Source organism: Pseudomonas sp. Pseusp88, from assembly GCF_047303955.1.
Taxonomy (GTDB): Bacteria; Pseudomonadota; Gammaproteobacteria; order Pseudomonadales; family Pseudomonadaceae; genus Aquipseudomonas.
The window spans coordinates 115,344-173,014 of the sequence record NZ_JBGLYM010000007.1 but is presented as its reverse complement, the minus strand read 5'-3'; the positions used below and the strand labels follow the sequence as shown (position 1 = coordinate 173,014).

At 55.5% G+C, this 57,671-nt stretch carries 50 protein-coding genes, 3 tRNA genes and 5 pseudogenes (1 of these 58 only partly in view); 19 read left to right on the top strand and 39 right to left on the bottom strand.

Going from position 1 to position 57,671, the window contains the following annotated elements:
- Window positions 1-284 carry the 3' portion of a hypothetical protein gene (locus ACCD02_RS12100; RefSeq protein ID WP_413301639.1) on the top strand. Its footprint begins 1 nt before the window's first position, so 284 of the gene's 285 nt are visible here — the last part of the coding sequence; only part of the start codon is in view: it crosses the left edge, with 2 bases visible at window positions 1-2; the stop codon is at window positions 282-284.
- A 289-nt stretch (window positions 285-573) separates the two neighbouring features.
- On the opposite strand, the gene ACCD02_RS12095 is transcribed toward ACCD02_RS12100, so the two are convergent.
- The 7 genes from ACCD02_RS12095 to ACCD02_RS12065 all read right to left on the bottom strand — a co-directional run bounded on the left by ACCD02_RS12095 (window position 574) and on the right by ACCD02_RS12065 (window position 7,943).
- Window positions 574-819, bottom strand: a complete 246-nt coding sequence (locus ACCD02_RS12095; RefSeq protein ID WP_413301638.1) for a hypothetical protein — start codon at window positions 817-819, stop codon at window positions 574-576.
- A 319-nt stretch (window positions 820-1,138) separates the two neighbouring features.
- Window positions 1,139-1,597 carry an Hsp20 family protein gene (locus ACCD02_RS12090; RefSeq protein WP_413301636.1) on the bottom strand — a complete coding sequence of 153 codons (459 nt, stop codon included), beginning with the start codon at window positions 1,595-1,597 and terminating at the stop codon, window positions 1,139-1,141.
- A 1,098-nt stretch (window positions 1,598-2,695) separates the two neighbouring features.
- Complete coding sequence (locus ACCD02_RS12085; protein WP_413301634.1) at window positions 2,696-3,070, bottom strand: hypothetical protein; 375 nt, start codon at window positions 3,068-3,070, stop codon at window positions 2,696-2,698.
- A gap of 1,582 nt (window positions 3,071-4,652) precedes the next feature.
- Window positions 4,653-5,456: an IS21-like element helper ATPase IstB gene (istB, locus tag ACCD02_RS12080; protein ID WP_413301632.1), complete on the bottom strand. Its 804-nt coding sequence runs from the start codon at window positions 5,454-5,456 to the stop codon at window positions 4,653-4,655.
- Complete coding sequence (gene istA / locus ACCD02_RS12075) at window positions 5,449-6,948, bottom strand: IS21 family transposase (protein WP_413301864.1); 1,500 nt, start codon at window positions 6,946-6,948, stop codon at window positions 5,449-5,451. Before istA ends, istB begins: the two co-directional genes overlap by 8 nt.
- A gap of 103 nt (window positions 6,949-7,051) precedes the next feature.
- Entirely contained in the window at window positions 7,052-7,138 is an 87-nt protein-coding gene (locus tag ACCD02_RS12070; protein WP_413301862.1) for a DUF1652 domain-containing protein, read from the bottom strand.
- A gap of 307 nt (window positions 7,139-7,445) precedes the next feature.
- On the bottom strand, window positions 7,446-7,943 hold the full coding sequence (locus ACCD02_RS12065; protein ID WP_413301630.1) for a DUF302 domain-containing protein: 498 nt from the start codon (window positions 7,941-7,943) through the stop codon (window positions 7,446-7,448).
- 283 nt (window positions 7,944-8,226) lie between these two features.
- Between ACCD02_RS12065 and ACCD02_RS12060 the strand changes: the two genes are divergently transcribed.
- Both ACCD02_RS12060 and ACCD02_RS12055 read left to right on the top strand, forming a co-directional pair.
- Window positions 8,227-8,595 (top strand): MarR family winged helix-turn-helix transcriptional regulator, encoded by a 369-nt coding sequence (locus ACCD02_RS12060; RefSeq protein ID WP_413301628.1) that lies wholly within the window; start codon window positions 8,227-8,229, stop codon window positions 8,593-8,595.
- A 57-nt stretch (window positions 8,596-8,652) separates the two neighbouring features.
- Entirely contained in the window at window positions 8,653-9,669 is a 1,017-nt protein-coding gene (locus ACCD02_RS12055; RefSeq protein WP_413301626.1) for an aldo/keto reductase, read from the top strand.
- A 70-nt stretch (window positions 9,670-9,739) separates the two neighbouring features.
- Here ACCD02_RS12055 and ACCD02_RS12050 read toward each other — a convergent pair whose 3' ends face one another.
- The 8 genes and pseudogenes from ACCD02_RS12050 to ACCD02_RS12015 all read right to left on the bottom strand — a co-directional run bounded on the left by ACCD02_RS12050 (window position 9,740) and on the right by ACCD02_RS12015 (window position 17,758).
- Window positions 9,740-12,130 carry a putative bifunctional diguanylate cyclase/phosphodiesterase gene (locus ACCD02_RS12050; RefSeq protein ID WP_413301624.1) on the bottom strand — a complete coding sequence of 797 codons (2,391 nt, stop codon included), beginning with the start codon at window positions 12,128-12,130 and terminating at the stop codon, window positions 9,740-9,742.
- A 10-nt stretch (window positions 12,131-12,140) separates the two neighbouring features.
- Window positions 12,141-12,656 (bottom strand): annotated as a pseudogene (locus ACCD02_RS12045) (methyl-accepting chemotaxis protein); the annotation flags it as partial.
- 339 nt (window positions 12,657-12,995) lie between these two features.
- Window positions 12,996-13,766: pseudogene (locus ACCD02_RS12040) on the bottom strand (MCP four helix bundle domain-containing protein); the annotation flags it as partial.
- 138 nt (window positions 13,767-13,904) lie between these two features.
- The gene (locus ACCD02_RS12035; RefSeq protein ID WP_413301622.1) at window positions 13,905-15,269 is read right to left on the bottom strand and encodes a pyridoxal phosphate-dependent decarboxylase family protein; all 1,365 of its coding nucleotides are present in this window, start codon (window positions 15,267-15,269) and stop codon (window positions 13,905-13,907) included.
- Between the two features lie 54 nt (window positions 15,270-15,323).
- On the bottom strand, window positions 15,324-15,755 hold the full coding sequence (locus ACCD02_RS12030) for a DUF2000 family protein (RefSeq protein WP_413301620.1): 432 nt from the start codon (window positions 15,753-15,755) through the stop codon (window positions 15,324-15,326).
- Window positions 15,756-15,829: 74 nt separating this feature from the next.
- Window positions 15,830-16,735, bottom strand: a complete 906-nt coding sequence (locus ACCD02_RS12025; RefSeq protein ID WP_413301618.1) for an NAD(P)H-binding protein — start codon at window positions 16,733-16,735, stop codon at window positions 15,830-15,832.
- A 31-nt stretch (window positions 16,736-16,766) separates the two neighbouring features.
- Window positions 16,767-17,063 carry a putative quinol monooxygenase gene (locus ACCD02_RS12020; RefSeq protein ID WP_413301616.1) on the bottom strand — a complete coding sequence of 99 codons (297 nt, stop codon included), beginning with the start codon at window positions 17,061-17,063 and terminating at the stop codon, window positions 16,767-16,769.
- A gap of 65 nt (window positions 17,064-17,128) precedes the next feature.
- Entirely contained in the window at window positions 17,129-17,758 is a 630-nt protein-coding gene (locus ACCD02_RS12015; RefSeq protein ID WP_413301614.1) for an NAD(P)H-dependent oxidoreductase, read from the bottom strand.
- A gap of 215 nt (window positions 17,759-17,973) precedes the next feature.
- Here ACCD02_RS12015 and ACCD02_RS12010 point away from each other — a divergent pair, with 215 nt between their 5' ends.
- Window positions 17,974-18,498: a CGNR zinc finger domain-containing protein gene (locus ACCD02_RS12010; RefSeq protein WP_413301612.1), complete on the top strand. Its 525-nt coding sequence runs from the start codon at window positions 17,974-17,976 to the stop codon at window positions 18,496-18,498.
- A gap of 26 nt (window positions 18,499-18,524) precedes the next feature.
- On the opposite strand, the gene ACCD02_RS12005 is transcribed toward ACCD02_RS12010, so the two are convergent.
- From ACCD02_RS12005 to ACCD02_RS11995, 3 genes and pseudogenes are all read right to left on the bottom strand, one after another.
- On the bottom strand, window positions 18,525-19,913 hold the full coding sequence (locus ACCD02_RS12005) for an MFS transporter (RefSeq protein ID WP_413301610.1): 1,389 nt from the start codon (window positions 19,911-19,913) through the stop codon (window positions 18,525-18,527).
- A gap of 73 nt (window positions 19,914-19,986) precedes the next feature.
- Window positions 19,987-20,832 (bottom strand): AraC family transcriptional regulator, encoded by an 846-nt coding sequence (locus ACCD02_RS12000; RefSeq protein WP_413301608.1) that lies wholly within the window; start codon window positions 20,830-20,832, stop codon window positions 19,987-19,989.
- 198 nt (window positions 20,833-21,030) lie between these two features.
- A pseudogene (locus ACCD02_RS11995) lies at window positions 21,031-22,050 on the bottom strand (inorganic phosphate transporter); the annotation flags it as partial.
- Window positions 22,051-22,183: 133 nt separating this feature from the next.
- Here ACCD02_RS11995 and ACCD02_RS11990 point away from each other — a divergent pair.
- The 5 genes and pseudogenes from ACCD02_RS11990 to xerC form a co-directional block, all read left to right on the top strand.
- Window positions 22,184-22,490: pseudogene (locus ACCD02_RS11990) on the top strand (transposase); the annotation flags it as partial.
- 88 nt (window positions 22,491-22,578) lie between these two features.
- A complete protein-coding gene (locus tag ACCD02_RS11985) occupies window positions 22,579-22,941 on the top strand; it encodes a hypothetical protein (RefSeq protein WP_413301606.1) in 363 nt (120 codons plus the stop codon).
- Window positions 22,934-23,383, top strand: a complete 450-nt coding sequence (locus ACCD02_RS11980) for a hypothetical protein (RefSeq protein WP_413301604.1) — start codon at window positions 22,934-22,936, stop codon at window positions 23,381-23,383. The genes ACCD02_RS11985 and ACCD02_RS11980 overlap by 8 nt, the downstream gene beginning before the upstream one ends.
- 105 nt (window positions 23,384-23,488) lie before the next feature.
- Window positions 23,489-25,417 (top strand): MobH family relaxase, encoded by a 1,929-nt coding sequence (gene mobH, locus ACCD02_RS11975; protein WP_413301602.1) that lies wholly within the window; start codon window positions 23,489-23,491, stop codon window positions 25,415-25,417.
- Window positions 25,414-26,772: a tyrosine recombinase XerC gene (xerC, locus tag ACCD02_RS11970; protein WP_413301600.1), complete on the top strand. Its 1,359-nt coding sequence runs from the start codon at window positions 25,414-25,416 to the stop codon at window positions 26,770-26,772. The genes mobH and xerC overlap by 4 nt, the downstream gene beginning before the upstream one ends.
- Window positions 26,773-27,055: 283 nt before the next feature.
- Here xerC and ACCD02_RS11965 read toward each other — a convergent pair.
- From ACCD02_RS11965 to ACCD02_RS11885, 17 genes are all read right to left on the bottom strand, one after another.
- Window positions 27,056-27,131: transfer RNA gene (locus ACCD02_RS11965), tRNA-Lys, on the bottom strand.
- Window positions 27,132-27,194: 63 nt separating this feature from the next.
- Window positions 27,195-27,869 carry a 7-cyano-7-deazaguanine synthase QueC gene (queC, locus tag ACCD02_RS11960; protein ID WP_413301598.1) on the bottom strand — a complete coding sequence of 225 codons (675 nt, stop codon included), beginning with the start codon at window positions 27,867-27,869 and terminating at the stop codon, window positions 27,195-27,197.
- Window positions 27,870-27,885: 16 nt separating this feature from the next.
- Window positions 27,886-28,533: a 7-carboxy-7-deazaguanine synthase QueE gene (queE, locus tag ACCD02_RS11955; RefSeq protein WP_413301596.1), complete on the bottom strand. Its 648-nt coding sequence runs from the start codon at window positions 28,531-28,533 to the stop codon at window positions 27,886-27,888.
- Between the two features lie 171 nt (window positions 28,534-28,704).
- On the bottom strand, window positions 28,705-29,523 hold the full coding sequence (gene ybgF / locus ACCD02_RS11950) for a tol-pal system protein YbgF (protein ID WP_413301594.1): 819 nt from the start codon (window positions 29,521-29,523) through the stop codon (window positions 28,705-28,707).
- 6 nt (window positions 29,524-29,529) lie between these two features.
- On the bottom strand, window positions 29,530-30,030 hold the full coding sequence (pal, locus tag ACCD02_RS11945) for a peptidoglycan-associated lipoprotein Pal (RefSeq protein ID WP_413301592.1): 501 nt from the start codon (window positions 30,028-30,030) through the stop codon (window positions 29,530-29,532).
- 54 nt (window positions 30,031-30,084) lie between these two features.
- Window positions 30,085-31,335, bottom strand: coding sequence for a Tol-Pal system beta propeller repeat protein TolB (gene tolB, locus ACCD02_RS11940; RefSeq protein WP_413301859.1), 1,251 nt, complete (start codon window positions 31,333-31,335; stop codon window positions 30,085-30,087).
- 47 nt (window positions 31,336-31,382) lie between these two features.
- Window positions 31,383-32,480: a cell envelope integrity protein TolA gene (tolA, locus tag ACCD02_RS11935; RefSeq protein ID WP_413301590.1), complete on the bottom strand. Its 1,098-nt coding sequence runs from the start codon at window positions 32,478-32,480 to the stop codon at window positions 31,383-31,385.
- The gene (gene tolR / locus ACCD02_RS11930; RefSeq protein ID WP_259109948.1) at window positions 32,480-32,935 is read right to left on the bottom strand and encodes a protein TolR; all 456 of its coding nucleotides are present in this window, start codon (window positions 32,933-32,935) and stop codon (window positions 32,480-32,482) included. Before tolR ends, tolA begins: the two co-directional genes overlap by 1 nt.
- 23 nt (window positions 32,936-32,958) lie before the next feature.
- Window positions 32,959-33,654: a protein TolQ gene (gene tolQ, locus ACCD02_RS11925; protein WP_259109698.1), complete on the bottom strand. Its 696-nt coding sequence runs from the start codon at window positions 33,652-33,654 to the stop codon at window positions 32,959-32,961.
- The gene (ybgC, locus tag ACCD02_RS11920; protein WP_413301587.1) at window positions 33,644-34,111 is read right to left on the bottom strand and encodes a tol-pal system-associated acyl-CoA thioesterase; all 468 of its coding nucleotides are present in this window, start codon (window positions 34,109-34,111) and stop codon (window positions 33,644-33,646) included. The genes tolQ and ybgC overlap by 11 nt, the downstream gene beginning before the upstream one ends.
- Before the next feature lie 137 nt (window positions 34,112-34,248).
- Window positions 34,249-35,307: a Holliday junction branch migration DNA helicase RuvB gene (ruvB, locus tag ACCD02_RS11915; RefSeq protein WP_413301585.1), complete on the bottom strand. Its 1,059-nt coding sequence runs from the start codon at window positions 35,305-35,307 to the stop codon at window positions 34,249-34,251.
- Complete coding sequence (gene ruvA / locus ACCD02_RS11910; RefSeq protein ID WP_259109706.1) at window positions 35,308-35,916, bottom strand: Holliday junction branch migration protein RuvA; 609 nt, start codon at window positions 35,914-35,916, stop codon at window positions 35,308-35,310. It abuts the gene before it with no gap.
- Window positions 35,917-35,981: 65 nt separating this feature from the next.
- A complete protein-coding gene (gene ruvC, locus ACCD02_RS11905) occupies window positions 35,982-36,506 on the bottom strand; it encodes a crossover junction endodeoxyribonuclease RuvC (RefSeq protein ID WP_413301583.1) in 525 nt (174 codons plus the stop codon).
- Between the two features lie 134 nt (window positions 36,507-36,640).
- On the bottom strand, window positions 36,641-37,387 hold the full coding sequence (locus tag ACCD02_RS11900) for a YebC/PmpR family DNA-binding transcriptional regulator (RefSeq protein WP_413301581.1): 747 nt from the start codon (window positions 37,385-37,387) through the stop codon (window positions 36,641-36,643).
- 148 nt (window positions 37,388-37,535) lie between these two features.
- A complete protein-coding gene (gene aspS, locus ACCD02_RS11895; RefSeq protein ID WP_413301579.1) occupies window positions 37,536-39,314 on the bottom strand; it encodes an aspartate--tRNA ligase in 1,779 nt (592 codons plus the stop codon).
- A 302-nt stretch (window positions 39,315-39,616) separates the two neighbouring features.
- Complete coding sequence (locus tag ACCD02_RS11890) at window positions 39,617-39,964, bottom strand: ribbon-helix-helix domain-containing protein (protein ID WP_413301577.1); 348 nt, start codon at window positions 39,962-39,964, stop codon at window positions 39,617-39,619.
- A 376-nt stretch (window positions 39,965-40,340) separates the two neighbouring features.
- Complete coding sequence (locus ACCD02_RS11885; protein WP_259109721.1) at window positions 40,341-40,814, bottom strand: Dps family protein; 474 nt, start codon at window positions 40,812-40,814, stop codon at window positions 40,341-40,343.
- Between the two features lie 432 nt (window positions 40,815-41,246).
- Here ACCD02_RS11885 and ACCD02_RS11880 point away from each other — a divergent pair.
- Together ACCD02_RS11880 and ACCD02_RS11875 are read left to right on the top strand one after the other, a co-directional pair.
- Window positions 41,247-41,570: pseudogene (locus ACCD02_RS11880) on the top strand (cold shock domain-containing protein membrane protein); the annotation flags it as partial.
- A gap of 84 nt (window positions 41,571-41,654) precedes the next feature.
- The gene (locus ACCD02_RS11875; protein WP_238591726.1) at window positions 41,655-41,852 is read left to right on the top strand and encodes a cold shock domain-containing protein; all 198 of its coding nucleotides are present in this window, start codon (window positions 41,655-41,657) and stop codon (window positions 41,850-41,852) included.
- Window positions 41,853-41,923: 71 nt separating this feature from the next.
- On the opposite strand, the gene ACCD02_RS11870 is transcribed toward ACCD02_RS11875, so the two are convergent.
- Window positions 41,924-42,130, bottom strand: coding sequence for a SlyX family protein (locus ACCD02_RS11870; RefSeq protein WP_413301575.1), 207 nt, complete (start codon window positions 42,128-42,130; stop codon window positions 41,924-41,926).
- Between the two features lie 5 nt (window positions 42,131-42,135).
- A complete protein-coding gene (locus ACCD02_RS11865; protein WP_413301573.1) occupies window positions 42,136-42,558 on the bottom strand; it encodes an HIT domain-containing protein in 423 nt (140 codons plus the stop codon).
- Window positions 42,559-43,485: 927 nt separating this feature from the next.
- Between ACCD02_RS11865 and ACCD02_RS11860 the strand changes: the two genes are divergently transcribed.
- The 3 genes from ACCD02_RS11860 to ACCD02_RS11850 all read left to right on the top strand — a co-directional run bounded on the left by ACCD02_RS11860 (window position 43,486) and on the right by ACCD02_RS11850 (window position 47,724).
- Window positions 43,486-44,814, top strand: a complete 1,329-nt coding sequence (locus ACCD02_RS11860; RefSeq protein ID WP_413301571.1) for an OprD family porin — start codon at window positions 43,486-43,488, stop codon at window positions 44,812-44,814.
- A 158-nt stretch (window positions 44,815-44,972) separates the two neighbouring features.
- Window positions 44,973-46,688, top strand: coding sequence for a proline--tRNA ligase (locus tag ACCD02_RS11855; RefSeq protein WP_413301569.1), 1,716 nt, complete (start codon window positions 44,973-44,975; stop codon window positions 46,686-46,688).
- 88 nt (window positions 46,689-46,776) lie between these two features.
- The gene (locus tag ACCD02_RS11850; protein WP_413301567.1) at window positions 46,777-47,724 is read left to right on the top strand and encodes a hypothetical protein; all 948 of its coding nucleotides are present in this window, start codon (window positions 46,777-46,779) and stop codon (window positions 47,722-47,724) included.
- 90 nt (window positions 47,725-47,814) lie between these two features.
- On the opposite strand, the gene dinB is transcribed toward ACCD02_RS11850, so the two are convergent.
- The gene (dinB, locus tag ACCD02_RS11845) at window positions 47,815-48,876 is read right to left on the bottom strand and encodes a DNA polymerase IV (RefSeq protein WP_413301854.1); all 1,062 of its coding nucleotides are present in this window, start codon (window positions 48,874-48,876) and stop codon (window positions 47,815-47,817) included.
- A gap of 237 nt (window positions 48,877-49,113) precedes the next feature.
- Between dinB and ACCD02_RS11840 the strand changes: the two genes are divergently transcribed.
- The 4 genes from ACCD02_RS11840 (at window position 49,114) to ACCD02_RS11825 (ending at window position 53,938) form a co-directional block, all read left to right on the top strand.
- Window positions 49,114-49,190, top strand: a tRNA-Met gene (locus ACCD02_RS11840).
- A 324-nt stretch (window positions 49,191-49,514) separates the two neighbouring features.
- Window positions 49,515-49,591 (top strand) — tRNA-Met (locus tag ACCD02_RS11835).
- A 340-nt stretch (window positions 49,592-49,931) separates the two neighbouring features.
- Window positions 49,932-52,577: a bifunctional lysylphosphatidylglycerol flippase/synthetase MprF gene (gene mprF, locus ACCD02_RS11830; protein ID WP_413301565.1), complete on the top strand. Its 2,646-nt coding sequence runs from the start codon at window positions 49,932-49,934 to the stop codon at window positions 52,575-52,577.
- Window positions 52,577-53,938 carry a virulence factor family protein gene (locus tag ACCD02_RS11825; RefSeq protein WP_413301563.1) on the top strand — a complete coding sequence of 454 codons (1,362 nt, stop codon included), beginning with the start codon at window positions 52,577-52,579 and terminating at the stop codon, window positions 53,936-53,938. The genes mprF and ACCD02_RS11825 overlap by 1 nt, the downstream gene beginning before the upstream one ends.
- Window positions 53,939-54,085: 147 nt before the next feature.
- Here the strand turns inward: ACCD02_RS11825 and ACCD02_RS11820 are convergent, their stop codons facing one another.
- Window positions 54,086-55,984 (bottom strand): potassium transporter Kup, encoded by a 1,899-nt coding sequence (locus ACCD02_RS11820; protein ID WP_413301562.1) that lies wholly within the window; start codon window positions 55,982-55,984, stop codon window positions 54,086-54,088.
- A gap of 276 nt (window positions 55,985-56,260) precedes the next feature.
- On the opposite strand from ACCD02_RS11820, the gene rimO reads away from it, so the two are divergent.
- Window positions 56,261-57,598: a 30S ribosomal protein S12 methylthiotransferase RimO gene (gene rimO, locus ACCD02_RS11815; RefSeq protein ID WP_413301560.1), complete on the top strand. Its 1,338-nt coding sequence runs from the start codon at window positions 56,261-56,263 to the stop codon at window positions 57,596-57,598.
- Window positions 57,599-57,671: the final 73 nt, after the last annotated feature.

Sequence of the window (57,671 nt, the reverse complement as noted above, 5' to 3'; positions counted from 1 at the left end):
TGCAAGAAATCAACACCCCATTCGGCGTGATCGAGGCTGAACATGCCAAGGATCTGCTGCAGCCACCGACTAAACTGTTGGATCGTCAGGTGTTGAGCCATGCCCGGCGTTGGCAGCTGGTAGGAATGTTCCTGCGCTGCGTGTCTTGCGGTCAGTCTCAGAAAGCCAGCGACGGTGCTCGGCCATTTCCCCACACTCCCAGTTGCCGGGCCTTGAAGGAGGGCACGGATAATCAATTCCCATGGCATGAGCTAGAGGTAATTTTACAGAATGTGCCTAGGTAAAGCCTGGGGCAGCATAATCATAGTAGGCCCGAAACGGATTGCTGCTGGAGCCTCGACGTGTGGCATCAGGCGCAACTCAGCGTCAGTAGATACAGTCATCGCCGCGCTTGGGTCGCAGTTACTACCCGTTGTCTAAAGCGTTCGTCCGGCGCTGGCTCAAGGGCACGGAAGTGAATCCGGATATTGAATGTAGTATCCAAACTTCGGCGAGCAGAGCAATGCCATTTTCAGGATCAATACATGATATGGCGGCCGCATTGAAAAACTTTGAGCATATTACCGAAATCGTTCATCCTTCTGTTTTTCCGCTCTCATCCGATGCAGATTTAGCAACGAGTGCACGTATCTCATCGGTAATTAGGCCGGCGTTCTGATCGAGCTCAACTAGGTATACGCGAATAGATGCGGCCGTCTCAATCGAGCCTTGAGCGGCGATCCAGAGCCCTATCTGTTCAATTGCAGATCCCAATGCGTTGATATTACGGTTGAGCCGCACAATCACAGCGGCGGTCGGATCACGAGGGAGGCTTGACATAGTATTTCCTCTGAGTTGAAAACAGAGTTTAGGACAAAATTTAGGCAGAATCAGAAGGAGCGACGAATGGAATGACGAACGATAGACGGATAACCCAGAATCTTGATCGCCAATGTTGAGGGCGTTACTTTGATTGCATCATTGGACGATAAGAGTTTTGAGTATAATGAGACCCGGCGTTCATGGATTAAGACGCGATTCTCTGAAGACAGGCTCCGCAAGCTGGCGCACATTTAGGTAAATTCGTGTCAACGTTCGTTGATCCGGGATACAAAATTAAGGGTTAAAAAAGAGGCGCTACGCGAGCGCCTCTTTTGTATTACTGCACACTTACAGTTTTAAGATCGGATGTCGGGGTATTTCCAATCGATATCTTCCGAGGTTTGGCTTCCTCCGGCACGACCCGCAAAAGGTCCACCCTCAGTAAACCATTATTTAACGAGGCGCCTCGAACCTCGATGTGATCTGCAAGACGGAACGACAAGCGAAACGCTCGCTGTGCAAAACCCTGGTGCAAGTAGGTCACCTCCTTCTCACTTTCCCTGTAGCCACTGGCGACAGTTAGAACACCTTTCTCGACTTGTATGTCGAGATCGCCTTCGGATAACCCGGCCACGGCGATAACAATCTGATACTCATCGTCACCGTGCTTCTCGATGTTATGGGGAGGATAAGCCTCTGGGACTTCGCTGCCAAGTGTAGACTCGAACAGATCATTAAATCGATCGAAGCCTACCGATTGACGGAACAGAGGGGCCAACGAAAACGCAGTAGCCATTTCAGATCTCCTGAATTTCCAAGTGATTTAAGATGCCGCCCGATTTCGGGTCGCATGGATGGAAATCTAAGGGCAGCACCGTAAATTTCAAGGGCCTCAAGCATGAAAATTATCGCTACTGCGCACCGCTTAGAACTGAGAGTTAGAACCCAGGACATAGTTATAACATAATCGAACCACTTCCTTCGGCACATACTTGCAACGTATGCATCTCAGCATCTGATTTCATAACTCGCCTTCCTAACGTAAGCCGCGCGCTATATAAAATCCGATAAGGACGATGAAATCCGTAAGATTGCATCTTGGTCGTCACAAGGTAACGTTCGAAAGGCAGTAATCAGTGAGATTTCTGAGTCAGGCAGGTCACACGTACATTTGGGCATGCGGATTCCACGTACCACATACAGCACGTCCGCCCCTGCACTCGAAATACCTGCTAGATAATCAGCTCTGGGAATACGATGGCCACTTTCATATAGCCTTTGAGCATTAGCAGCAATTCCGCCCAGAGCAGAAAATTCACCCTGGCTCAGCCCTAACCGCTGGCGCTCAAATTTTAGTCGTTCTCCAATTGTTTTCATTCATCCTCCCTTTCCGATAGGTATGTAATAGCCAAATCATCTAACCTTTTTTTGGCAGGCAATATAGCTCACGATCTGACGGTTAGAGATGTCGATGAATGACACAGTTCCCTCTGCTGAGCTGGCCTAATCTATTTCGATACTAATCATTGTCGGGTTCACATTATGGACACTACAGATCGAATCTTCCTTATTCATGAGCTTTTAGTCGCCCTGTTGCGCGATCAAAATATCCACAAAGGTCACTGGGGGCTGAGCGTACAATTCAATGCGACAGGTGGAACGCTTCCAATACCCTCTCAGCCTGGCAGGGGGCTGCCCGGCTTAACAATAGCTGTGGTTGGAGTCACCCTGACTGAGGCGAAGGCAGGCAGTGATGGTAGCATTGATGCCTCGGTGGTCAACCCTTCGAGGTTGGACGATCGTCCGGAACAAAAGAGTAGAACAGATTCCTTACATTAGAGGTTACAGGAAAAAGAAGCCCTGCATTCACAGGGCTTAGGCTAATTGACTATTACTATTGTTGACTCCGATTGGCTCGGCGGACCGCCTCCTCAATTTGAAGGAATGCGGGCTCATCAATTTCCGCGAGAATGGTTCTGCCGTCCTTCAACGTTACTAAAAACGTAACGTCCTTTTGTTCTTTGCCTAACAAGAACCCTGTGAGAGCGCCAAGCGGGCCTAAGACCAACCCGCCTGCAAGGCCTTGTAACATAGAGTTTCCTACAACCTTACTCAGCTCTTCGCCGACGACCCGAATTGACCTTATCTGTGACGTCGAGATTTTAATGCCTGGCCAGGGGAACAGAAGTGTCTCGATACTCAATACGCCATCGAAATACTCTCCAGTGCCCTCTAGAAGGTCGCCAGCCAAGATTTTCATCTTGGCCATTGTAATTGCTCCTTTCTGCTGTCTTGTGATGCTTCAATTCGACGCTCAAGAAATCAGGCCGTCAACCCTGCAACAGATGAGAGGTAATCGCCTAGGGCCCGCCGTGTAGGACGAGAGGCCGGCGACGTGAAGAATCAAGGCTCGTAACTGACCCCGCCGATCGGCGTGCCATGACGCTCTGCGACATGAACATCCCAACGGTGGTCGCGAAGGAAGCCGCCGACCTGATCCACCGAATCGAATTGGCAGACGGCCTATTCTAGCTGTCCACCGTCGGCGGAAGATGGCACAAGAGCGCACCGCCAAGTCAAGATAGCCTCTAAGGCAACCCAAGGATTCTCCAACGAATCAGCAGCTCTACTACAGCCCGGCGCGTGCTTGAAAGACTCTCCAAAGCACTCGACGGACTGAAACTCCAGACACTCAGTACACGCCACAAATCCCCCCATCATTAGCCAGTTCCTGTTCCATTCAACGACCTGACTGACAACGTTCCCGCGTTTTTCATAGCTGACCATTTCACACCTCCATGGCGTTGCAGGCGGGGGCATTCGGCCCGTAGCGGCCAGTGTAGTCGTAGGGGCAAGACGGATGAGATGGATAAGGTGGCGAGGATGACAAATGGATAGAACGGATAAAAACCCCAGCCCCATTTAGACATAGGGCTGGGTATCTACCACCTAATCACTCAGGAAGAGAGCTCAATATGCTCCTGAGATCGCGCCAGGGGTACTGATCTTCCGATGTATGACGGGGACATCTCCGGTGGTGCACAAACGAGTTAAAGCTCTCGCTGGCCCTTTGAGACTCTCCGCATGAAACACACCTTAAATACACCCCAACGATGTGCCACCTAGCGGAATATTCTCTTATATCACTGTCTATCTCCGAAATCCTTGGGTCGGCTCCGCATCCTGATGCGCAAGCCCCTTCTTCCGCCTCTAAAACTATTCGCTCATACAGGTTGAAAATTGAATAACTATTCATACTCTGCATACCACCGGTGCGAGGGCGCTCACCATGATAGCCACGAAATCGTAACGGCTTAGTAATGTAGAGTAAAAAAAAGCGAAAAGTGTCCATTTGCCACTACAAACTAATGCAGGCACAAATCAGTAACGGGCGAGTCTGCGGCAGTATCGAAATACAGAATTGTAATCCGTCAAGATCAGCTCCGTTAACACCAAAACTGCGCAATTAACTTTCTGTCTATTACTGATTAGCGTCTACCGCTTGTCGGTGCAGGTTCCCATCTTGTGGCATTAAGCCAAATCTAACTGCCAACTACGAGGGAACGCTGACCACTAGCTCGCCAGCTCCCCAAACCAACCTAGGGCGGGCATCAGACTAATGCCCGCCCCTGAAGATCAACGGCACACGCCCCAATGTCAGTATGCTCAGATCTCCAGTCTGTGTTGGCGCTGATTGAAAACTGACCCACCCTGCTGATTGAAAAATGACCCAGGGCAGATTGCCGATTTGTTGTCAGCAATTGTGGATTAGCGTAGCAGTCCTGTCCGACCTCAAAAGATCGAAAGCCCCACCACATGTGTGCATGTGACAGGGCATTTTTCGATGGGGATCAAAATGGCTCATCGTCCTCAACTGCATCTTCTTCCTTACGCTTACGTTCTCGTGTCTTGATCTTTGTCTGGTCAGCCAAGGTGCTGTGTTGCAGCCGGTAAGATTCATTACCCGTTTCGACGATGTGGCAGTGATGCGTCAGTCGATCCAGCAACGCAGTGGTCATTTTCGCGTCGCCGAAAACACTCGACCATTCCGAGAAGCTCAGGTTGGTCGTGATGATCACGCTGGTGTGCTCGTAGAGCTTGGACAGAAGATGAAACAGCAACGCGCCACCACTCTGGCTGAACGGCAGATAGCCCAGCTCATCTAGGATGACGAGGTCGGTGCGGAGCAGCCCCTGTGTAATCCGGCCCGTTTTCCCATCGTACTTTTCACGCTCCAACAGATTGACCAGGTCTACCGTGGAGAAGAAGCGGACTCGTTTGTTGTGAACGGTGATCCCGGACACAGCCAGTGCGCTGGCCAGGTGTGTTTTGCCGGTTCCAGGCCCGCCGATAAACACCACGTTTTGGGCCGTCTCGGTGAACTCCAAGCTGGATAGCTCCTTGACCAGTCGGGCATCAGCGCTGGAAGCGCCGAAATCAAAGCCCGCTAAATCACGGTGCATGGGAAGCTTGGCCATGTTCATCTGATGATTCACGGAGCGCACGGCACGATCTGCCTGCTCCTGCTGGAGCAGATGCTCCAGCAGCCATTTTGAGGACGCCGTCGACGCCTCTCCTTGCGCAGCCAATTCCTCCCAAGCGTGCGCCATGCCGTGCAGACGAAGTTCTTTAAGTTCTGCCATCAAGTCACGCATTTCGGCTCTCCTCATCTTTCGCACGCAGTTGGTCATATCGGGCCGTGTTGGCTGCTGGAGCGACCTTGAGCTGAAGGCTCGTTTCTACAGAAGGCGGCGGTGCCGTGGACGTCAGTCGAGCCAGGACATTCAGGATGTGATCAGCGCTCAAGCTGCCAGACTCAAGCACCAGTTCCACGGCCACCAGAACGGAGTCCAGACCGGTAATGGGCACCGCAGCCAACACCTGGGTCATAACGCGATCACCGTTCACGTGGCGCCGCAGGCCACGCTTGAGCAGGCGCAACGGTTTGGGCAAATCGGCAAACGGAGCGCCATTGCGAAGTGCACCAGGCTTGCGCTCGATCAGCGGGATGTAGTGCTGCCAGTCGTAGCTGACCTGGTCTCGATCAAAAAGCCGCTCGTGGCTGGCAATAGTGGTCTCATCGGCAACGACCACAACCCGCGAATGGTATAAACGGCTGCTGACCCACTGACCGACGCGCTCGCAAGGCACCGAGTAACGATTGCGCGCCACGGTGATCAGGCAGGTACTGGAGACCCGCACTGTGCGTTCGACGTAGCCGTCGAAAGCGCTGGGCATCGGCATCATTTCCACCCGCTCCAGTTCCAGAACATCCGCTACCGTAAGACCCTTATATTGAGGGTGCAGCAGCTCACTCCAGAGATTTCGGCAGCGTTGGCCGAGCCAGACATCCAGCTCATCGAAGGTATGAAACAGACAGTTTTGAGCATCGAGCCAGATACGCCGCCGACTGTCCTGGACATTCTTCTCGACGATTCCTTTTTCCCAGCCCGAAGCCACGTTGCAGAAGTCTGGGTCGAACAGATAGTGCGCACACATCACCGAAAACCGGGCATTGACCGTCCGGCCTTTCCCCTTGCTGACCTTGTCGACCGCCGTTTTCATGTTGTCGTAAATGCCGCGACGCGGCACGCCACCCAATGCTCCAAACGAGCGAGTATGAGCATCAAACAACATCTCGTGACCTTGGCTGGGATAGGCCACCAGCCAAAATGCGCGGCTGGCACAGAGCTTCATGTGGGAGACCTGGATCCGCCTGAACAGCCCGCCGATCAGCAGACCTTCTTCACTCCAATCGAACTGGAAAGCCTCGCCCAGCGCGAACGTCAACGGCACAAAGGCTCGCAAGGATTTTCCTTGCTCGCCGCGCCACGCGCGGATGAAGGCGGTCAGTTGGCTGTAGCCGCCATCGTACCCCTCGGCTTTGATCTGCTCGAAGAGCGCCTTGGCGGTTCTGCGGTTATGTTTTGCCCGAAGCGAATCGGCTTTGAGCGCCTGCTCCAGCGTTGCGTGAAAGGGGCTCAGCTTGTTGAAAGCTGCACGTCTTTGATACACCGGCTGTTTGGTTTCGGGGGCTCTGATCCACTTTCGGATGGTGTTTCTGGACAGCCCGGTACGCTTGGCTATCTGATGCAGCGACAGCTTGTCGCGGAAGTACATCCGCCGAATTTTTCCCATCATTTCCATGCTGATCACCTGGTGTTCTCCTGCTCGGAAAGTGAGCAGAAGCAGTTGAACACCTGGGTCAGTTTTCAGTCGGCAGAACAGCCTTTAATGGGTCAGTTTTCGGTCAGCGACAACATTGGATGCTGCAAACACATTTTTTTGGCAAGAACGCGTTTTCAATGATGTGACGGAGTTCAAGGGTAGAGATCATTTCTGCGACTCATAAAATGTAGGCATCCTCTGGTAGAGCAAGGAGTGCGAGATAGCCAATTACGCTACAACCTTTTGACGCCAAACTCACGTCACTCCCGACGAGCAACCGAGGCGTATTTCGTGAGAGGCGTGGCGCAGTGGTGGCAATTGGGTGTTTGGAATTTCTCGACCTCCCGCCCCATGCAGAAGCCTTGGAACAACTGATGACGACCGGGTGGATAAGAGTCCATCGACGATACTTTCTTCAAGCTCAGCCGCTTGGCTACCAACGTCGAAAACGGTGGTAGCCAGACATAGGGTTTCTACTAACTCTTGGCAACCTTCAAAGCTAACGCTTCGAGTTTGCGATCCAGAACGGTCGCGGCCGCTAGCAGAGGCGGATTCTCCTCAACAACCATAAGGGATGAGGGCTTCAAGTACGTCAAACTGCTTCTGTCTCCTTCCTCCTCGATCAAGAGCAGCTCAACCGGAGCAAAGAGACCGGCTCGAAGGTCATGCTTGAGCATGGTTAACGCGATGAGTGGATTTCCCAATATTATTCGGATTGACCGACGAAACGATCCCGCCTTATCCATCCAGGCGCCATGGTCTAGCATGCCGAAGAGCATGAATCCGCTGGGGCCCGCAACCTGATTAAAATATTCACGGCAATCATCCCATGACTGCTGACTCTTGAGTATTTGGTCAAGATCTATCGGAACGTCACCGATATCGTCAAGTAGCGATGTCAGCGCTTCAGCGTAAGGTTTAGCGGAGGTCAGGCGTACCCTGACGCCCTGAAATGTCTGTTCATTTACCTGCATCTGGCTCTCCTAAGACTTAGTGACCACCCCCCAAAGGATTACGAATGACATTTAAAGTTCTACCGCGTCGGTGGTTGCGCCCCACTCCAGGGGTCTAATCGAGCCGCGTGGCTCCAGCTGAGTACCCCCCTTAACGATCGAAGTCGGCGAATAACACCGGGATGACAAGTCGTTTCGGCGATGTTCTGGCCGAGATTCGAGTCGCCTTGAATCGTTGCGAGTAAAGATAATGCGGGTATATACTCGCAAAATGAAAACACCCTGCATCTGCTCAGGCCTGCGAATGGCCAGCCGAAAACTCTCGGCCATTTATGACGCTGCTCTGGCACCGGCAGGTCTCACCCTTGCTCAGTACGCTCTGATGAGGGCCGTAAAGTCCAACCAGCCAGTAAGCCTGACCGATCTTGGCCGCGAGCTTGAGCTTGAGCGCTCTACCGTGGGCCGTAATGTAAAAGTCCTGGAACGCCTTGGTGCTCTAGCGCTCACACGTGGTAGTGAAGATCAGCGTGAGGCGGTCGTGATGCTTACAGAGTCCGGAACGACCATGCTTGAGGCCGCGCTCCCCTTATGGCAAGGCTGCCAGGCCACCATTCGAAACCAACTGGGCACCGGGCTGGATGAAACCATTCAAGCGCTCATGAACGTCGTTTGATTTTTTTTGCCCATATACGGGTATCTACCCGCATATGAGCCTCACCGAGGAAATGTAATGAAGTACAAACTGCTTGGAAAAACCGGCGTTAGGGTTTCAGAGTTTGCGCTAGGCACTGCAAACTTTGGGACTGACTGGGGTCATGGGGCCGATGAAGCTGAAAGCTTGAAAATTCTTAATGCGTTTGAGGACGCAGGGGGCAATTTTCTTGATACGGCGGATATTTACCAGTTTGGCCAATCTGAGGCGATCCTGGGTAAGTTGTTGGAAGGCCGACGTGAGGACTTCTTCCTGGCAAGCAAATACACATACGGCGCATCACCCACGGCAAATCGCTTGGTAACGGGGAATAGCCGCAGGTCGATGACTGCGTCCGTAGAGGCCAGTTTGAAAAGGCTCAAGACTGATCGTATCGACCTGTATTGGGTTCACAACCCCGACAGTCTGACACCTGCTGAAGAACTTGTACGAGGGCTTGATGACCTGGCTCGCGCGGGGAAAATTCTGTATGCCGGCTTGTCAAACTTCCCGGCATGGAGGCTCAGTCGGGCTGTAACACTGGCCGAATTGACCCATGCCGTCCCTATTGCCGCCGCGCAATTCGAATACAGCCTTGTGCATCGCACTCCAGAATCGGACGTTATCGAAGCCTGCGAGGCGCTCGGTTTGGCATCGATCACTTGGTCACCGCTCGGTGGCGGCATGCTCACGGGTAAATACCGCAATGGCGAAACCGGTCGTGCTGAAGCGTTTGGCGGCAAAGTATTCCAGGCGGAGAACAATCAAAAGCGGACTGCGATTCTTGACGCCGTCCTGGAGATTGCCAAAACACTACGCGTTTCACCTGACCAAGTAGCGATCGCGTGGGTTGCCAGCCGGGGAACTATCCCAATCCTAGGCCCACGTTCGCTGACCCAGTTGTCCAGCAATGTTGGCGCACAATCCCTAGCTCTTTCAGAGGCCCATCTCACATTACTCAATGCAGCAAGCAGCGCAGATAGCACGGAGGGCCCAGCCTCCGCCGCCGGTCTCGATATGTCGAATACCGAGACCCCGGGCCGGGTCGTCGCCTGAGTCAACTGACTACGATATGTCTGGCGGGGCGCGTGGCGACGTGAAACCCTCAGCATTGGATGACGGCGGCTTAATAGCCGCCGCCTACCAAATGCCATTCAATCTTGGACGCTGGAGCAGGCCTGGCATAAAAATAGCCCTGCGCCTCATCACAGCCTCGATGCCGTAGGGCTTCCGATATTTCGAATGTCTCAACTCCTTCGGCGATGACATTCATCTGCAACGCATGAGCCAAACCAATAACAGAGCTAACGATCGCATCGTCTTGTTGATTCACAAGCATGTTGCGAACAAACGATTGGTCAATTTTTATCTTGTCGACTGGAAATCGCTTGAGATAAGCCATGCTTGAGTAACCGGTGCCGAAATCGTCGATTGACATTTTGACGCCTAATGCCTTTAGCGACTCAATGACTTGCAGCACACGCTCGGTATCCTCAATCAGTAGTGACTCAGTGATTTCCAACTCAAGCATATGCGGCGGCAAGCCAGTCTGCAGCAGGATGTTACGTATATCACTCACAATATCGCCTTGGTGAAACTGAATCGCAGAACAGTTCACCGCTACGATGTTGAATTCAAGCTCCATTGCCCTCCATATCATCGCCTGTTGACAAACCTGGTCGAACAGCCAATAGCTGATAGGAAGAATTAGACCCGAATGCTCAGCAATTGGAATAAACTCTGCAGGAGAAATCGGGCCCTTCCTGGGGTGGTTCCAGCGTAGCAGGGATTCAACACCCACGACTGCACCGGTTTCCAAATTGAACTGAGGCTGGTAATGAATTGAGAGTTGCTTGAGATCAAGCGCGCTGCGCAAATCGACTAATAGCTCCATCCGGCGCATCTCGCGCAAACCAAGCGACTCTTCGTAGTAACGCCAAATATTTCTGCCTGCACGTTTGGCCTGATAAAGAGAAATATCTGCAGCTTTCAACATATCACCAAACACATTGCCATGCCGTGGAGAGACCGCAACACCTATTGAGGACGTAACCGAGATGCAATATTGCTGAAGTGTGCAAGGTTCCGCGATGCGTGATAGCAACTTCTTGATTAACTCATCGAACGACTCGCGTGAAGCGGCGATGGCAAAGACTAGAAACTCATCCCCTCCTATCCGGGCAACCGTATCAATTCGACTGTCAGCCGTCACTAAACGCTCTGCTATGATTTTCAAGAGCTCATCCCCCGCAATATGGCCAAGGGAGTCATTGATTGTTTTGAAATGGTCAATATCCAAGTACAGCATCGCAAAACAACCAGGTTGTTCATTGCAGAGTTCTGCGAAACGCTTCTTGGCCAATCTCCTGTTGGGTAATGCGGTCAACGGATCATGGTAGGCGAGGAAGGCAATGCGATCTTGTTGCTGGTGCCGTTCGGAAATATCTCTGAGCGTTATCACAATCCCCTCTGAATTAGTCTCTGCGTAAGCATGAATTTCTACATGAAGTGTGCCTCTTGAGTGATGTGAAAATAGAGCCATATCAAAGTAACATGCCTTTCCTCCCCGTACAGTCTCCATCACATCGCTAATAAATCCAGCTGGACGAGTAGTTTCCGACTGATCAAAAAAACCATTTAACCGGACTTTCGTTAATACCTCTGTCGTAGTCACTCCAAAGAAGTCACCGGCAGCCCTATTAAGAAAAGTACAATCTCCGAGGTGATCCAGGCATAGAATGGCATCTCCCACCGTATCAACGAGAAGTCGCGACCTTATTTCAACTTTATAAATATCTTCGGCAGCTTGCGAGTTTAGATACTGCTGCTTTCTATGATACCTTATAAAATAGAAAACCCCCAAATACAATGTAAAACAGAAAAACAAGCTGGCACTAAGCGTGTAGTACCAACCAGATAAATAGTCTTTAGGTGAAAACCCTGTTACCAATACCAGAGAGGAGTCTCCGATTTTGCGGAATCCATAAAGGCGATCCTCGCCATCCACTCGGGAATTCATCGACAAAAATCCTTCTTTGTCCCCCTGAGCAATTCGGAGATCTATTTGATCCTGTGCAAAGGGCACCGCAGAGAAGGCATCAGGATACCGAATGATGACGCCCACCGGTTCAGTGGTCCGAAGCGTTATGATTCCATGCTTCCCTAACTGGACTTGTTTAAAAATATCTCCGATTTCTTTGATATGTGCCGCCTGGTGGCTATTGGCAAGCCCTTGCGGCAGGGAGGGGTCATACCCCCACGACGGGGCAGTTGTCGAGGACAGTTTGAGTTTCCGGGCAGAGCCGATCAGTCTGGCTTCCAACATTGTGTTCAGGTTACGGATATCTGCCATCGCTTGTTTCTGAGCGGTGAGGAAAGAAGATATCAGAAGGATGCATAGCAGACTGAACAGCCCGATGATCGAAACGCGGAATATAACGACGTGCAGCGAGATATCGGCCATATAAACACGATCATCTCCTTCAATTCCCGGCGGCTGGGTTCTTACCAACGTCATAAGATCCTCACTACACCGTAAACCGGGTAATCATGCTTTTGAGATTTTCCGCCAATTGGGCCAACTCGTGGCTAGCGGCGGTTGCCTGGGTTGATCCAGCTGCCGATTGCACTGATAAATCCCTGATAGAGGCAAGGCTGCTGTGCAAATCATGCACTACCAATGCCTGATGACTCGTACCTGATGCAATGGAATGGCTGCGGCTGTTTATCTCTTTAGTCGTGTTAGCGATACGCTCAAGGGCTTCACCAGCCCTTTGGGCCATAACGACGGTATCTGCGGTACCTTTTGCACTGCTCTCCAGCGCCGTCATTGTAGCGTCAGTGCGTTTACATATCTGACCAATCATTTCGCTGATTTCGATTGCCGAATTACGTGTGCTAGCGGCCAAAGACCTGACTTGGTCTGCGACGACGGCGAACCCCCTCCCCGCGTCCCCTGCCCTGGCAGCTTCGATGGCAGCATTAAGAGCCAACAGATTGGTTTGATCAGAAATGCTAGTAATGACATCAAGGACTTTTGTTATATTTTGTGCCTGCGTGGACAGGTCGAGTGCCTGCTCACAGGCGTGCCTCATTTCACCGTCCAGTGATTGCATCAAGGTAGCAGTGTTAATAACATCACCTTGGGCGACTGAGGTCGCAGTGTCCGAATGCTCAGTAAGATCAGATGCAATTTTCGCATCATGAGCAATCTTGTCTACTGAGTTACTGACATTAGCAATTGCAACGGACGCCAACTCAATCTGCAAATTTTGAGCCTGTAGATCACTAGTACTATTCTGCATAGTGCTCCACATTTCGTGCGCGGCGGCAGAAAGCTGAACAGCCGATTGACCAATTTCAATAACCATATCCCTCAGACTTTCCTGCATGATCCCCATCGCATTCAACAGCATCGCTGGCTCATCAGAACCATCCACCTTAATGACAGTGGACAGCACCCCTTGGGAGATTGTCCGGGCTACCATGAGCGCTTGCCGGATAGGAATCACAATACTTCGTGTAAGCAACCAACCAAGGGTAATAGTAAAAGCGAGTGACAGAAGAAGTAGTCCCGATATAATTAATTCAGCACGCCGATGAAGGCTGTCTGCCACAAGAGTGGCCGCTTCAATTCCTCGATTATTCAAGACCGCAAGCTGATTAATCCCCTGCGATATTTCATTCCCTGTCCTGTTAAGCCTTGCCTCCACGCCTTGACGAACATCATCTAACGCTCCATCGCTTTCGCTCGTCAGCCAAAACGAAGCTGTCTTCACATATAGATCAATTTCCCCATTTAGCTCCGACAATGTGTCATAAGCGTCCGGAGTATTCTCACCCTCCAATTTGAGCGAGATTTTTCGACGAGCATTTGCGCCGATGGACTGGATCGATTTAAGATTTGCATCACGTTTTGACACTTCAGAAAGTAGCCTTGCATGCAATGTTTCAATCCGCAAGGCCGCGATATCCTTCTCTATATCTTGTATCGTCGCTAACCCTTTTGCTTGGATTAGCGTTACATCGCTGGATGATGTCCGCAGCTCATCCAGCTTCTCGATGCATAAAACACCGATACCGACAAGTATTATAGATAACACGCCAAAGCCAACGCCCGAGCGCTGGCCAATACTCAGACTTCTGAGTAACATTTTCAACCCCAAAGGTAGTTTAAGAAAGGATGGCAGTTTCAAAGTACTTAAGGCGTAATATTTTTTATTCTCTTCATTCTGGACGTATAAGTGCGCCTGTGAGCAGGCGCAGGATTCATTGAGATAAAGGGCGAGTGCTTACCGCTGACGGAAAGAGTCTCTTGCAAGGATCAAGGTATCCATCAGCCTAGTGATATCTGCGTCCGCCGTCCGCCAGGATGAGATGCTCAAGCGAAAAGCCGACCTACCGCCCCACGCTGACATCCCAAACCAGACCTCACCTGAATCATGTGCGAACGCTTGAATAGCTTTGGTCTCTTCATCACTGCTACCTCGTACCAATATCTGATTCAATACAACACGGTTCAATACTTCAAAGCCGGCGTTTCGCAAGCTATCAGCCAGTCGGGTTGCCTGGTCACAATGTGTCTTGACCAATGCAGCAACACCTTGGCGCCCCAGCGTTCGAAGTACGGCCCAGACAGGTACCCCGCGCGCCCTGCGGGAGAACTCAAGAGTGAGGTTCTTCTGTGCCGAGGAGCTGCCATGAGCATAAACAGCGTCGCTGTTCATGGCCGCTGAGAGCAGTGCCGGATCTTTGCAAATTGCCATCGCACAATCGTAGGGAGTGTTGAGCCATTTATGCCCATCCACCGCCCAGCTATCTGCCTTCTCAATGCCGAAAGTGTGATGGCGAAGATCTTCGGATGAGCGCGCCCACAAACCAAACGCTCCATCAACATGTACCCAAGCCCCAGCATCATGGGCTCTTGAAATAATTTCGCTGAAGGGATCGAATTCGCCGGTATTTACTTCGCCGGCTTGCAGGCAAACGATCGTCATATCGGTCAGTTCAGGCAAACGCTGGACGTCGATCCGACCATTTTCATCGACGGCGGCGAGGACAATCCGGCTCGAACCAAAACCAAGGATGCGCAAGGCTTTAAGCACCGTCACGTGAACCCTTTCGGACACTACGACTCGAATTTCTGGGGCGCCAAACAAGCCATCCTCATCCGTATTCCAACCTGTTTTTTTCAACACAGCCCTCCTCGCCGCCGCTAAGCAGGTCAAACTGCAAGCGGTCGCCGAGGTGCCGAAACCGACCGCGCTCTCCCTAGGGAGGTCGAGAATATCCAATAGCCATCGTGCGGCCACCTCCTCGACTTTTGCGCACGTCGGCGACGTCAGGTACAACGGGGCACCATTGTCCCAAGCCAACATGAGTCTTTCAGCAGCCGCCGCTACCGGTAAAGCCGCACCCACCACGAACCCAAAATACCGGGGGCCATTAGTGACGACAGTTGCCGGTGAGCCCAAATCGTCGAGTAGAGCTAAAGTTTCAGCAGCCGGAAGGCCCACCTCCGGAAGGGCTTCATCGAATCCAGAGAGCGCCGCTAATGCAGAAGCGTCCGGAAAAACCCGACGATCTTCGACATTTTGCAAGTAGTGCAAAGCTCTTTTATCGGCGTTTTGGACGAGCTCAGCCTCATCGTTTTTCATAGGAACTCCAATAATCATTCATCGCTGCCATTGGCGGAGGTTGAAGGGTTCCTCTCAGGCCATGAGTCTGTAGCCTTTGAGTAGTTTGTCGGCAGTATTTCGGGGGCAACGAAATGCCATGCCCGCAATATTCAAGGCGTCGCTCGAATACAGCGAAACTGCATTCCTGTTGTCCTCGTCGGTGTAGGTTGAAAATAGCTCATCGGTAAAAATGGAGGTTTTCACATTCCGCAAACGAGCGCGATCTGCTATGCGCCTAAGGCCTTCCAGGGATGAGCTGAACGTCAAAACTGGCTCACGGAACATCGGCAAATATTGCTGTCCTGAGGCATCAACATAAGGCGCGCCATGTACGCCCGGCTCAGAACAAACGCCACTGATGACAAACGCAGTGACGTTGAATTGCTGCCACAACAATAAATCCTCCCTCAGTACTACCGCGATTTTATATTTTTCAGAGGGTGCAGGGCTTTCTTGGTCTAACATGGACGAGCCTCGGAATTGCTTTGAACATGAGTATTACTATTGGTAATACGCAAGCTCACTCTAAGGTTAGTGACTTACGAATTTGTTGTGGCGAAGGTGCTTACATAGCGCAGGAGAAAATCTTTAAGTGCGGAAGGTGCCTGCCCCGTTAGCTCACGTATGGAATCACTGGTGACTTGGAAGTTACCGGCTCGCGTGTTGGCATCTGTAGCCACAATCATAGGAATCAGTGGCTCCGCCAAACCTGAACGTGCGAGACATTTCGCTAGCTCGACATCGTCTACATGGATAACTTCTATATTCTTGTTAAAGACCTCTGCGGCTACTGCTGCCATAGCCTCCACAGACAAGGCTATCGATCCAGTAATGTCCAGGGTTCGTGTTGCAGTGTCACCTGATGCGAGCGCTGCCCATGCGGCACGCGCTACGTCGCTGCGAGGCACGTAAGGTATCGTCCCGGCCCCTGCCGACGTATACCACTTGCCCGTCGAAACGGCAGTGGAAAGTATCCCCAGGTCGAGCAAGTTTTCGGTGTACCACGACACACGCATGATGGTGTGGCCAACCCCGCTCCTACGGAGTGCATGCTCGGTAGCGCTATGATCAACGGCAAATGGAACTGCGCTGGCGCGGTCGGGAGCGGGCATGGACGTGTAAACGATATGTTCAACACCAGCTTCAATTGCAGCCTGTATCGCTGATTCGTGTTGCCTGATCCGTTTCCCTGTCTGATGGAGCTCATCAGTGGATATAAGCAGGAGACGTTTAGCCCCTTTAAACGCTGCAGCCAGTGAGTCGGGATGGTCAAAATCCGCCGCGCGTACGCTAAGGCCACTAATGCCATTTGCCGAGATAGCCTCAGGAGCTCGGGTGGTGGCGATAACGGAGGTATTTTCAGTTTTGCTAGCCACAGCGAGTATCGCTTGCCCCAATCGGCCTCCAGCGCCAGTTATTAACAAGGGTTGAGACATTTTGTTCATATCCAAGCTCCGACAGATCGAGCCATTTCACTCAGACAAGTTTGAGTTTCGTGATTGTTGGAGGGCTGACCAGTTTGCCGGTCAGTGCAGAGAAAAACTTCGTGGCGTAGTCCTGGCGAAGATGAAAATCATGGGCATCTACGGATGCAAAAACCTCAAAAAACACCAGCTTTTCAGGATGATCAGCAACAGTTGTTTGAAAAAACGCTTCACATCCTGGCTCAGCCAGAGTGAAAGGCAGATTGAGTCTCGCAGCGGCAAGTACTTCCTCTCGATATTCCGGCAGGGTTTCGGCTTGTACCAGGATGATATATTTTTCAGCGTTCAATTGAGCGTCTCTCTATCGACCAAAAGTGGATGACAAAGGCCGTCAGGCAACGGCCCACGTATTGATTACACAGTGACAAACAGACTCTCAGCGGACTTTCTAACTTTGTTCAAACCGGCTGTTGGGTCATCTGATGCCCTGTGCCCCAGCACCGCGAACACTGTCGCAGTCAATCCCTGTTCCGAGAGACCAAGAATGTGATCAACCTGAGCTCGATCGAAGCCCTCCATCGGGCAGACGTCAATACCGGCATGAGCTGCAGCGCCGACCAAGACGCCTAACGCGAGATAGACTTGCTTTTGCGCCCAGGTCACCCGTTCGGCAGGAGACAATTTATTCACTGCACCCTGAATGTGGGTTTCACGCGCGGCCAGAGATTCTCGTGCAACACCACGAGTACTTGCTGCAAGGTCGATGAACTGCGTGACCGCATCGATATCCAGGTCGGTTCTCGCCGCGAAAACGAGCAGATGACTACCTTCGGTGATTTGCGGTTGCCCCATCGACGCCTCTCGAATTTGCTGACGCACATGCTCACTGCGCACATCAAATACCTTGTAAGGCTGCAAACCATAGGAGGAAGGCGCCAGGCGAACGCTGTGCAACAGATCCTGGATTTGTTCTTCAGGTACCTTGGCCGCCGTATCGAATTTCTTGGTTGCGTAACGCCACTGCATGCTGGTGGAAAAGGTCATGATATTGCCTCTTAAAGATGATGATTGACATATTATGAGCGACCAATTAGCACGGCAGCGGTACCAGCCCATCAGTGCAGAGAGCGCTGACAGGGCGACATGCTTCCGGCCAAATGTAATTGTCTTGACCGATTATGACCATTACACTACGAATTCAGCAAGCACATTTTTTACCCCCTTACGAGCGGGTACTTCGTCCAGTAAGGAGAGCCTTTATGACCGATCAAGAAAGCGTTTTGGCAGCCTATCGATTGGTAGCGTTCCTCAACTCCCGAGGCGTAGGGTTCGAGCGAGACAGTGATCAACTCGACGCCCCAGAGACCTATGGCAAATTTCGTGCAAAGCTATTCCCGGATATCGATAGCTCTGAGCAGGAATCATTGCCCGCAGTTCGAAAGCTACGTGATGCATTGCTCGCCTTGGTGACGGAAGATCACAGCGATGCTGCGCTGGCCAGGCTCAATGAGCTCAGTACCTCCAACCCTTTTCAGTATCGATTTACTGCCGATGGTGCTGTCGTGCACGAACAGCAAAGCGGCCCGACGCTGATTGGCATGATTCTCCAGGATGTGGCGCAGCTCTTCGAGCAGGGCAATTGGAACCGGCTCAAGATCTGCCATAACCCTGCATGTGTCAGCGCTTTTTACGACACCACGCGCGCGCGAACCCAGCGTTGGCACTCTTATGCGATCTGCGGGAACAAGGCGAACGTTGCGGCCCATCGGGCCAGGGTGGTGTAAAGCGCCCACTCGACCCCGATATATCTTCAGCGACTGACTACTTCAGGTTTGATTCGCAGTACAAAGGCCGAAAGTGTCGCGAGTAATCCAAAACCCGCCATCAGCAGCCAAGCTCTGTGGTACTGCTCAAAGCCAACTGCATCACCCGTCACCGCAACGAATACCGCCACTCCGATCGCCGCACCGATCTGACGAGCCGTATTAATGATGCCTGTGCCGGTAGCGTACAACTGTGGCGTAAGTGCTGCTGCGCCACCCGCCAGGAAACCGGTCTGGCCAATCCCGGCTGCGGCTCCCGATAGCATCAGCCCTGGTAAATACGCGAAGAAGTAGTCAACCTCTCCCGTCAATTTCCAGTACCACCATCCTCCAGCGGCCACAAACAAGAGGCCCGCAAGAATTGTAAGCCTGTTAGGTGACACTGCCGTCTTTCCGACAACCAGCGAGGCGATCATGGCGGTACCTGGCCCCACACCAAATGCGGCTCCAGCAATCATTGGATTCCAGCGCCAGACCTGGGTCAGATAGAGCGTACCGCCGAACAACATAATGGCGAAACCCATGTAAAAAACCGCCATGCCCAACGTCGCTAAGGTGAACGCCGGTGCTTTGAAGACGCTGAGATCCAGTGCGGGGGATGCTGCAGTCATACAGCGCCGAGCAAAGAATGCCAGAAAAAATGCAGCGAGCGCGAAGGTCGCCCATAGAGATGCAGACCCCAATCCCCACTCAGGTGCATAGGAAATACCTGCAACTAAAAAGGCAATGCCCGCGATCAACAACGCCGATCCGAATACATCAGGAAAAGAGCCGCCGGAACCTGGCGCATGGGCTAAATGCTTGCATAGCGCCAGCGCAATTATCGCTATAGGAAGGTTGACCAGGAAAATAAGCCGCCAGTTTATGTCTACCAGCGCGCCTCCTAAAGTGGGGCCCAGCGCTGCGGCCACAGAGCCTGTGGCCGCCCAGATGCCTACCATCTGTTTATGACGTTCTTTGGGAAAGGCGGCCAGCAACAAACCAAGGCTGGTTGGAATCATCAAGGCCGCCCCTACCCCTTTTAAACCACGCGCCAGAATCAATGAGAAAACGTCAGGAGCTAAAGCACATGCGGCACTTGCAAACGCGAAAAGCATCAGCCCCGCCTTGAACACCCGCTTGCGACCATAGATATCCGCAAGCCGTCCGCTCGGTACCAAAAATGCAGCGAAGGCGATTGAATAGGCACTGAGCACCCATGACATAAGCTGTGTAGTCGCCCCTGGAAAGCTGCCATGTATCGCAGAAAACGCCAGATTTACGACGAACAAATCCAAGGAGGACAGAATGCTTCCGGCGCCAATGGCGACCATGGCCCAAGCTGAAGCAGTGGTCTTTGATTTACCGGTGACGACGGCATATGAAGGTCGTGACATAGCTGGCTCCCAAGCGCTGAATCCAGCCCGAACGCATTTCTGCGTTCGGGCGGCAGGATGTTGGGGCCAAGCGTCAGAGGGTGTATTGGATATCTGATAAGTAGGCGGCAGTGAATTGCGAAGGTGTGATACCGAAGCTGCCCTTGAAGCGTCGGATCAAATGGCTCTGATCGGACAAGCCAACAGCAGTTGCTACTTCCGCAGCGCCGAGGCCTGATCGAAGCATGCCCTTCGCAGCATTTAACCGAACGGCATTCAAATACGCGTGTAGCGGCAAGCCATATGCTGCGCTAAACAGTTGGTTCAGGCGCACTCGACTCAGGGATGCCGCTGCCGCCAGGTCGGTGGTTGTCAGCGAGCTTGAGAAGCTTGCATGTATGAGTTCTCTGACTCGCTCGATACGTGGCTCCAGGCCAACGCGCTCGCTCGTCAGCCGCCCAGTAGAAAACTGCTCCAATAATGGCCTCAATGCGGCCATGACGTTGAGTTCCTTCTCCAGCGAATCAACGTCGTTGAACAGCGATCGATGCAGCGTTTTGAGTCCAAAGACGACTGAGGGATCAGCAACGACTGAGCGAGTAAAGTGGAGCGCTGATGACGAATTGATGCCCAGCTCGTCCGCAAGTTCGGCAATAGCCCACGGTTCCACGTACAACATGCTATACACGTAGCCAGCGTCATCAGCGGGGCGACCATCATGCGACTCACCCGGATTGATGATCATGGCCGTACCAGCTGGCGCCACAAACGAACGACTTTCGAGGGTGACTTTGGGCGCCCCAGCGTCAATGGTACCAATCACGAAATAGTCGTGTGCGTGCCGCTCATACGCGTGCGAATTGAAATGCGCGTGCAGCCCTTGCAGGCCTAAGGCAGGAGCAGCAACGTACTTCATCCATTCTTGTGTAGGGCTGTTCATGCTGGTCGTTTCAGAGGCTTGTCGATGGGGCGTTACAAACAATCATAATACATTTAAATTATTATCATCATGTATCGCTAGTGATGATCGTTCGCAACATATGTAGGCCATCCAGCGCGGTGTAATAATTTACCTATCCTGCACGGCTGACGCCTTCGTTGACCTCAATGCTGGCTGGCAGTCATGTTCAGGCTCCCCCTAGAAGATCGAGTGGAACAGCCAGAAAAGTGCAGCCGAAAGCGCCATGGCAGCAGGCAAAGTAAATACCCAGGCCAGCATCAGGTTGCGCACAGTAGCCATTTGCAGTCCGCTCCCATTGGCCGCCATGGCCCCGGCGACGCCCGAAGACAGCACATGGGTGGTGGACACCGGAAGTCCGAAGGCGTCGGCGGCCCCGATGGTTGCCATGGTGACAAGTTCTGCACTCGCCCCTTGGGCATAGGTCAGGTGCGCCTTACCGATCCGTTCTCCGACAGTAATGACGATGCGGCGCCAGCCCACCAGGGTGCCAAGGCCCAACGCAATGGCTACTGCGGTCTTGACCCAGGACGGAATGAAACGCGTGGCTTCGTCTATCTGACGCTTGAATTCTTTGACGTTGGTACGGGTGTCAGCAGAAAAATCATCCAGGTGCTGGGTGCCGAGCAGGCGGATGCTCTCCGAGGTCAGAAACATATCGTTGCGCACGTTGGTCATGGCTTGAGCCGGGACTTTGGCCAGGGTGCCATAGTTCTTCACCTCTTCGGCAATAATCCCGGTGACTGCGGCAAGTGCAGGCAACGTGTCGGGGCTAGCTTTGCGGGTACGCACATACTCCATCAATGCCGTGCGCGGATCTTCGACCTTGCGCCCCTGCACGGCCTCGGTCAGCCCCTGATGGGTGACCTGAGCCACGGCGACGAACTGGGTAGTCTGGGTCAATGGTACCGCGCGATCCAGCGCGTACGCCATGGGTAGCGTGCCCACCAGGATCAGCATGATCAGTCCCATGCCCTTTTGCCCGTCGTTGGAACCGTGGGCAAACGACACACCACTAGACGTCAGAATCAACAGACCACGAATCCGAGGCGGTGGTGGGCTGTTGCCTTTGGGTTCCTGGTACAACTCCTTCTGCTTGACCAGGGCCTTCAGCAGAAACAGCAGTCCCGCAGCGCAAACAAACCCTACCAGCGGCGAAAGCAGCAATGCATAGGCCACTTTGGACACCTGCGACCATTCGAATCAGGTGATCACGGAGTGTTGGCGCTGATGCGGTTTTGACTCAGACTGCTGATATTGACTGCCCTGTATGCTGCATCCTAAATCCCGCGCAGACACTTCGTTCGCTGGGTGTTTGCGTAGGTCAATGGATTCCGGCAGCACTAGCAAGATCCACACGGCTGTAGATGCCTGCGGACTGCGAGTCATGTTTGAATTCACTGGAGGCCAGATCAACGATCTGCATCCAGGCGTGCGCGTTGATTGCCAATGTGGGCGCCGCAAAAACAATCATTGCGGACAACGGCTACGACAGTGTGGTCTTACGGAAGCAGTTTGAACAACAAGGTGCCAAAGCCGTGATTCCGAGAAAGCGCAACTCCGTGAAACGCAACGCGGATCGGGATGGAGGGCTTTATCGCAACCAACACTTGGTAGAAAGCGCCTTCGCCCGTCTAAGGTAATCCTGTTAGCTGAAATAATGATTTTTCGCTGACTGCCCATGCCCTTAAAGCCATGCTTACCTCCTCCCCTCTGAGGACAACCAGCATGCCCAATACCGATTGCAGTACCCCGCCACCAGTTGACATTCAGGTCCTCTGTCATATTGGCCCCAGCTCACGCGCCATCTCGCCAGAAATTGGTCATTGGGCAGCAATGGTTGCATCCAGGGTGGCATCGAGCACCACCGGCAAACTCAAAGCGCTGGTATGGCCGTACCGCCACGCAGACGGCGAATTTCTGTCAGTCGATATCAACGGAGCCACTGGAAGTCACTGTCTGACGTTCATGACGAGGCTCGCGCATGACTTTGCTACTGATGACGTAGCTGTTCCCGATATGACCGAGGCCTTCATCATGGCAATGATTGTGCTCGATATAATCCAGGCGGAAGTCACGTTTCATGTCTGATCTCAGTCACATTGACAGCACGATGCCAATCACGTTCCACGCAAGGGTTTGGGAACAAATCACTGACCCAGAGATGATTAAACTGTCAGAGAAAATGAAGATGCCGAACCTGCTCAAATGCAGCGTTCAGATGCCCGGTGCGGTGGACGTTGTAATCCGCGACCCCGCGGCAGTTGAACAGATCTTGAATTGGTTGCGGCAGCACCAAAAGTGGAGCGTAAGGATCGAAGAAACCCTTCAGGGCTTGGCTCAAGACGCCGAAGGCCGACCATTGCTTACGGCATTCATGCCCATCAGCGAGTTAGTAATGCTTGAAGACGAGCTGAACGCAGACAACGTTTGCGATCTGCGAGAAACATTTGTCGCCTGGCAGGCAATGGGGGAGATCGAGGGCAACATTGATGGTTATTTAACTCAGTCTCCGCCCCCCTCCGAGCAATGACTTGAGAGGATGGCTTTTTGCCTCCTCAACCCTCCCCCTTCCCAATATCGAAATACCGTTGCCGCAATACAACACATAGCGGAAAACCCCACCCATGACCTTTTCATGGGCAATACCATGCTTTTCATATTTCGGCGAAAACCTGCGACAGCCTCCCAGCCTCTATCATCGCTGGGAGGATTTACCGCGCCTGAGTCAGCAAGCGACCTGCTCGGAACACAGCGCAGGCGTAATTTACTCGAGAACATATGGCAACGTACTTCGCTCTCGCGAAAACAGTTCGGAAGCCTTTATCTTGTGCCGCTCGAAAGATACGCAGCCTTGGTGCAGCATCTCCCGGCCTCGCAAAATCATCACCATGCTTATCCAGGCGGCATGCTGGACCATGGTCTTGAAATCGTGGCCTATGCCCTGAAGATTCGTCAGACCTACCTTCTCCCGATTGGCGCCCCGCCTGAATCACAAGCAGCACAGGCCGAGGCGTGGTCTGCCGCTGCTGCTTACGGCGCACTCATCCACGACTTGGGCAAGATCGCTGTCGACGTTACGGTCGAGCTGCAGGACGGAAAGATCTGGCATCCGTGGTATGGACCAATCGGGCAGCCTTACCGCTTCAGGTATGTGAAAGGCCGGAATTACAAGCTACACGGAGCCGCCTCCTCCCTCATCTATTCCCAGGTACTGCCAGCGGATGCTCTGGACTGGCTAAGTGGCTTCCCTGAACTGTGGGCACAGCTGTTATTCACTCTGGCAGGTCAGCACGAATATGCAGACATCCTCGGACAAATAGTCTCTCAAGCCGACCAGGCATCTGTCGCCCAAGAGTTGGGCGGGAACCCTGATCGCGCAATGACGGCTCCCAAGCAGTCGCTGCAGCGGCAACTGGTGGAAGGGTTGCGGATGCTGGTGAAAGAAAAATTCAAGCTGAATCAACCCGATGGGCCTTCTGATGGCTGGCTGACCCAGGATGCCCTATGGCTGGTAAGCAAACCTGCAGTAGATCAGCTCAGGGCCTCTCTGCTGGCACAGGGCATTGAGCACATACCAGCCTCAAATGCGCCTATGTTCAATATGCTTCAGGATCAAGCGATCATCCAGACGAATGCGCAAGACAAGGCCATTTGGAAAGTCGCAATCGACAACGGCAGAGGCTGGAAAAATGCATTTACGGTAATAAAGATTTCACCAGCGCTGGTTTGGCCGCAGGGCACAGATCGCCCTGAGAACTATTCTGGTTCACTCATCGTTGAGGTAACAGAACCGATTGCTGAAGAGTCGCCCACAACTGCAGAGCAGCCAAGCATCGAAGCAGGTGATAACTATGATGATGGCAATTTAATATCGAAAATATCCGGAAACAGTCAGAATGACCTGTTACCCCCATTGCAGAGCGTTTCGGATCACATGGATGACTTGCTTTCTCTGTTTGATAACGTACCAGTAGCTCATGGGCACGCTGAATCCACACTCACAGTAGGAGCCGTAGCAGCTCCCGACTCGGAAACGCAGAAGCCATCAGACGTTCCCGTGCCGTCAGCACCGAGGGCGCTCAGGCAACCAGCACCTAACCTTGCCCCCGCCCTCGGTCTATTAGAACGGCCAGCACAAGTCGATGCTGTCCCAGGTGATCACGGAAGCTCGTTTCTAAGCTGGCTGAAAAACGGCGTTTTGTCTCACAAGATAATCATCAACGATGCGAAGGCCCGGGTACACACCGTCGATGGAACAGCGTTTCTAGTCAGTCCGGATATTTTTAAACGGTATGCGCTTGAACATCCTGAAACTGAGATTGCAGCCCGAGAGAAAGGCCTTGAGGCATGGCAGTTAGTGCAGCGAGCGTTCGAGAAAAAGAAGCGGCATCGGAAAACACCGGACCAACTCAATATCTGGACCTGCCAGGTAAAAGGACCACGCAAAGTGCGCGAACTGAGAGGCTACCTGCTTTCATACCCTTCAGATGTTTTCAGCGAGGTTCCATATGATAACGCAATACTGGCATTGATCAGTACCGCCGATTCGGATAACAAATCATGAAAACTGTTTTCGAATTGGTACAGGAGTACGCCTGCACTCATGACTTAAGGCCGGCAACCATAAAAACTTACAACTCCGCCGCGCGTGCATTTGCCCGGCACTTCGGCGACTGCATGGCCGGAGAAGTTGACCATAGAGGCATACTCGAGTGGAGAAAGTCGGTAATTGAAGATGGACTAGCTAAGCGTAGCTGGAATACCTATTCCAACCATTTAAGGACAATATATGATTTCGGCATCGAGTTTGGGCTGCTGAATATCGTAAAAAACCCTTTCAAAAAAACCGCAGTTATCCCCCCAAAGCGCCGCAAGAAAACCGTGGCATCAGATGCCATTAGCAATGCTCGAAACCTATTGGTGTCCCTTCACAGCAGCGAGCACCTTAAGAAGCAACGAGCCATGATCACACCGGCCTGGTTCTGGTTGACAGTCTTCGAAACCTTTTACCATACCGGCCTTCGCCTGAACGCACTGTTGTCGGTCCGTTTTATGGACGTAGACCTGACTAACCGGTTGATTGTGGTTCGAGGAGAAACGGAAAAAACTCACCGAGAGTTTTCTGCTCCGATCCCTGATCTACTTTACCCCTTGATAGATAATCTGATTCGCGCAGCAGTTATGCAAAATTTCAAGCCTCTCGACCAGCTTTTCAATGTCAACCGTTTTTCAGTCCATTACCGCAGCAAAATAATGAACACAGATCAAGTTGAAAGCATGTATAAAAAATTGACAAAAAGTATTGGTTCCAGAATGACACCTCATCGGTTCCGTCACACAATTGCCAGTGAGTTAATGAGGCAACCTGAGCGCAACATACATGTAACTAAACAACTTCTGAACCACACCAACATTGCTACCACAATGGAGTATATCGAACCTGATTATGATTTTATGCGCTCAGTTATGAATGACAGAACACCTCACTTTGGACAGCAGTCACAAAAACGTAGCCTCGAACACGGCTACAATAGCGCTAAACATGTAAAGAACATCGAACATCATACACATAAAAAAGATGATGGGGGAACTCTGATGATACAGGACGCCGAGGAGGCCTTGTTCACCCCCGCCATGAAGGAACCACATATTAGCGTGCGGGAAAAAGTGAGCAGAGCGATTGCAAGGTCGTATAGGCCGGCAAGGGGTAAAGCCTTCGACATCCCTCCACCAGCCAGGGTCAGGCGAACTTACGTATCGAAAGACGTAGCTTTAGGTCATAACTCGAATGACAGGTCCCTAGAGCCCTCAATCGGGAACCAGGTTCAGGGCCAGCAGGCCGATAATCAAGTTAAGCAACTGGCGGAGCAAATGCGGACGCCGTTTGGCTTGAACGCATGGCTTGGCAGACCTCTGTGAGATTCGCTCCAAGGGCTTGGTGGCCGTCTCGCGACGCCCAGACGGGACTCAACGAGACCGGCGGTTACAAACGCCCCCTACCCTAAGCGCACAAACTCTGCGAAGCCAGAGGTGCGGTAAACCCCATGACAATTTGACATCATCCCGACCCAGCGCTATGTTTCGCGGCAGACGGCTGCTAGTCGGTTCGCTGTAGATTTTGATGGGTATTTCTCTGACCATTTTTTGAACACAAAAAAAATCCGTAAATCCTCACTTTCGTGGGCCTTACGGATTTTCAAAATGGTGGGTCGTGTGGGATTCGAACCTACGACCAATTGGTTAAAAGCCAACTGCTCTACCAACTGAGCTAACGACCCTCTGTTGCGTGGCGCGTATATTACTGATTTCTATGAGTAATTCAACACCAAATTCAAATTATTTTAAAAATATTTCGTCGGGTCGGCAAAACCGGCGCTGGCGAAGCCTTCCGCGCGCAGGCGGCAGCTGTCGCATTTACCGCAGGCACGGCCCTGATCGTCGGCCTGATAGCAGGAAACAGTCAGGCTATAGTCCACGCCCAGCCGGGTGCCGGCCTTGACGATATCGGCCTTGCTGAGGTTCTGCAGGGGCGCGCGGATGGTGAAGCCATTGCCCTCGACACCAGCCTTGGTGGCCAGGTTGGCCATGCGCTCGAAGGACTCGACAAACTCGGGACGGCAATCGGGGTAGCCCGAGTAATCAACGGCGTTGACGCCAATAAAGATGTCCCGCGCACCCAGCACTTCCGCCCAGCCCAGGGCCAGGGAGAGGAACACGGTATTGCGCGCCGGCACGTAGGTGACCGGAATACCTTCACTGGGCGTTTCCGGCACGGCAATTGAGCTGTCGGTCAGGGCCGAGCCGCCGATACCGTTGAGGTTGAGGCCGATCACCTTGTGTTCGACCGCCCCCAGATCCCGGGCGACCCGGGCAGCGGCGTCCAGCTCGGCACGGTGGCGCTGACCGTAGTCGAAGCTCATGGTGTAGCAGGCGTAACCTTCGGCCCGGGCCATTGCTACGACGGTGGCGGAATCCAGTCCACCGGACAGCAGGATCACGGCTCTTTTTTCGGTCATGGTCATATCACTCATTTCAGCGCCCCGGCTCGTCGTTCCAGAGAAGTTTATGCAGCTGCATTTGCAGGCGTACCGGCAGGTTGTCGGCCACGATCCAGTCAGCCAGGTCCCGGGCATTGAGCTCGTGGTGGCTGGGGGAAAACAGCACCTCGCCCGCACGACGCTCAAGGCCGTACTGAATCAGCTTGGACACCGCCCAATCGTAGTCTTCGCGGGAGCAGAGCACGAATTTGACCTGATCGTTAGGGGTCAGCAACTCGATATTTTCATACCGATTGCGCGCGACTTCCTTGGAACCCGGTGTTTTCAGGTCCAGCACACGGCTGACACGAGGGTCGACCGCCGAGATATCCAGTGCACCACTGGTTTCCAGGGAAACCTCGTAGCCCGCGTCACAGAGACGCTTGAGCAGGGCAATGGCATTGGGCTGGGCCAGGGGTTCGCCGCCGGTCACGCAGACATAGCGGGGACGATAGCCCGCTACCTGTTCGACGATGGAGTCCAGGGTCATGATGCTGCCGCCGCTGAAAGCATAGGCGCTGTCGCAGTACTGGCAGCGCAACGGACAGCCGGTGAGGCGAACAAATACAGTGGGCAGGCCGGCTGTACGTGTTTCACCCTGAAGCGAGTAAAAAACTTCGGTGATACGTAATGTGTCTTGCATAGGGGCCACGGGCGTAACAGCTAAACAGGCCGTCCGCCTCCGTCAGCACTTCCGGGCACCCTGCACTCGCAGAATCCGGGGAAGCGTATTTAACAGCAAAAATTCGGTGCGAGATTCTAAACGAAAAAAGCCGCGACAGGCGCGGCTTTTCTTGAACGCGGGGTCAGAACGTCACAGACGTTGCAGATCGCGCTGGGCAAGCTGAGCAGCCGAAGTGCCAGGATACTGGGCGACAACCTGCTGCAGAATGCCTTTGACCTTGTCGGTGTGACCAAGGCGACGCTCGACGTCGGCCAGCTTGTACAGGGAATCAGGCACTTTCTGATGCTTCGGGTACAACTGGCTGACCTTGGCAAAAGCCTGACCGGCACCTTGCAGATCGCCTTTGGCCAGGTTGACTTCACCCAACCAGTATTGGGCGTTGCCCGCGTACTGGCTATTTGGATACTTGCGCAGGAAAGCGTTGAAAGCCTGGCTGGCCTTGTCAAAATCCTTGGCCTTGATCAGGTCGAAGGCAGCATCGTAATAGAGCTTTTCCTTGGCCGGATCGGCAGGTTCAGCGCTTGCTGCCGGAGCCTGGGCCGCTGGGGCCGCAGGGGTACCGCCGGCGTTGATATCGCCACCAGCGGATTGGGAATTATTGGCCGGTGCTGCCGGAGCAGTGCCAGAGCCTATGCGTTGATCAAGTTCCTGATAACGCTCCAGAGCTTCCTGCTTCATACGCTGGATATCGTTTTGCTGGACCTCGACAACACCGCGCAAACGCGCGATTTCGTCCTGCATCTGTTGCAGCTGCATGAACAGCTGACCCTGTGCCGAGGCAGGGGCCGTAACCCCTCCCCCGGCATAGGCGCCGGACGTGCCATAACCCGCTGGCGGATAACTGCTACTAGCAGAGCCAGAATTGTCATCGACCACAGGAACCGCACCCATCGCAACAAGTGGAAGGGTGAGGGCCAAAACGGTTAGAGCACGACGGCACGTTCGCATGTCAAATTACTTACGCAGTTCGACGCGACGGTTTTGAGCCCAGGATTGCTCGTCGTTGCCGGTAGCAACTGGACGCTCTTCACCGTAGGAAACCACTTCCAGCTGAGCTGGCGACACGCCTTGCAGAACCAGGTAGCGTTGAACGGCTTTCGCACGACGCTCGCCCAGTGCCATGTTGTACTCGCGAGTACCACGTTCGTCGGTGTTACCTTCCAGAACAACGCGAGCGCCGTTAGCTTTCAGGTCCTTGGCGTGAACGTCCAGGGAGCGCATGGCTTCTGGCTTCAGGTCCGAACTGTCGTATTCGAAGTAGAAAGTGGTGATCGCGCGCAGAGCAGCTTCTTCGCTCAGGCTGCCATCAACAGCGCCATTGTTGGCGTTGTAACCAGCGTTTGGATCTACAGCTGCGCCTTGACCGGCGTTGTCACCGCCCTTCGACGAGCAACCAACAGCTACAGCCATGGCCAGAGCCAGCGCAGCAAATTTACCAAACTTCAGCATTTCCATCGTGAAACTCCTAATGAACCCCAGTGTGTTAAGCAAAATCGTGCAGCCGCCGCGTCAGTTCAGATAAGGGGACCAGGATGGTTCTCTGACTTCGCCTTGAGCGGTAGGAAGTGGAACTCTAACGCGCCCATTAATGGACACGAGCATCAAGACTCCCCGGCCTTGCTGGCGGGTGGCGTAGATTACCATGGTGCCGTTGGGCGCGACAGTAGGCGACTCATCAAGGTTGCTATCTGTGAGGATTTTAACGCTACCGCGCGCCATATCCTGCACTGCGACCTTGAAATTAGTGAAGCCGTCCTGACGGTGGATCATTACCAGCGTCTTTTCATCCGCTGACAATTTCGGGTTGGCATTGTAGTTGCCGATGAACGTCACGCGCTCGGCACCACCGCCATTGATATTGGTCCTGTAGATCTGCGGCTTGCCGCCACGGTCCGAGGTAAAGTAGATCGTAGAGCCGTCCTTGCCGAAGAAAGGTTCAGTGTCGATCGACGAGTCGTTGGTGACGCGGGTGATCGCACGCGAGCCCAGATCCATCACGTAGATTTCCGGGTTACCGTCTTTGGACAGGACAAACGCCAGTTTGTTGCCATCAGGCGACCAGGCTGGCGCACCGTTCAGGCCTTCGAAATTGGTGATCTGTTCGCGACGACCGGTATCGATATGCTGGACGAAGATGCGCGGACGCTTCTGCTCGAACGACACATAGGCGATGCGCTTGCCATCCGGGGCGAAGCGTGGCGACAGAATCGGCTCGCGGGACTGAAGCAGGGTCACCGCACGGGCGCCGTCGTAGTCCGAACGCTGCAGGGTGTAACGGGTATTGGCTTCGGAGAAGCGCTCAGCCGTGACGTACAGCATGCGGGTGGAGAACGCGCCCTTGATGCCGGTCAGCTTCTGGAACGACTGGTCGGCAATATAGTGGGCCATGTCACGCAACTGATCGTTGGTCCCCGACACGTTGCCGGCCATCACCTGCTGTTCGGTGGCGACGTTGAACAGCGCATAGTTCACCTGCAGACGACCGCCTGCCGGAACGATGCTTCCCACCATTACGTATTGCGCACCAAGGGCTTTCCAGTCGCGGAAAATGACTTCGCTGGCCTGGGTCGGCAGGCTGATCATGTTCTGCTTTGGAATCGGCGAGTAGTAACCCGAGTTGTACAGGTCATTACTGACGATGGCCGCCATATCTTCCGGCAGCACGGTGCCGCCCTGCCAGCCAAACGGCACGACAGCGATTGGCGTGGCTCGGTCACTGCCGCTGGTGACCATAATGTTCTTTTCCTCTGCATTGACCATTGCCGATGCAAAGCAGAGAACGACAAGCAGTCCTCGAAGAAGGTTAATCACAAGGCTAAATCCTCAGGTGTGAATGTCATCTTGAATGAACGATAAGGTGCGAAATCCGAAGGTTTCAACCCTTGCATCTCTGTCAGACGCCCAATGTTCTTGACCGCCGCCACAGCCGAGCTGTCGAACGGACCGTCACCACTGGACTTGGACACGCTGACCGAAGTCACAGTGCCATCAGGCAACATGGCGATTTGCAGGACCACTGTCATACCCTTGCGGGCAGACGGTGGACGCGCCCAACCTTCAGCCGCTCGCGAGCGGATCAGGTCATCGAAGTTACCTGCCGTTTCGTCACCCTGCTCATCTGCCAGGGCCTGTTGACGTTGCGGTTTGTCGGACAATAGATCAGCCAGAGCCTGTGCCTTCTTGTCTTCGTTGGCCTTGCGCGCCGCTTCCTGCGCCTTCTTGGCCGAATCGGCAGCCGCTTTTTTCTTCGCGTCTTCCGCTGCTTTCTTCTTGGCGTCCTCGGTTGCCTTTTTCTTGGCGTCTTCGGCTGCCGCTTTTTTCGCGTCCTCTGCAGCCTGTCGCTTGGCTTCCTCGGCGGCTGCTTTCTTGGCGTCTTCCTCGGCTTTTTTCTTCGCCTCGTCTTCAGCCTTCTTCTTGGCTATATCAGCCAATTGTTTCTCTTCTGCCTTTTTGGCGGCATCAGCGGCTTTCTTGGCTTCATCCGCTTTTTTCGCGTCATCGGCCTTCTTCGCCTCTTCCGCCTTCTGCTCGGCCTTCTTGGCGTCGTCAGCGGCTTTCTGTTCTTCGGCTTTTTGAGCAGCCTCTTCTTTCTTTTGTTCCGCAGCCTTTACAGCTTCCTGCTTCTGCTGCTCGATTTTCTTCTGCTCCAACTGCTCGACTTCAGTCTGTCGCGCAGCGGCTTTTTTTGCCTCGCCGGCAATCTTCTGGTTGGTCTGGTTGGTTGCCTGGCTCTTGGACTTGAGCTGGTACAACGTGGCCTGGACAATGGGCTTGGCTTCCGGCAGCTCGGGCGTCATGGCAAAACTGACGAAGAGCAGGCCGAAAATCAGGATGTGCAGGGCCACTGCCCAGACTGTAGGCCAGAAGTAGCTTTCCGAGGCGGACGGCTCTCGAATTGGCTGCATCAGGGGGCCTCAGTAATCAAACCAACATTCCCGACCCCTGCTTTCTGCAGTCCGCCCATCGTGCCCATAACCGAGCCGTAATCAACGGATTTGTCGCCACGGATGAACACCTGGGTCTGCTTGCCTGCTTCACGGCCGGCAGCGATGATTTTGGTCACCGCGTCGGTCAGCTGCGGCAAGGTCATCGCCTTGTCCATCTGCTTGTCGGTATCGACTTCACTGCCAAGGTTCCAGTAGTAGGTCTTGTCAGCCTTGATCGAAATGGTCAGGACCTGGTTGTTGTTGTCCTGCGGCAAAGCCTCGCTGGAGACTTTCGGCAGGTCGACTTTCACGCCCTGGTTGATCATGGGAGCCGTGACCATGAAAATGACCAGCAGTACCAACATCACGTCGATGTAGGGCACTACGTTCATTTCCGCAGTTGGCTTGCGTTTGGTGCGACGACCGCGAGCGATTAAAGCCATTAGGAATTACCTGCTCATTCTTCGCTGGTATGCACTTTACGGTGCAGGATGGCCTGGAACTCGTCGGCAAAGGTGTAGTAACGACTGATCAGGGTTTCGCCACGAGCGGCAAAGCGGTTGTAGGCGATGACCGCAGGAATCGCTGCGAACAGGCCGATTGCAGTCGCAATCAGTGCCTCGGCGATACCCGGTGCAACGGTAGCCAGCGTGGCCTGTTGCGCCGTGGCCAGACCGCGGAAGGAGTTCATGATGCCCCAGACCGTACCGAACAGGCCGACATAAGGACTGGTCGAACCGACGGTGGCGAGGAATGGCAGGCTCTGCTCGAGCTTCTCTTCTTCACGGGAGATGGCAACGCGCATGGCACGGGCCACACCTTCCATTACCGCATCCGGATCGACACCCGGTTGCTGGCGCAGGCGCGAGAATTCCTTGAAGCCGGCACGGAAGATCTGCTCCACGCCCGAATCAGGATCAGGGTTGCTGCCTGCCTGACGGTACAGCTTGGACAGATCGATACCCGACCAGAAACGCTCCTCGAAGCTGTCCAGGGCACGTCGACCGGCGCGCAACAGGCTGCTGCGCTGAAAAATCATGATCCATGAAGTGACTGAGGCAGCCACCAGAATCAGCATTACCAACTGAACGACCACGCTGGCATTGCTGACCAAACTCCACATGGAGGTATGGTCGACGACGTTAGCTTCCACGCTTTATCTCCTGCTCTAAATGTGTACCCGCGCCACCCTGGTCGGCAAAGGCCGTACGCAAGGCTTCGGGAATGGCCCGGGGCTTCAAACTATCGGCGCGCACACACGCCACCAAAAACTGCCCTTCACAGAGCAGTACATCATCCGTTGCCCGCCTGACCTGTTGACGAAATCGCAGGCTGGCACGGTTCAATTCGATCACTTCGGCACTGACCAGCAGTTCGTCATCCAGCCTTGCCGGCTGGTGATAACGCGCCTCGCTGGAATGCACGACAAATAACAGGCCCTCCTGCGCCATCGAGGATTGGGCAAATCCCAATTCCCGCAGCCGCTCGGTTCGAGCCCGCTCCATGAATTTCAAATAATTGACGTAGTAGACGATGCCGCCGGCATCGGTGTCTTCGTAATAAACGCGACAGCGATGCTCGAACGACTGACCCCCGTTTTGCGCGCGCATACTCTAGTGCTTACTCCTCAGGTTGCCAATCCGCCCAGGCAACTGTTTTTCATCGTTTTGCAGGTTTATGCCTGCAAGACAGGCGCGTCAGGCAGTCTGACCACGCAAACGCCGAATAAATCAGCGATTTTTCAGTTTTAATCGTCGGCTTCCTCGACAAAATTCGAGGAAGCTGGCATTTCGCCCATACGCGCCGGAACATTCAAGCCGAAATGCAGGTAGGCATGCCGGGTCACGACCCGACCGCGCGGTGTGCGCATGATATAGCCTTGCTGGATCAAATAGGGTTCCAGCACATCTTCAATGGTATGCCGCTCCTCACTGATGGCCGCGGCCAGACTGTCCACCCCTACCGGGCCACCGTCAAACTTCTCGATCATGGTCAGCAGCAGGCGCCGGTCCTGATGATCGAAACCGTGCTCATCCACATCCAGCAGGTTCAGGGCCTGGTCGGCGATCGCCCGGGAGATATGGCCGGTACCGCGTACCTGAGCGAAATCCCGCACCCGACGCAGCAGGCGGTTGGCGATACGTGGCGTCCCACGGGCACGTCGGGCGATTTCAAAGGCGCCTTCAGGCTCGATGGGCAGGCCGAGAATGCCGCCGGAACGCATGACGATAGTGGTCAGGTCATCGATATTGTAGAACTCCAGACGCTGAACAATCCCGAAACGATCACGCAATGGGTTGGTCAGCATGCCCGCCCGGGTCGTCGCCCCTACCAGGGTAAATGGCGGCAGATCGAGCTTGATCGAGCGGGCCGCCGGGCCTTCGCCGATCATGATGTCGAGCTGGAAGTCTTCCATCGCCGGGTACAGTACTTCTTCGACGATGGGAGACAGGCGGTGGATTTCGTCGATAAACAGTACGTCATGAGGCTCAAGGTTGGTGAGGATCGCTGCCAGGTCACCCGGCCGTTCCAGTACCGGGCCCGACGTGCTCTTGATCGAGACGTTCATTTCCTGGGCGATGATGTTGGCCAGGGTGGTCTTGCCCAGCCCGGGCGGGCCGAAGATCAGGGTGTGGTCCAGTGCCTCGTTGCGACCCCGGGCAGCCTGGATGAACAACTCCATCTGCTCGCGCACGGTGGGCTGGCCGATATAGTCAGCCAGGCTCAACGGGCGAATCGCGCGGTCCAGTTGTTCGTCACGGTCCCGGCCACCGGTGGCGGTTATCAGGCGGTCAGCGTCAATCACTTAAGCCATTCCCTTCAAGGCACGTCGAATCAAATCAGCACTGCTCAAATCTTTTTCCTTGATGGCGGAAACCGCCTTGCTCGCTTCCTGAGGCTTGTAACCCAGGGAAATCAGCGCGCTGACCGCATCGGACTCGGCCGACGCCACAGGTTCAGGCGCATTGGGGCCAGGGGAAACCAGAGTAAAGGTACCCGGCATGGTTTCCCAGGCCTTGAAACGGTCCTTGAGCTCGACCAGCAAGCGCTCGGCAGTCTTCTTGCCGACTCCCGGAATCCGCGTCAGGGCCGAGGTGTCCTGGGCCTGGACGCAGCGCACCAGTTCATCGACCTCAAGCCCCGACATCAAGGCCAGGGCCAGCTTGGGGCCGACACCATTGAGGCGAATCAGCTCGCGAAACAGCTCGCGCTCGCGCTTTTCGGCAAAACCGTAAAGCAGGTGAGCATCTTCACGCACCACCAGATGGGTGTGCAGGGTCACCGGCTCGCCCACGTGGGGCAAACGATAAAGGGTCGTCATCGGCACTTCCAGCTCATAGCCGACGCCATTTACATCCAGTACCAAATGCGGCGGCTGTTTCTCAGCCAGAAAACCGCGCAGGCGTCCAATCACTTAACAGATCCTTTCATTTGCACGCTCATTGACACGAGCGGCGCTAAAGAGTGCCCAGGCTGCCATCAGAGCCGCAGACGGCCGCCGCGGCTGCGCGCAGTCGACAGGCCATGGGGAATCAGGCTGGAACGGGTGTGAGCATGACACAGGGCGATCGCCAGGGCATCGGAAGCATCGATCTGCGGTTTCTGGGTCAGCTTGAGCAAGTGCATCACCATCATCATTACCTGCTCCTTGTTGGCGCCGCCAGTACCCGCCACCGCCTGCTTGACCTGGGTCGCGGTGTACTCGGCGATTTCCAGCGCTTCCTCGGCCCCGGCCACGATCGCCGCCCCCCGAGCCTGCCCCAGTTTGAGGGCGGAGTCGGCATTGCGCGCCATAAACACCTTCTCGATGCCCATGGTCACTGGCCCGTAGGTCTGGATCACCTCGCGTACCCCCCGATAGACAATCTGCAGACGCTCGTGCAACTCGCCGCTACCGGTGCGAATGCACCCGGATGCCACGTAGACACAGCCGCGACCGGTATCGCGAACCACACCATAGCCGGTGATCCGCGAACCGGGGTCGATACCAAGAATAAGAGTCATAGCGCCTGCTGCATTGAGAGGTCCCGCTTACCGGTGAGCCAAGCATAAAGGCAGAAGCCGGAGGTCGATAGCGGCCTGAACATCACCACTTCGCCACTCCGGCCTCTACTGTGTACTGCTTTATTGACGATGGCTCAGCCAAGCTGCTCCATCACATCGTCTGGAATATCGGCATTGGAATAGACGTTCTGTACGTCATCCAGGTCTTCGAGCATATCGATCAGCTTGATGACTTTTTCCGCGCCCTCCAGATCAAGGGTGGCGCTGGTGGTCGGCAGCATGACTATTTCTGCGTCCGCAGCCTTGAAACCGGCGGCTTCCAGGGCGTTGCGCACAGCGTAGAACCCGGCAAACGAGGTGAAGACGTCGATCGAGCCATCTTCATGGCTGACCACATCGTCGGCATCGGCTTCCATGGCCGCTTCCATCAACGCATCCTCATCGACGCCCGGAGCGAAGGAAATCTGCCCCTTGCGATCGAACAGATAGGCGACAGAACCGTCAGTGCCCAGGTTGCCACCACATTTGGTAAAGGCATGACGCACGGCGGCGGCGGTACGGTTGCGGTTGTCGGTCATGGTCTCGACCATGATCGCCACGCCGCCCGGGCCGTAACCCTCGTATCCCAGCTCTTCGACATCGTTACCATCATCGGCGCCGACACCCCGGGCAACCGCCCGATCGATGGTGTCACGGGTCATGTTCGCGCTCAGGGCCTTGTCCAGCGCCAGACGCAGGCGCGGGTTGGAGCCCGGATCACCGCCACCCTGACGGGCAGCGACGGTGAGCTCACGAATCCACTTGGTGAATATCTTGCCTTTCTTGGCATCCTGACGCTCTTTGCGGTGCTTGATGTTCGCCCACTTAGAATGACCTGCCATATCTCGCTCCGAATTCTGCTTGAAACACGCTAACCCCCTGCCTTGCACAACCCTGGCAAGAGGCTTCAACTCAATCGGGCACCCCTGTATGGGTGCAATCAGGCCGCACGGTCACATCGACGGATACGACGGTGCGGCCCGAGAGGTCTTACTCAGCCGCTTTCGGCTGTTCGCGCAAGCGAATGTGAAGCTCACGCAGGGCCTTGGCATCGACAACACCTGGAGCCTGGGTCATGACATCGGCGGCACTCTGGGTTTTCGGGAAGGCAATGACTTCACGAATAGACTGGGCGCCGGTCATCAGCATCACCAGACGATCCAGACCGAAGGCCAGGCCGCCATGGGGCGGAGCACCGTACTTCAGGGCGTCGAGCAGGAAACCGAACTTCTCCTGCTGCTCGTCTTCGGCGATACCCAACAGACGGAAGACCGCCTGCTGCATGTCCTTGCGATGGATACGGATCGAACCGCCACCCAGCTCGGTGCCGTTGAGGACCATGTCGTAGGCACGGGACAGCGCCGTTGCCGGGTTGGCTTCCAGCTCTTCAGGGGTGCACTTGGGTGCCGTGAAGGGGTGGTGCAGCGCGGTGAAGCTGCCGTCGTCGTTCTCTTCGAACATCGGGAAGTCGACGACCCACATCGGGGCCCACTCGCAGGTGTGCAGTTTCAGGTCGTTGCCGATCTTGATACGCAGTGCGCCCAGCGCTTCGCTGACGACTTTGAATTTGTCGGCACCGAAGAACACGATATCGCCATCGACGGCGCCAACGCGATCCAGGATGACCTTGAGGTTGTCTTCCGGGATGAACTTGACGATCGGCGATTGCAGACCCTCGACACCCTTGGCGCGCTCGTTGACCTTGATGTACGCCAGGCCCTTGGCACCGTAGATGCTGACGAACTTGGTGTAGTCGTCGATCTGGCTGCGCGGCATGCTGGCCGCACCCGGCACACGCAGGGCGGCGACACGGCCTTTCGGATCGTTGGCCGGGCCGCTGAACACCTTGAACTCGACACCGGTCAACTGATCGGCAACGTCGACCAGTTCCAGCGGGTTACGCAGGTCCGGCTTGTCGGAACCGTAGCGGCGCATGGCTTCTTCGAAGGTCATGTGCGGGAACTCGCCGAACTCCAGGTCCAGCACTTCCTTGAACAGCTTGCGAACCATCTTCTCGGTCAAGCCGATGATGTCTTCTTCGTTGAGGAAGCTGGTCTCGATGTCGATCTGGGTGAATTCCGGCTGGCGGTCGGCACGCAGGTCTTCGTCGCGGAAGCATTTGGCAATCTGGTAGTAACGATCGAAGCCGGCCACCATCAGCAGCTGCTTGAACAGCTGTGGCGATTGCGGCAGGGCGAAGAAGCTGCCCGGGTGTGTGCGGCTCGGAACCAGGTAATCACGGGCGCCTTCGGGCGTCGCGCGGGTCAGGATAGGCGTTTCCACATCGAGGAAGCCGTTCTCGTCCAGGTAGCCACGGATGCTGCTGGTGATACGCGAACGCAAGCGCAGCTTCTCGGCCATTTCCGGACGACGCAAGTCGATGAAGCGATAGCGCAGCCGGGTTTCTTCGCCGACATCGGAATATTCGTTCAGCGGGAATGGCGGGGTTTCCGACTCATTCAGCACTTCCAGGTCATAACCCAGGACTTCGATGGCACCCGAAGCCATGTTCGCGTTGATCGCGCCGGCCGGACGGGCACGTACTTTACCGGTGATCTTGACGACGTACTCGCCGCGCACGCGGTCGGCAGCCGCGAATGTGTCGGCACGATCCGGATCGAAAACCACCTGAGCCAGGCCTTCACGATCACGGATATCAAGGAAAATGACTCCCCCGTGGTCACGACGGCGGTGGACCCATCCGCAAAGGGTAATTTCCTGACCTTCCAGGCTCTCGTTCAGTTGGCCGCAATAATGGCTGCGCATCATGATGGTGTTCGCTTCTCGTCATTCGAAATTCGGTGGGGCTTTCACTCTTGACCAGCACTCGATGGTGCAGAAGTACTGGGACGCGGCCCAAGCCGGTTGAGGATCACCTTCGGCCCTGTTCGCGCTGAGTCCTGCCCCGCTCGGCAAGGCGGGGGATTATATAGGGTTAATCGAGCCTGTGCAGCCGCATGAACCGATTGGAATACGATAAGTTGCCCGCGCCCGTGTACCGGTCTTTATCCGGCAGGGGGCGCGGACCGTGCAGGCCCGCGTGATGCGAGCCGGCGAGAAAGAGTGGTGGTTCAGGCCGGTGCTTGGTGCAGATCCAACTGATCATCCTTCAACAGATGCGCCACGCACACGACCCTGATCAGGCCGCTGAAGTTTTTCACCCCGCCGTAACGCAGATGTACTTCCCTATCGATGTAGGAAAGTACCGCATTAACTGAACAACTATTTGAATTGGCGATAGCCGAAAGAATGTTCCAGTACACCTGTTCCAGACGCAGACAAGTGGCCAGACCATTAAGCCGTACCGACTTTGAGTGCGGTTGCGCAAGATGCATGTTGAAATCTTCGACAAACGGATCATCGTTGATCAATGTCTGTCGCGCCAAGTCCTTGAAGTCACGTTCGACTCCTCGTGCCATGATGCTATTCCTCTTGTAAGAATCAATTCGGGCAATAAGTAGAAATATTTGAAAATAAATAAAAGCAGTGCCTATCAAGCCCGAATATTCTTTTAACTTCCAGCAGCATACATACACCGATCTTGTAGGACTTCACCACAACACCCGGAGGAATGGCGACGCATTTAAAAACCGAGAACAAAGAGACACAAAAAAAGGTGTTTAATATTTACATACAGGCCAGCCAATCCCACGGACACCGTCGCACCATGCCGGCCCGCCGCGCACCACGGTAGCTACAGGAGCACCGCCAGATCGTGAAAAGAGAAAAGGACTACTTCAAGAAACGAATGCAGCGACAGACGAGTGACACTGGATGTGTCACTCGCCTAAACTTTTACTTGGGCTCGAGCATCGAACGCAACATCCATGCAGTTTTTTCATGAACCTGCATACGCTGAGTCAACAGGTCGGCCGTCGGCTCGTCACTGACCTTATCCAGCAATGGAAAAAGACTGCGCGCAGTACGGGTAACCGCTTCCTGCCCTTGAACCAGACTTCTGATCATATCTTCGGCCTTGGGCACGCCTTCTTCTTCCTTGATCGATGACAGACGGGCGTAAGTTGAATAAGTACCCGGTGCAGGGAAACCCAGGGCGCGAATACGTTCGGCAATCGAGTCAACCGCCAGAGCCAGTTCGTTATATTGCTCTTCGAACATCAGGTGCAGCGTACGAAACATCGGACCGCTGACGTTCCAGTGAAAGTTGTGCGTTTTGAGGTAAAGCACATAAGTATCCGCGAGCAAATGTGAAAGCCCGTCGACGATCGACTTGCGGTCTTCTTCGCTGATACCAATATCGATTCCCATGCGTCATCCCCTTAGTATGATGGCGTTATTCAGTTCGTTGCCGTCGCCACTGTACCAAGAGAAGCGCCCAGACGCAGCCTTGCATTGCCCTGCCCCGCTGCCCGCAGGCAGGGTACCAACTGACAGACGGCCTGCCATGTAGCCACAGGCCAAGCATCCGGCGCCTGGTGTTTCGCCAACAACCGCAGCATCTAAACGACGGCCAAGGGCACTTTTTCGCTATGCGAGCGTCTGGATATCCGCGAGCCTCGAGCGAAAGCAGCTGATTTGAGTCGCTTTCGGCTTTGCTGTTAAATAGACGATGTGATGCTACCGATGAAGTAGCCCATAGGCCGAACCGTTTCTCGTGCTGAACGCCTCAATTCTTTCAGAAGCGTACCGGGAGCAGTCGGCTATTTCCTTGTGATCCGCCTTCCATGTGAGTTAATTAAAATGTTGAAAATAGTTCACCTGCTAACGGGAGCCGCAGCCCTGCTGCTTTCCTTCATACCCGCCCTGCGTAGCGAAGCCCTGTCTTCCTACCTGGATAAACCCGACGCACTTTACCTGGCCTTCTTCGGCCTGCTTAACCTGGTACTGGCACCCGTGATCCCCTACTGGAACAGAGGTCCACGTCACCAATTGCAAAACCTGGTCAGCGCACTGCTGGTCCTGGCTGTAGTGCTGCAAACCATGACCCTGCTTGTGCCGCTGGAAAACATCGCCGGCCTGCCCGCCATTATCATGGGACTGATCGCGGCACTGATCGCCGTCGGCCTGCACCTGGCTGTGAGCTTCTACAAGTCGTCTCCTTCATCGGCCCCTCAAAGCCACGAGACAGGCCAGCGCGATACTGGCACCGTGAAATGGTTTAACACCTCCAAGGGCTTCGGCTTTATTTCCCGAGACTCCGGCGATGATATCTTCGTCCACTTTCGCGCCATTCGCGGCGAAGGTCATCGCGTATTGGTCGAGGGCCAGCGCGTGGAGTTTTCGGTCATGAACCGCGATAAGGGCCTACAGGCCGAGGACGTTATCGCCGCCTTGCCGCGCCGCTAGCCTGCCCAATAAAAAACGCGCGCCCCCTGACCAAGGGGACGCGCGTTTTTTTATGCCTGAAACGCTGCCACTCAGTAGTGCGGTGGCGGTGCTTCCTGCTCAAAGGTTTCAAACTGACTGCCCATTTCTTCCTGACGCTTGAGCAGCGCCGATATCTGCAACTGCAGCCGATCCAGCGCCCGCTGCTGGCTGACCAGTACATCGTTCAACGCCTGAATCGTGTCGTCCTGGAAGGCCAGACGGCTCTCCAGCTCGGTAACCCGTGCTTCGAGACTCATGTTCATCACTCCTCGAAACGAAAACCATCGCCCAGCGCAGCGCGCAAGCGTTCACGCACCTGCGCAACCTGCTCGGCAGTATAAGGCCTGGCCGGATGCTTGCCCCAGACCGGTGCAGGCCAGGCGCAGTCGTCGCGATGACGCACGATGACATGCATATGCAATTGGCTGACAACGTTACCCAACGCCGCCACATTCATTTTGTCGGCCTGGAATACTTCTTTGAGCGTGCGGGCCAGGTCACTGGTTTCCTGCCACAACAGGGATTGATCCTGTACATCCAGCTCGAATACTTCACTGATAGAGTCCCGACGCGGCACCAGGATGAACCATGGGTAGTTCGAGTCATTGGACAACAATAAGCGGCACAGGGCGAAGTCGCCTATGGGCAAAGTGTCTTGTTGCAACCGCGAATCCAGAACAAACACGTATGACTCCTGATCATGGGGTTAGGTTTTAAATTGTAGGACAGGGACAAGTAACCGTCGCCACTTAATACCACGCAGAATACTCGGGATTAGCCAGGACCACAGCTGAACACGAAAAACGGGCTCCACGCCCCGCGACATGACGCCGCACCAAACCAGCACGGCGACACTCTCGGCGCACCAGTTGGAGTCACAATATTCATGCTTTCGACTGACAGGATTGTTACATCTGCTGATCAGAAAATGCCCCTGATCGTCGGAAAAGGCCGAAAACCTGACGGTCATGTCATGAATCTGGAACAAAGGAGGTGTTTTCTTCTATGACAGCCCCAGATCAGGTTCCAATATCAGGCGACGGCGCGTCGCAATGCACCAAAACGACTCACTCCAGGGCGCATGACAGCGTCACTTATCCGTCATTTACCCAACCGGGCCGGTAGCAGGTAACACCCCAGATGTCGGGCCGGTAAAAAAACGATCCGGCAAGCGCGATTTATGGTTTTTTGTAAAAAAATAAATTCCTTTAAAAACAATGCGATATAGCGTAATCAGAAAGTGAAGCCGAGTTTTTTCACAAATTTTTCCCATTTCGTGGAACTTTGAGCACGGTTGTTGCTTTATCACTCACAAGGCTCGCAGCGCTCCTTGCGGAAGGAGCATCCGGTCTCTTTAACAGGAGACGGTATGCCGGGACCGTTTGCAGTTGTACGGCGCCACAGATTGCTAATGGATGCTATGCAATTGCGACATGGACAGAGCGGATTTGCGACACCGCCGTAAAGATTTTGCAAGGATAGGTTGGTAACTATCGCCACCATGGTCAGCGTGATATAAGTTTCGCCGACACAAAAAAGAAAGAGCTGTCCCAGATAAAAAAACAGGTGGGATGGCGGTAACTCTTCTTAAAAACCAAAGGAGCAAATCACGATGAGAGTGATGAAGTGGAGCGCAATCGCCCTGGCAGTAACAGCTGCTACGGCCGGCACCCAACTGGCAACGGCAGCAGCCTTCGTCAGCGACCAGTCCGAAGCCAAGGGTTTCATTGAAGGCAGCAGCCTGAACCTGAAAGCCCGTAACTACTACTACAACCGTGACAAGAAAAACGGCGCAGTAGACGACAAAGACTGGACTCAAGGCTTCTGGGGCAACTTCAGCTCCGGTTACACCCAAGGCACCGTTGGTGTTGGTGTTGAAGCGTTCGGCTATTTCGCAATTAAACTCGACGGCTCCGACAAGTACTCAGGTTCGGGCAACCTGAGCACCGACAGCCGCGGTCGTAACGAAGACAGCTTCGGCAAAGCCGGTGGCAACGTTAAGTTCCGCATCTCGAAAACCGAACTGAAAATCGGTGACATGCAGCCTACCAGCCCAGTCTTCGCAGTCGGCGGCTCCCGCATTCTGCCTCAGACTGCCAGCGGTATCAGCCTGCAGACCAGCGAACTGAAAGGCCTCGATGCTGAAGCCGGTCACTTCTACTCGGGTACCAGCCAGGACGAAACCAACCGTAACGGCACCATCTGGGCGACCTACGCGGGCGTAACGGCCAAGACTGCCGACTACGCGGGTGGCAAATATGCTATCACCGACAACCTGGGTGTAGCGTTCTACGGCGCCAAGCTGGAAGACGTCTGGAACCAGTACTACGGTAACGTGAACTACGCACTGCCGCTGACCGGTGACCAGTCCCTGGCGTTCGACTTCAACATCTATCGCACAGATGACACTGGTAGCGCCAAAGCCGGCACTATCAACAACACCGCCTACTCGGGTTCGGTTGCCTACTCCTTCCTGGCAGCACATACCCTGACCCTGGCATTCCAGAAGATCAACGGTGACACGCCGTTCGACTACATCGGTATTGGCGACAACAACCGCGGTGGCGACTCGATCTTCCTGGCCAACTCCATCCAGTACTCCGACTTCAACGCCCCTGGCGAGAAATCGTGGCAAGCTCGCTATGACCTGAACATGGCTCCGTACGGCGTTCCTGGCCTGAGCTTCATGACTCGTTACGTCAGCGGTACTGACATCGACGGCACCCACACTCCTACCAACAGTGCCTACGCTGGTCTGTATGGCAAGGATGGCAGCCACCACGAGACCAACCTGGAAGCCAAATACGTGCTCCAGAGCGGCCCGGCTAAAGACCTGTCCTTCCGCATCCGTCAAGCTTGGCACCGTGCCAACACTGACGAAGGCGAAGGCGATATCAACGAGTTCCGTCTGATTGTCGACTACCCGATCTCGATCCTGTAATCGCTGCTCAGTCTCTCGTTGCACAAGAAGCCCGGCTCATGCCGGGCTTCTTCATTTACGGGGTAAAGCCCTCGACAGGGCCCTTGCCCTGTACGGGGATAAATCATCCCCGTACAATCACCGGTCATTTCTAGTTCAGCAACCGACAACGGCCTACCATGCGTACCAGTCAATATTTGCTCGCCACACAGAAAGAAACGCCTTCCGATGCGGTCGTGGTCAGTCACCAGCTGATGCTGCGTGCCGGCATGATCCGCAAACTCGCTTCCGGCCTGTACACCTGGCTGCCCATGGGCCTGCGCGTGCTGCGCAAGGTCGAAGCCGTCGTTCGTGAAGAAATGGACGCTGCTGGGGCACTGGAAGTATTGATGCCGGGCATCCAGCCCGCCGAACTCTGGCAGGAATCGGGGCGCTGGGAACAGTACGGCCCTGAACTGATGCGCCTGACCGACCGTCATCAGCGCGACTTCTGCCTGGGCCCGACCCACGAAGAAGTAATCACCGACCTGGCTCGTAACGAGTTGAACAGCTATAAGCAGCTGCCGATCAACCTGTACCAGATCCAGACCAAATTCCGCGACGAAATCCGCCCGCGCTTCGGCCTGATGCGCGGCCGCGAATTCGTCATGAAGGACGCCTACTCCTTCCACGCCGACCATGCCTCGTTGCAGGAAACCTACGATCGCATGCATCTGGCGTATTGCAACGTATTCAGCCGCCTCGGCCTGAAGTTCCGTCCGGTTGAAGCCGACAACGGTTCAATCGGCGGCGCCGGCTCACATGAGTTCCACGTACTGGCCGAGTCCGGCGAAGACGATATCGTCTTCAGCAACGGCTCCGACTACGCGGCCAACATCGAGAAAGCCGAAGCCGTACCACGGGAAACTTCGCGTCCTGCACCGACGCAGGAGCTGACCCTGGTCGACACACCGAACGCCAAGACCATTGCCCAACTGGTCGAAGGCTACAACCTGCCGATCGAAAAGACCGTCAAGACGCTGGTGGTTCATGCGGCAGAAGAAGGCAAGCTGATCGCCCTGATCATCCGTGGCGACCATGAACTCAACGAGATCAAGGCCGCCAAGCAGGAAGGCGTTGCCAGCCCGCTGGTCATGGCCAGTGAGTCGGAACTGCGCGACGCCATCGGCGCCGGTGCCGGCTCCCTCGGCCCGCTGAACCTGCCACTGCCTTGCATCATTGACCGCTCTGTCGCGTTGATGAGCGACTTCGGCGTCGGCGCCAACATCGATGACAAGCACTACTTCGGGGTCAACTGGGAACGCGACCTGCCTGTTCCAACCGTTGCCGACCTGCGTAATGTCGTCTCCGGCGACCCAAGCCCGGACGGCAAGGGCACGCTGGAAATCAAGCGCGGCATCGAAGTCGGCCATATCTTCCAGCTGGGCACCAAGTACAGCGACGCAATGAAGTGCCAGGTACTGGGCGAGAACGGCAAGCCGGTCAACCTGTCCATGGGTTGCTATGGCATTGGCGTTTCCCGGGTTGTCGCCGCTGCCATCGAGCAGAACAGTGATGCCAACGGCATTATCTGGAATGACGCCCTGGCGCCGTTCCATATCGCCCTGGTACCCCTGCGCTACGAAACCGATGCGGTGCGCGAAGCGACGGATAAACTCTACGCAGACCTCCAGGCGGCCGGTTTCGACGTACTGCTGGATGATCGCGACAAGAAGACCAGCCCCGGCAACAAGTTTGCCGACATGGAACTGATCGGCATCCCGCACCGCATCGTGGTCAGCGACCGCGGCCTGGCCGAAGGTACCATCGAGTACAAGAGCCGTACCGCGTCCGAAGCACAGGCGCTGCCTATCGCCGAAGTACTGTCGTTCATCAAGGGTCACATCAAGCGCTGATAGCTTGATATGAAAAGGCTGGCGCACTCGTCAGATCGAGTGCGTCGGCTAACCTGAACGACACGTTTTATCCGCCTCAAGAGATCTCATGTTCAAGCGAAGCCCCCCCAGCCTCGGTGGCGCGATACTCTGCGGCACTCTGCTCATGAGCGGTTGTGCCAACCAGATGTCACAGCGCAGCGAGCACGAAGAGCGCGTCGAGCGCAAACTCACCGAGCACCGACTGCAAGTAGACATGGGCGAGCCCCAGACCCTCGAGCTGCCTCAGCGTCGCGTGCGCATCCATGAACTCAAGACGTTTGAAGTCACCGAATTCGATGTAACCCGTCACTACGACCGCTACACCCCTTATCAACCCTGGCGTGAAATCTACGAGATTCCCCTGGGCGCGGTAGCCGTGGTCGCGGGTGTCGGCGCCAATATTGCCAACGTGTTTGCCTTGGGCCACCTGCCGGACAGCATGACCAAGGATTGGCTCCATTACGGCCTGGCCGGACTGAACCCGTTCATGAACGCCCCTTCCCATGGCCGCGCACAACAGAACCTGGCTGGCATCGACGAAGTGCAGCGCGATTCGCGGATCGAAAAATCCGATCTGCCGTGGAACGAGCGCCCGGTGCTGGTCAAGGCTGGCAGCGAGACCCACGAACTGACCACGGACCGTAACGGCGTGCTGCGCCTGAATCTGCTGGACAGCCCGTTCGCCGAACAGGACCTGAACCACGTGACGCGCCTGTATGTCAGCGTCGAGGATGATCAGGACAATACCCATGGCGACGCCACCCTGCCGATCAGCAGCACCTTGCGCGGCAAGCTTTTGGAGGCTCACGCCCTGATCTACGACGACCTGGAAGACGACGAAGTCAGCCAGTGGGTACACCGGGTCAAGCGCCTTTCCGAGCTGGGACTCGAAGAACAGGCCAGCGAACTGGAGCAAAGTCTGATCGACATGACCCGCAACGACCCGCAGCTGCAACATGAACTGATCAAGTCCCTGGCCAGGGATGCCGGACGTTTGGTGGCGCTGCCGAATTAAGTCGAATAGGCGCAGACGAGTTGCGACTGCTACAAAAACACAATCGCCTGAATTGGAATGATCTCCTTGTTTGCTGCACGATGCTTGCGCCTAACGGGTAAACAACTCCAGTTGCTCGTGGGCTGCACGCAGATCATGCAGGCGCACGCCAATCCCCAACAGCCGCACCGGCTTGCCGCCCCGGGCAAAAGCCTGACTGAGCAGATGCTCATAACTGCCCAGGTCCCGCCCTGCCCCCGACTGCTCCAGGGTCGTCTGGGTAAAGTCGTGGAATTTGACTTTGACGAAGGGTTTGCCCGGCCGGTAATGATCGGCAATGCGCTCCATGCGCACTTCCAGGGTTTCCAGTAACGCCGGGAGCTTTTCCAGGCAACTCGCGAGATCAGGCAAATCCGTGTCGTACGTATTTTCCACGCTCACAGACTGACGGCGACTGTCGTTCTGCACCGGCCGCTCATCGATCCCACGCGCCAGGCTCCAGAGCCTTTCACCAAAACTGCCAAATTCCCGCACCAGCGCCAGCTTGTTCCAGCCACGCAAATCCGTGCAGTTGATAATCCCCAGTCGACCCAGCTTGTCCGCCGTGACCTTGCCGACCCCGTGCAGCTTGCTCACCGGCAACTCAGCGACAAAATCCTCGACCTGATCAGGAGTAATGACAAACAAGCCATTGGGCTTCTTCCAGTCACTGGCGATCTTGGCCAGGAACTTGTTGGGCGCGACCCCGGCGGACACGGTGATATGCAACTGGTTGGAGACCCGCCGACGAATGTCCTGGGCAATGCGTGTCGCACTGCCGGAAAAATGACTGGCATCGGAAACATCCAGATAAGCCTCGTCCAGGGACAACGGCTCGATCAGATCAGTGTAATCACGAAAGATCGTCTGGATTTCCTTTGATGCTTCTTTATAAGCATCCATGCGTGGCTTGACGATGGTCAGATCAGGACACAGCTTCAAGGCGTGTCGGGACGACATGGCCGAACGCACGCCATAGGCCCGCGCTTCGTAGTTGCAGGTCGCAATGACACCCCGGCGGTCCGCCGAGCCACCGACAGCCAGTGGCTTGGCCGCCAGACTCGGGTCGTCGCGCATCTCGATGGCTGCGTAGAAGCAGTCACAGTCGACATGAATGATTTTGCGCTGCGTCATCAAGACCATGGATATGAAGGGAATGGCCGCCAGTATCTCATTCACATGGAAATGTGCCACTTATCGCCGATCGGCAGCCTGCTGATCATCATGCTGAAACCTCCCCGACGCCCGCCTGGCAAGCCTTCACAGGCTTTATGGGCTTTTTTGTGGAGAGCTAAGCACTTGAAGAAAAAGCCTTTTTTTGAAATAAGAATTGACAGCCCGGCGTTCCTCTGTAGAATGCCGCCACACAGACGCGGGATGGAGCAGTCTGGTAGCTCGTCGGGCTCATAACCCGAAGGTCGTCGGTTCAAATCCGGCTCCCGCAACCAAACATCAAAAAAGGCTACTCGAAAGAGTGGCCTTTTTTGTTTTGCGCTGATTTTCTTCATTTCAGCGCGGACAGCGTGGAGAGGCTCTGGCAGCGAATTCATCCGCGAAAAATCTCGGTCGATGAAGATGCGTGGGCTCACCGGCCCCATTCGCGAATAAACTCGCTCACACAAATCGCTTTCAGCACGCCTCCCTTTCCCGACGAAAAACATCTTTGCAAACCGCTACTTAGCCAATGGAAACGATTCGCCGGCTTATTTTTGTCGCTTTTGCCATTAACGGTTGACAGATGCGCGTTCGGCTGTAGAATGCCGGCACACAGACGCGGGATGGAGCAGTCTGGTAGCTCGTCGGGCTCATAACCCGAAGGTCGTCGGTTCAAATCCGGCTCCCGCAACCAAACATAAAGAAAGGCTACTCGAAAGAGTGGCTTTTTTTTTGCCCGGTCGAAAGGCGGCTGAACAGCGGCGCTAAATGCTTGTCAGAGAAGGCACTTTGGCAAAGCCTGTGAAACCTGAACGCCATGCTTGTATCGTAATATTTCCAAGGGCGACAGTTTTTGCACATCCTGCCGATAATTTTTTTACCAGCAGTCACGATACTGCTCGAACGTGAAAACGTATCCGCTCCATTCGCTCGTTAGACGTTGACGCGCTAACATCTCGAAATATTCTTTGCGTAGGGATTGGTAAGTTGGCTGTATACCTCCATCCTGTCGCGCACGATCCAAGGAGTGATTGATGCGCGATAACCCGTCAGATTTCAATGAAGAAGCAGTAGCGGCGAACCCACCGATTACGTCTCCCCGTCTGCACTGGCTCGATCTGTTGAGCAAGTATCGCCAACCCATAGGGCTGGGCGTTACGCTCCTGCTGTTCGCCATCGCTCTGATCGCCTGTCGGCACATGCTGATAGAAATGGACCTGGACGCTCTGCATGATTCGCTGCTGAGCGTACCTTTGCCTTCGCTGGGAGGCGCCGTACTGGCGACTGTCATCGGATTCATCATCCTGCTGGGCTATGAAGTCTCGGCCAGTCGTTATGCCAATGTGCAATTACCGGCCAAGACGCTGGTACTGGGCGGTTTTACCGCTTTCGCCATCGGCAACGCGGTCGGCCTGTCCATGCTCTCGGGCGGTTCGGTACGTTATCGGTTGTACTCACGGCATGGCCTGGGCGCTATAGAAGTCGCCCGGATGACGCTGTTCGCCAGCCTGTCCCTGGGCAGCGCGCTGCCACCGTTGGCTGCCCTGGCCATGCTCGCCGACTTGTCCGACGCCTCCCTGGCGTTGCATATGCCGGTCGACGCGCTTGCCGCCATCGCTATTGCGGTGCTGCTGTTGGGTACCCTGGCGGCGGTCATGCTTTACCGTCGGCGCCTGCCTGAACAGACCATCCCGCACAACCTGCTGGTTCGCATCGGTCGTCGCACCCTGCGCCTGCCAAGTACGCGCCTGACCCTGATGCAACTGGTCATCACGGCGCTGGACGTTGCCGCAGCCGCCACGGTGCTGTACCTGTTGCTGCCGCAGTCGCCGCCCTTCGCCGCGTTCCTGCTGGTTTACCTGTTGGCCCTGGCTGCCGGTGTCCTCAGCCATGTGCCCGGTGGCGTGGGGGTTTTCGAAGCCATTTTGCTGGCAGCTTTCGCCAACGAACTCGGCGCCGCGCCCCTGGCCGCAGCCCTGCTGCTGTATCGCCTCATTTATGTCGTGTTGCCGCTGTTGGTGGCTTGCCTGGTCCTGCTGTTCAACGAAGCCCAGCGCCTGCTGCCGACCCGTCAGGCAATGCGTGTCGCGTCCGGCCTGGCCGCGCCGATCCTGGCGCTGCTGGTATTCCTTTCCGGCGTTGTGTTGCTGTTCTCAGGCTCCACGCCGGAAATCGACACACGTCTGGAATACGTCGGGTTCATGATCCCGCACCGCCTGATCGATGCCTCGCACTTTGTCGCCAGCCTGGTCGGTGTGCTCTGCCTGCTGCTGGCTCAGGGCCTGCGCCGCCGCCTGTCCGCGGCCTGGATGCTGACTCTGGGGCTGCTCATTGCCGGTGCCGTGCTGTCGATGCTCAAGGGCTTCGACTGGGAAGAGGCCAGCATGCTGGTGATCACCGCCTGTCTGCTGGCAGTGTTCCGCCGCTCGTTCTATCGCCCCAGCCGCCTGCTTGAACTGCCTTTCTCCGGCCTGTACCTGATGGCCAGCGTCTGCGTGGTCGGTGCTTCGATCTGGCTGCTGCTGTTCGCCTATCAGGACGTACCTTACAGCCATCAGCTGTGGTGGCAGTTCACCCTCGACGCCGATGCGCCTCGCGCTTTGCGTTCGGCACTGGGTAGCGCGGTGTTGCTGGTGATCGTGTCCCTGACGTGGCTGTTGCGCACCGCGCGCCCGGTGATCAAGCTGCCCGACGCCGCAGAACTGGCCAAGGCTGCCGAAATCGTCAAGGCTTCGGCCCAGCCTGATGGTGGCCTGGCCCTGACCGGTGACAAGGCGATCCTGCTGCATCCCAGTGGTAATGCCTTTTTGATGTACGCGCACCGTGGCCGCAGTCTGGTGGCCTTGTACGACCCGATTGGCCCGACGCAACAGCGTGCCGAACTGATCTGGCAGTTCCGCGACCTGTGCGACGTGCACCATGCCCGTCCAGTGTTCTATCAGGTTCGCGCCGAGAACCTGCCGTTTTATATGGACATCGGCCTGACTGCGATCAAGCTTGGCGAAGAAGCACGGGTTGACCTGCACCGCTTCGATATCGATGCCAAGGGCAAGGAGATGAAGGACCTGCGCTACACCTGGAACCGCGGCGGCCGTGATGGCCTGTCGCTGGAGATCCATGAGCCGGGTCAGGCCCCGCTGGAAGAGCTGAAGGTCATTTCCGACGCCTGGCTCACCGGCAAGAACGTACGCGAGAAAGGCTTCTCTCTAGGCCGTTTCAGCCCCGAGTACCTGCAATATTTCCGCGTCGCGATCATTCGTTTCGAAGGCAAGCCCGTTGCCTTCGCCAACCTGCTGGAGACCTCGCGCAAGGATCTGGCCAGTCTTGACCTGATGCGTGCGCATCCCGAGGCACCGAAGCTGACCATGGAATTCATGATGGTCGGTCTGATATTGCACTACAAACAAAACGGTTATGGACGCTTCAGTTTGGGCATGGTGCCCTTATCCGGCTTGCAGCCACGACGTGGCGCACCCCTGACTCAGCGTCTCGGCTCGATGGTCTTCCGCCGTGGCGAGCAGCTGTACAACTTCCAGGGGCTGCGCCGCTTCAAAGACAAATTCCAGCCTGACTGGGAACCTCGTTATATGGCCGTGCCGGCAGGACTCGATCCGCTCGTGGCACTGGCTGACACCGCCGCCCTGATTGCAGGCGGCCTGACTGGATTGGTGAAACGCTGATGATTCAACGCTACTGGCGATTTTTGCTTGCAGCCCTGGTTATTCTCGTAGTGGCACTGGGCTTCTGGCTGTGGAATCGCCCTGCCCCTCCAGCGGTACTGACACGCACTACCCTGTCCGACGGCTCGGCCCTGACCACGGCCACACCGGCCACCCGGGTCAAGACCCAGGTAGCCCTGGCAGTGACCGCTGATGACTTTCTCTCGGACAAACAACTGCAGGCACTGAGCAAGGACGCCTCGGCCCGGATCATTCAGGTGACTCTGCCCAAGGACAACTGCGTCCTGCAGCAAAAGACCTTCCAGGAAGCTCTGACGCAGATGCAGGGCGCGCCGGACGTGGTGGCCGGTATCGGTCCGGGTGCAACCCTGGCGTGGCGCTGGCTGGCCTCCCAGAACAATGACAAGGCTGAAGCCATTTCGGTCGGTTTCGTCATTGAGGTGCCGTCAACAGAACCGGTCAAGCCGCTGGAGCCCGATGAAGCGCCGCCGGTCATCTGCGACGTGCCCTTGCCGCAAAAGGCGCCCCATGGTCACTGGATGGTGGCCTGGAACGATCAGCCCGATGATGTCCCGGCCGCCTTCGTTCGCGACCAACCCAATGCCGACACCAGTATCAGCGACTACGACATCAAACTGCCGCAGGTGCTGAACACCGAACTGCGTCATAAACTGGTCGGCGAGAACGACAGCGGCGGCCTGGGCGTTCCGACTGTGGAAGTGCCGGTCACCGCTGGCCAGGCTTCGGACACGGTGACCCTGTTCATGTCCGGCGATGGTGGCTGGCGCGACCTGGACAAGGTGGTGGCCGGCGATATGGCGGGCATGGGCTATCCCGTGGTCGGCATCGATACCCTGCGTTACTACTGGGAACACAAGACCCCGGAACAGACCGCAGCAGACCTGACTGAACTGATGGCCCACTACCGACAAAAATGGGGCGCCAAGCGCTTTATCCTCGCGGGTTACTCCTTTGGGGCCGATGTGATGCCAGCGATCTACAATCGCCTGCCCGCAGACGATCAGAATCGCATCAGCGGCATTATCCTGCTCGCCTTCGCCCGCACCGGTAGCTTTGAGATTCATGTCGGTGGCTGGCTCGGTAGCGCAGGCAAAGAAGCCACCACTGGCGAGGAAATGGCCAAACTGCCCGCCGACAAGGTGTTGTGCGTCTACGGCCTTGAAGAGAAGGATGAAAGCGGCTGCACCGACAAGACGGCGGTGGGCCAGAAGCTGCAACTGCCCGGCGGCCATCACTTCGACGAGAACTACCCGGCACTGGCCAAGCGCCTGATCGCCGTGATCAACAAGTGGCAGGCCCAGGCGCCGGCTGCTCCGGCGCCAACCCCGGCAGCGGAGTAACACACCTTGTGGGACCGGCTTTAGCCGGGAAGGCACCGGTACATATTCATCTTGTCTTCCCGGCCAAAGCCGGTCCCACTGGAGATTCCAGCATTAAAAAAGCCCCCGCAGCTTCACAGCTACGGGGGCTTTTTGTTGGCTCGCGAACTACATCTCGACCTGGGTACCCAGCTCGATCACCCGGTTGTACGGCAGCTTGAAGAAGCGCAGGTTGCCGTTGGCGTTCTTGAGCATGAAGGCGAACAGCCCTTCGCGCCAGCGCGCCATCCCTACCAGCTTGGACGACACGATGGTCTCTCGGCTGAGGAAGTAGGTGGTACGCATCGGACTGAAATCCAGCTCATCCAGATGGCACAGCTTCAGCGCCGCCGGAACGTCCGGCTCGTCGATAAAGCCAAAGTGCAGGATCACCCGATAGAAACCCTCGCCGTAGGACTCAACCTCGAAACGCCGCTGTGCAGGCACCCGTGGCGTGTCTTCGTAGACCACCGTCAATAGCACCACCTGCTCGTGCAGCACCTGGTTATGCAGCATGTTGTGCAACAGCGCATGGGGCACAGCATCGGAACGTGCCGTGAGGAATACCGCAGTGCCCTGGGCCCGGAACGGGGGTTGCACGCGAATACTGCTGATGAAGATCGGCAGCGGCAGGCCACCTTCGGAGATCCGCTCGCTCAACAACTGTTTGCCACGCTTCCAGGTGGTCATCAGGACAAACAGCACGATACCGGCCAGCACCGGAAACGCCCCGCCCTGCACCACTTTCGGCACGTTGGCGGCGAAGAACAGGCCATCGACCAGCAAGCAGCCGAGCAACACCGGCACCGCCAGTATCGGTGGCCATTTCCACAGCATCAGCATCACCGACGACACCAGGATAGTGGTGCACAACATAGTGCCGGTTACCGCCACGCCGTAAGCCGACGCCAGGGCGCCCGAGGATTCGAAACCGAGCACCAGCAGAATCACGCCGACCATCAGCGACCAGTTCACCGCGCCAATATAGATCTGGCCCTGGGCATCACTGGAGGTGTGCTGGATGTACATGCGTGGGATATAGCCCAGCTGAATCGCTTGCAGGGTCATCGAGAACGCGCCGGAAATCACCGCCTGTGAGGCAATGATGGTGGCCAGGGTCGACAGACCGATCAGCGGCAGCAACGCCCAACTCGGCGCCAGCAGGTAGAACGGGTTGCGGATGGCTTCCGGGTCCTGCAATACCAGGGCGCCCTGACCGAAGTAGTTCAGCACCAGTGCAGGCAGCACCAGGATGAACCAGGCACGGGAAATCGGCCGGCGACCGAAGTGGCCCATGTCCGCATACAAGGCTTCGGCACCGGTCAGCGCCAAGACCACGGCGCCGAGAATCGCCACACCTATCCCTGGATGCTCGACAAAGAAACGAAAGGCCCAAAGCGGATTGACCGCATGGATCACTTCGGGTTGCTGACTGATGCCAAACACCCCCAAGGCCCCCAACACCAGGAACCAGGTGACCATGATCGGGCCAAACAACACGCCGATACGCGCGGTACCGTGGCGCTGGATCAGGAACAGCCCGACCAGCACGATCAGGGAAATCGGCACGACCCAGTGCTCCAGACCATCAAAGGCCAGTTCCATACCCTCGATCGCCGACAACACCGAGATGGCCGGGGTGATCATGCTGTCGCCGTAGAACAGCGCCGCACCAAACAGCCCGAACACCACCATGGTGGCCTGCAATTTCGGATATTTCGCCGACGCCCGCCGCGCCAGCGCCGTCAGCGCCATGATTCCGCCCTCGCCCTGGTTATCAGCGCGCAGGACGAAAGCCATGTACTTGAAGGAAACAACCCATATCAGCGACCAGAAAATCAGCGACAGGATGCCCAAAACCCCATCATGACTGACACTGACGCCGTAACCGCCGTTGAACACTTCCTTTAAGGTATACAGCGGGCTGGTGCCGATATCGCCGTAAACCACCCCCACTGCCGCGATCAGCAAACTCAATGGTTTTGCCGAATGATGTCCGGTCTCAGCCTGACTACTTGCTTGACTCATTTACCACTCCTGAAACCAAGACTCGAACTCCAAGACATGAAACGCCGCCTTGTGAGCTGCGCAATGCTGCAATCATCGCCGTTGACGCCCTGTTTTTTTGTGACACGACGTAACGCCGCGAAGCATAGCGCAGCACTCGTCGTAATTCTCTGCATAACGCTGGTCAATCGACAGTCTCGTCGCTAGAATTGCGCACTTTTTGATCAGAGGCGCGCCAAGCGCCCAGCCAGTGCCCCCGGCTACCTGCCCAGGCACTAACTATCGCCGAGGTTCGCCATGTCCACCGTCACCACGCCCTCCGCCCCCAAGGTCGGGTTCGTTTCACTCGGATGCCCGAAGGCTCTCGTTGACTCCGAACGCATCCTGACCCAGCTGCGCATGGAAGGCTACGAAGTCGTACCGACCTATCAGGACGCCGACGTCGTAGTCGTCAACACCTGCGGTTTCATCGACAGTGCCAAGGCCGAGTCCCTTGAAGTGATTGGCGAAGCCATTGCCGAAAACGGCAAGGTGATCGTTACCGGCTGCATGGGCGTCGACGAGAGCGTGATCCGCAACGTACACCCAAGCGTACTGGCCGTAACCGGCCCGCAGCAGTACGAGCAAGTGGTCAACGCCGTACACGATGCCGCACCGCCGCGCCTGGATCACAACCCGCTGATCGACCTGGTGCCGCCGCAAGGCATCAAGCTGACTCCGCGTCACTACGCTTACCTGAAGATTTCCGAAGGCTGCAATCACAGTTGCAGTTTCTGCATCATCCCGTCGATGCGCGGCAAGCTGGTCAGCCGTCCGGTGGGTGACGTCCTCGACGAGGCTCAGCGACTGGTCAAGGCTGGCGTCAAGGAGTTGCTGGTGATCTCCCAGGACACCAGTGCCTACGGCGTCGACGTCAAATACCGCACCGGCTTCTGGAACGGCGCTCCGGTCAAGACGCGCATGACCGAGCTGTGCCAGGCCCTCAGTTCCCTAGGCGTATGGGTGCGCCTGCACTACGTGTACCCGTATCCGCACGTCGATGAGCTGATCCCGCTGATGGCCGAAGGAAAAATCCTGCCGTACCTGGACATTCCGTTCCAGCACGCCAGCCCGAAGATCCTCAAACTGATGAAACGCCCGGCCTTCGAAGACAAGACCCTGGCGCGCATCAAGAACTGGCGCGAGCAGTGCCCTGACCTGATCATCCGCTCGACCTTCATTGTCGGCTTCCCCGGCGAAACCGAGGAAGACTTCCAGTACCTGCTGGACTGGCTGACCGAAGCACAACTGGATCGCGTCGGCTGCTTCCAGTACTCGCCGGTCGAAGGCGCACCGGCCAACCTGCTGGACGCGGCCATCGTGCCCGATGACGTCAAGCAGGACCGCTGGGATCGCTTCATGGCCCATCAACAGGCCATCAGCGCAGCCCGTCTGCAAATGAAGATCGGCAAGGAAATCGAAGTGCTGATCGATGAAGTCGACGAACAGGGCGCAGTCGGCCGCTGCTTCTTCGATGCTCCGGAAATCGACGGCAACGTGTTCATCGACAGCGACAGGGACCTCAAGCCGGGCGACAAGGTCATGTGCCGCGTCACCGACGCCGACGAGTACGACCTGTGGGCTGAAACGATCTAAATCGTCAGCACTGAAAATGCCCTGCCCTTGGCGGGGCTTTTTTTTGACAAAAATTTGCACCCTGACGGGAGCA

Excerpts from the sequence above, each read along its gene's own strand:
- ACCD02_RS12050 (WP_413301624.1), bottom strand. The coding sequence starts at position 12,130 with ATGACGTTGGTAAGAACCCAGCCGCCGGGAATTGAAGGAGATGATCGT.
- ACCD02_RS11980 (WP_413301604.1), top strand. The coding sequence starts at position 22,934 with ATGTCTGATCTCAGTCACATTGACAGCACGATGCCAATCACGTTCCAC.
- ACCD02_RS11885 (WP_259109721.1), bottom strand. The coding sequence starts at position 40,814 with ATGGGAATCGATATTGGTATCAGCGAAGAAGACCGCAAGTCGATCGTC.
- queE (WP_413301596.1), bottom strand. The coding sequence starts at position 28,533 with ATGCAAGACACATTACGTATCACCGAAGTTTTTTACTCGCTTCAGGGT.
- istA (WP_413301864.1), bottom strand. The coding sequence starts at position 6,948 with ATGGAAATGATGGGAAAAATTCGGCGGATGTACTTCCGCGACAAGCTG.
- mobH (WP_413301602.1), top strand. The coding sequence starts at position 23,489 with ATGGGCAATACCATGCTTTTCATATTTCGGCGAAAACCTGCGACAGCC.
- xerC (WP_413301600.1), top strand. The coding sequence starts at position 25,414 with ATGAAAACTGTTTTCGAATTGGTACAGGAGTACGCCTGCACTCATGAC.
- ACCD02_RS11985 (WP_413301606.1), top strand. The coding sequence starts at position 22,579 with ATGCCCAATACCGATTGCAGTACCCCGCCACCAGTTGACATTCAGGTC.
- ACCD02_RS11860 (WP_413301571.1), top strand. The coding sequence starts at position 43,486 with ATGAGAGTGATGAAGTGGAGCGCAATCGCCCTGGCAGTAACAGCTGCT.
- mprF (WP_413301565.1), top strand. The coding sequence starts at position 49,932 with ATGCGCGATAACCCGTCAGATTTCAATGAAGAAGCAGTAGCGGCGAAC.
- ACCD02_RS12025 (WP_413301618.1), bottom strand. The coding sequence starts at position 16,735 with ATGAACAAAATGTCTCAACCCTTGTTAATAACTGGCGCTGGAGGCCGA.
- ACCD02_RS11850 (WP_413301567.1), top strand. The coding sequence starts at position 46,777 with ATGTTCAAGCGAAGCCCCCCCAGCCTCGGTGGCGCGATACTCTGCGGC.
- ACCD02_RS12015 (WP_413301614.1), bottom strand. The coding sequence starts at position 17,758 with ATGACCTTTTCCACCAGCATGCAGTGGCGTTACGCAACCAAGAAATTC.
- queC (WP_413301598.1), bottom strand. The coding sequence starts at position 27,869 with ATGACCGAAAAAAGAGCCGTGATCCTGCTGTCCGGTGGACTGGATTCC.
- ACCD02_RS12030 (WP_413301620.1), bottom strand. The coding sequence starts at position 15,755 with ATGTTAGACCAAGAAAGCCCTGCACCCTCTGAAAAATATAAAATCGCG.
- ACCD02_RS12005 (WP_413301610.1), bottom strand. The coding sequence starts at position 19,913 with ATGTCACGACCTTCATATGCCGTCGTCACCGGTAAATCAAAGACCACT.
- ACCD02_RS11825 (WP_413301563.1), top strand. The coding sequence starts at position 52,577 with ATGATTCAACGCTACTGGCGATTTTTGCTTGCAGCCCTGGTTATTCTC.
- ACCD02_RS12010 (WP_413301612.1), top strand. The coding sequence starts at position 17,974 with ATGACCGATCAAGAAAGCGTTTTGGCAGCCTATCGATTGGTAGCGTTC.
- ACCD02_RS11870 (WP_413301575.1), bottom strand. The coding sequence starts at position 42,130 with ATGAGTCTCGAAGCACGGGTTACCGAGCTGGAGAGCCGTCTGGCCTTC.
- ACCD02_RS11890 (WP_413301577.1), bottom strand. The coding sequence starts at position 39,964 with ATGGCACGAGGAGTCGAACGTGACTTCAAGGACTTGGCGCGACAGACA.
- tolB (WP_413301859.1), bottom strand. The coding sequence starts at position 31,335 with ATGGTCAATGCAGAGGAAAAGAACATTATGGTCACCAGCGGCAGTGAC.
- ACCD02_RS11900 (WP_413301581.1), bottom strand. The coding sequence starts at position 37,387 with ATGGCAGGTCATTCTAAGTGGGCGAACATCAAGCACCGCAAAGAGCGT.
- ACCD02_RS12060 (WP_413301628.1), top strand. The coding sequence starts at position 8,227 with ATGGCCAGCCGAAAACTCTCGGCCATTTATGACGCTGCTCTGGCACCG.
- tolA (WP_413301590.1), bottom strand. The coding sequence starts at position 32,480 with ATGCAGCCAATTCGAGAGCCGTCCGCCTCGGAAAGCTACTTCTGGCCT.
- dinB (WP_413301854.1), bottom strand. The coding sequence starts at position 48,876 with ATGACGCAGCGCAAAATCATTCATGTCGACTGTGACTGCTTCTACGCA.
- ruvC (WP_413301583.1), bottom strand. The coding sequence starts at position 36,506 with ATGACTCTTATTCTTGGTATCGACCCCGGTTCGCGGATCACCGGCTAT.
- ACCD02_RS12055 (WP_413301626.1), top strand. The coding sequence starts at position 8,653 with ATGAAGTACAAACTGCTTGGAAAAACCGGCGTTAGGGTTTCAGAGTTT.
- ybgF (WP_413301594.1), bottom strand. The coding sequence starts at position 29,523 with ATGCGAACGTGCCGTCGTGCTCTAACCGTTTTGGCCCTCACCCTTCCA.
- ACCD02_RS12000 (WP_413301608.1), bottom strand. The coding sequence starts at position 20,832 with ATGAACAGCCCTACACAAGAATGGATGAAGTACGTTGCTGCTCCTGCC.
- pal (WP_413301592.1), bottom strand. The coding sequence starts at position 30,030 with ATGGAAATGCTGAAGTTTGGTAAATTTGCTGCGCTGGCTCTGGCCATG.
- ACCD02_RS12090 (WP_413301636.1), bottom strand. The coding sequence starts at position 1,597 with ATGGCTACTGCGTTTTCGTTGGCCCCTCTGTTCCGTCAATCGGTAGGC.
- ybgC (WP_413301587.1), bottom strand. The coding sequence starts at position 34,111 with ATGCGCGCGCAAAACGGGGGTCAGTCGTTCGAGCATCGCTGTCGCGTT.
- ACCD02_RS11855 (WP_413301569.1), top strand. The coding sequence starts at position 44,973 with ATGCGTACCAGTCAATATTTGCTCGCCACACAGAAAGAAACGCCTTCC.
- rimO (WP_413301560.1), top strand. The coding sequence starts at position 56,261 with ATGTCCACCGTCACCACGCCCTCCGCCCCCAAGGTCGGGTTCGTTTCA.
- istB (WP_413301632.1), bottom strand. The coding sequence starts at position 5,456 with ATGCGTGACTTGATGGCAGAACTTAAAGAACTTCGTCTGCACGGCATG.
- ACCD02_RS11820 (WP_413301562.1), bottom strand. The coding sequence starts at position 55,984 with ATGAGTCAAGCAAGTAGTCAGGCTGAGACCGGACATCATTCGGCAAAA.
- ACCD02_RS12085 (WP_413301634.1), bottom strand. The coding sequence starts at position 3,070 with ATGGCCAAGATGAAAATCTTGGCTGGCGACCTTCTAGAGGGCACTGGA.
- ACCD02_RS12095 (WP_413301638.1), bottom strand. The coding sequence starts at position 819 with ATGTCAAGCCTCCCTCGTGATCCGACCGCCGCTGTGATTGTGCGGCTC.
- ACCD02_RS12070 (WP_413301862.1), bottom strand. The coding sequence starts at position 7,138 with ATGATCTCTACCCTTGAACTCCGTCACATCATTGAAAACGCGTTCTTG.
- ACCD02_RS12035 (WP_413301622.1), bottom strand. The coding sequence starts at position 15,269 with ATGAAAAACGATGAGGCTGAGCTCGTCCAAAACGCCGATAAAAGAGCT.
- aspS (WP_413301579.1), bottom strand. The coding sequence starts at position 39,314 with ATGATGCGCAGCCATTATTGCGGCCAACTGAACGAGAGCCTGGAAGGT.
- ACCD02_RS12065 (WP_413301630.1), bottom strand. The coding sequence starts at position 7,943 with ATGCAGGTAAATGAACAGACATTTCAGGGCGTCAGGGTACGCCTGACC.